This is a genomic window from Glaciecola sp. 1036 (genome assembly GCF_050306235.1).
GTDB lineage: Bacteria > Pseudomonadota > Gammaproteobacteria > Enterobacterales > Alteromonadaceae > Glaciecola.
Map to the genome: position 1 here is coordinate 173,015 of NZ_JBLWFH010000005.1, position 57,671 is coordinate 230,685.

Here is a 57,671-nt window from a genome sequence, read left to right on the forward strand (position 1 = left end):
CATGTTCCTATCTTCTACCAGTAATACCACATGCATGAATCAGCTCCGACAATCCTAGATACTTAATTATTACAAAGATACTACCAAAACTAAAATTTTGTCGATACAAGATGGAAGAGGTGTCTTCCGAGCCTAAAGCGTTATGCCTTGGACTAATGGTTATTCAGGCAGCTCTTTTCATACAGAATCGTTTTTAGTTTCTTCCATTCCGATGCGATAGATCTGTAGAACATTAAATAAATCCCATCTAATTCATTAGGAGATTGCTATGAAAACCATTCGATCGCTTTTAACTGTGCTAGTCTGCATCCGTGCAGTCTTTTGGACGACTTTAACCAATTCGGACTATAGCGTGGTGCGAAAGCACCCGCATACCCTCCGGGGACTGCAAAACGTTGGACTGTTGCTGATTGGCTTAATGTGTACTTTATTTGGCCTGCAATACATGGCGCTTTCGAGTTTTACTGGTGACTACACATTCAGCCTTGTCGCTGCGACTTTGAGTGTATTCGTTCTGATAGTTCTGGATCGCACGGTACTCGATTCTCATAGTCATGATGAGGGACGCAAAGAGCACCTGCTGGAGACCGACCCGAAATCGCTAGAAATAGACAAGATAAAAAAGAAAATTGCCTCGACAATGGTTGTTCGCATTGGTATCGGCGTCACGATCGCGTATATCGCCGCCACACTCTCTATGTCAGATCTTCTGGGATATGAGGTCGGTATCGAGAGAAAGGCGTTAGAGGCGGAGTTGAATGCGGCCTCCGTTGACAAGATGAACTACTTTCGTGATGAACAATACGCCATTGCCGCGACTATTGAGCAGCAAATCGAAAGTATCGAGGGTGAGTTGACCCTTGCTCGTGCCAAAGAGGGCGACCTGCGTAGCCAACTGGTCGCCGATGTGAGAAAGCTTCAGAAAGAGCGCGAGCAATTACAGGCGGACCAGGCATTCGCACAGCAATGTCAAGCAGCGGAGTTGGCCGGAAGAATTGAGCGGGACTGCCGGAATACCGGTAGGGCCGGCCGTGGTGAGATCTATGTTTTCTGGGGTAAAAAGAAGACGGCAATCGAGACGCTGATTGGGCAGAAGACGACACTGATTGCGGAGAAGCAGGGCGAGATAGCTGAATCACCAGAGCGCCTCACTCAATCGCAATCATTGCTGCGGCTGTCAGAGCTTCGCGCGAAGCGCCAAGGCATTCTGGAAAACACAGAGTCCGAAATCGAGCGTATGAAAAGCCAGTTTGCAGCGAGTGGTGAGTGGCAGCCCGTCGCAGACGGCGGCGTGATGGCGATTGGCGACCTGATTGAGCGTATTTTTGAGAAGTCCTCAGACACGGCTGTAATGAACCTGTTCTTGCTGAAGCTGTGGGTGATGGTACTGGAGCTCGCGCTTTTTGCGGCGAAGCTGTGCGGTACCACGAAAGAATACAGTCTGGCGTTATATCGGGAGACCCAGCGTCGTCGCTGTGCGGACGAGGGTGTGAAAACAGGTCAGGTTTTGCCTTTGGCTGTCTAGCGCGATTTAGGGGGTACTTATGTTGGCTAAAGACTTTTCAAGATTATGGCGCCCAGTTATCTGGGTGCCTATTTATGTGATATCAATCGCTGCAGGTATTGCCCATCATTACTGGACTCAATGGGCCATAGACTACAGTAACCGGGTTACGTCTGAGCTACGCCCTATTGTACCGAGTATCGACTTCGTCATGCCTTACACTTCACGCAACTGGTTGCCATTACCATGGGCTGAAGAGCACACTCTGGGCGAGGCTTCCGAGCGTATCGTAAGTTCAATAACCGATAAATTCCGGGAACTCCGTAACGATTCAATGGGCTCCATCAGTTGGGATCGTTTTCAGCTACTTGCTACTCAATGGAATGCGCGACGTATATTGTGTACAGATTTTGATGCTAATGGCATTCACTTCGATGACTGTACAAATGCATCTCAGATGCCTGTCGCTTGGATCGAGCGCTTTGAACGACATTTTGATCAAGACTACTATATTGCCGAAAATGGGTATGGATTGACGTTCGGGCGCCGAAAAAGTCGTCTCGTCGAATATTGTAATGTTACTCCGATCGAAAGTAAGGTTTATTCAGTAGATGTTCTCGCATCCCCAGAGCTATCCGCTTTCTATCGTAAAGCTCTTACTAGAACTATCGGGCCTCTTTATCAACAGCCGATTCAGGAAATCGAACCAGGCGATTGCGTTAAGAGACGTGTAGTAGCTTATGATGCGGATCCTCAATCACTGTTTAACGCGACGCCTGTGGATGTAAAAAAAGAGGCCTGGTTTTTTGAAAACTGGCGTCGATATCATGCTACTTGGCTTAATGATTCCGAGCAAGTTCAAGCGCTTATCGCTTATTTCTTTAATGCGGTGCAAGCTTCTACTTGTATGATTGGACATGATGGAGGGTGGCTAGCTATGGAGGCGCTCAACGAGTGCAACCAACAACTACCGGTTACACTAGCAATGGACCTTGCGTATCCGTCTTCATTATTTTTCGGCGCCAACTACCCTGGCTTCTCTGGCTACGAGTACTACGTTGATGAAGACAGTGTGCTAAATCGACTAGCCTTGGACCAAATACTTGAAGAGGCTCGCACGTTAGCACACTTGGTTACTGCTCAATATGAGTTAGCTAAAGTGTGGTCGGATCAACAACCGAGATTTGAGTTAGGTGGTTACATAGAGGACACTTCAGGACCTTTCGTATTAGGCGTATCGATTGCGAACTTACCGAGGAAAACGATCTATGATGAGCTTGTGGAGTTACCTAACACCGGAATCCTCTATCAAATAAATGACCGACTAGTCTACTCTGTTGCAGATGTGCACGAAGCACTAACAGCTCTCGGTGACTCTCTGGGCATCAAAGCATTAGTCGATTTGAGTATATATTCCGAAACTCCGACTGTGGTGGATGCCGTCTATCGTACTAGGTTTCGTTTCAATACCTATGCATCTCAAAACTTTAATACCAATATCTCTGAGCTCGAGCAAGCAATTCACGGATTTTTGCCATGGACAAACCTGTGGTGCCTTGAAGAAAAACAGTGTGCATGGATGAAAGACCAAGAGCTTGCTTATGCACGACAGATTGACCCCGAACGATTTAAAGCAGTGACATTTACAGGTGAACTTGTTGGTTCAATCATTACTCCATTTGCAACTTTAAAGATGTTCAAATGGTTTAATCGCGGAGCCCGCTTATCTGTCTTATCTCGCGTAGCACTGGGAGGGTTATCTGAGGGGGCTACCGAGTTTGGATATGGTTGGGCCAATCAGGCTCCCAGCGCCAATATGACATATAAGTTTGAATCTGCAACCGCTAATGCTAAAACTGGATTTTTATATGGAGCAGCTTTTGGATTTTTGCCACATTAAAAATAATTGTTAACACCTATCCTTGAGATCTGGGCTTTCCATTGAAATTGGCATATTTGCTCATTGACCCGTTCGGAACGTCTTATGGTAGTTCAGTTTTTTAAATTAAAGATTCAATTTACTAGGGAAGATGCGAACAAGTCTCTGATATGAGGTCATAGGGGTACTGTAATCCAGCAAGTACCGCCGACTTATGGGCCACCAATTGACCTTTGCCGATAGTGAGTTTGCTAACAAGCGCCGTCTGACCCGTAATGAGATATACTTATCCCTGATGGATAACCTGTTGCTGTGGTCTCAACTGCTGGACGTGATTGAGCCGTGCTATCCGAAGACGGGCGGTGGCCGCCGTTCCTACCCACTGGAAACCATGTTCCGCACTCATTGCATGCAGCAATGGTCACTTTAGTGATGAAGCGATGGAAGATGCGTTATATGAAATTGCTTCAATGCGCCAGTTTGCTCAGTTGTCACTGGACAACGCTATTCCAGACCGCACCACCATCATGAGCTTCCGGCACTTGCTAGAAAAACACAAACTCACTCGCAAGCTATTCAACACCGTTAACCAATGGCTGTCTGAATGTGGTGTGATAATGACCCAATGCACCTTGTTAGATGCCACGATAATTGAAGCCCCAGTTCCACCAAGAACAAAGACAAGCAGCGCGACCCGGAGATGCACCAGACCAAAAAAGGCAATGAATGGTACTTCGGCATGAAAGCCCATATTGGTGTGGATGCCAAGAGTGGTCTGACCCATACGCTGGTGACCACCGCGGCCAACAAGCTTGATCTGAACCAGTTAAACAACCTGTTGCACGGCAACGAAGAATTCGCCTCTAGTGATGCCAGTTATCAGGGGGCAGAAAAACGAGAAAAGCTGAAAAACAAAGACGTGGAATGGCTGATTGCCGAACGCCCCGGTAAAGTCCGGGCACTGAAAAAGCATCCCCGCAAAAACAAAACCGCCATCAACATCGAATATTTAAAAGCCAGTATCCGGGCAAAAGTGGAACACCCGTTTCGCATCATCAAATGCCAGTTTGGTTTTATCAAAGTTCGCTATAAGGGATTGATGAAAAATGACTCACAGTTAGCCATGCTATTCATCTTGGCGAACCTGTTTAAAGTAGACCAGATGTTACTACGGTAGCAAAGATCTGTCTGAAATCCGGGAATGCACCAGATTAGGGGCTAAATCCGGCATAAAACGATGGTATTTCGACCTAAACTGGAAATTTAGCTTTCAAAAATCAGACTGCCCGTGCAACGGATCAATTCAGTGCTGGATTGTGGTATTTATTCGCAGCTTCCTTAGTATAAGTTGTTTTGATATAACAAAACGACTAATTGTCGGCCTTGTTGTATGCTTTGATTGCTTAGTTTCCTAGGCACTTTACGGAATTTGTTGTGTATCCAATTCGATAAAAACCATGCTATGTTTATTGATACTAACCTCCAAATGATTAATCCTAATGTTTCAGCTAACCTAGGAAAATTCGGAGGCTGGCATGTAGTGCCTATGCTTATGTGCTCAAGGCTCCACGTTTGCGTAGAAATAATAGAGCCTTAACATAATTAAGGATGACGTTATGAGTACTATTAAATTGGAAGCAGTACAGTGGTCTTCATTAAAGGACATTGATGATGTTGAACCTTTAAATGAAAAGGACTATTCAGTTTTAACTGAACTTAGGGAGGTTTTGCTAAAGCATGGTTATATTAATCGCTTTGGCATTAAATTGTTGCACCGACATTTCGATATTTCTCAGGATGAAATAATCATGGAGAATACAGATGTTGAATCCCGTGTTTCAGTCCTTTCTGTAGAAAAAGATTCATCAAAAGAAAATACAATAGAAACAATGTGGAGATTTTCGGATGGCATACAAGCCTGAACGCGATGTGTTTTGAGATGTAGCTATAATAGCGGTCACAGAGCAGTACATAGTACGGAACGCTGTTAGCATAACAAGTCCAGTCACCAGAGTCGCAATAATGCTGTGCCTCTGGTGTTGGCATTAAAAAGTTAGCTTTAGCCAAATTATTGCTTTTAAAGTTCGCTGGTAGACATTATCGAAATTTTCCGCATCTGACCAATCGCTCAATTGGTTATCTTTTCTCACGGCACCTACCTAATAGAGAGTATCGATCTTCCTGAGAACATTTGAATAAGTGACGTTAATCAACATTAACGAGATCAATAAACTATTATTCTTAAAATACTTGGCGTGCGCTGAGTGTTACAACTCTGTTGCACAAGGTTGGTTATTATCTAAGGTTTCAATTCTTCACAAATGTTTGAAAACTAATATGCTATACAGCATACCATCTATTGTTAGGTGGCCAAAATCACTATGCCACTACATTTCCATCTCTGTGCCTGGACGGATGCCGGTATTCACTGCAATCTCACCGTAATCATAAAGCAGCTCTCTAATTTGCCTTGTTTTCTCGGTGTGAGCGTTACGTTCACTTTCGTAAATACCATCAATTACATCGTTATACTGTTCTTCTGAAAAAGCGGCTCGACGTGTTCCAGATTGACCTTTCGACGACAATACTAGCACTTGTATCGGAATCATCCACTTGTGTTCAATAGCTTCTTTAAACACTAAGTTAAGCGCAGCACTGTGAGTCTTTAACGTTGATGAAGCCGGTTTTCTGCCAAATTCCTTAATACGCAACTCATCAAATTTTTTAATGGCATCTTGGTCTATTGATGTAACGTATGTTCTGTCAAAGTAGGGGATGTGATATTTGCGGAGAGCTAGGGAGTTGTCATGACGAAATTTCTTTTCGGTATTTTTGTTCCCTTCCTTGCTCTCTATAATGTCAATCAACGTCTTATGGATTCGTTCCTTGGCTTTTTCATAAGAGGTGACATCAAGCTCTCGTTCAAGTTTTTCACAATTACTCTTTCCGCTACATACCGGAATTTTTTGCTTTGAACTAGCGTATTGGTTTTGATTCGGATTTCGGGGTCGAGATAGATTCGATGTGCCATAGCGATGGCTTCGTCTTTGTTTTTCTTTTTAGTTGATTTGCAGTACCACGTCTTGAACAGTACAAATCGCGCATACCAACGCTCGCTGTTATTTTGTTTGAAGATGTACAGCGTGTCATTGATGTCATGTCTAGCAATCTGTTTAGCCATGTTGCTAGTAGAAAAGGTTATGTGTCGATTTGCAAAGCGATTTTTCATTTCAATTTCTTATGATTTATATCATTTTTATGAGTAAGCGTCCTAATGAAAATCCGTGTGTCCCTGCCGGTAACCGTGAGTCGCGATCCCGGGTCGAGGCACCATTTATTCCCAGAAGCCCTGCTCATTTGAGCGGTTTTTTTTTAAGAAGAAAACCAGATACTAACAACAGTGCCTTGTTGAGAAGCTGAATTTTCTATTTTCAACTGCCAACCCTGATGCTCACATAAGCGTTTTTTTTTAAAGAAGAAAACCGGACACTAACAACAGTGCCTTGTTGAGAAGCTGAGTTTTCAATCTGCAATTGCCAACCCTGATGCTCGCATAAGCGTTTTACAATGGCTAACCCAAAGCCAAATCCTGTGCTTTGCTCGCTTTTTACACCGACTTGGGTGATGTCATTACTAATGCTGTTATCTATGCCTGTGCCGCTGTCTTTTATATGCAAGTGATCATTTTCAAAATAGATACAGACTTCACCTTTGTCCGTGTATTTAAAAGCATTGCTGAGCAGGTTATCCAATATGAGCTTTAGGATGTCTTTTTGGCCTTGGATTTTTTTACAGCAACTTTCATCTATATCAATTTCAACAGCTTTGTTTTCAAGCAGAAGGTGATTATCAATTATTGATTGTTCGATTATGGGCATTAAGTCTATGGGTTGTGAATTGTTAAACTCGGACTCATTTCGCGCTAATATCAATAAGGTTTTTACGGTTTGTTCCATTTGCTCAGCACCCTTATAGATGCGAGCTAACAATTCAGTATCAGCAGAACCTTTTTGGTTTTGAGCCAATTCAACGGTGTTTTTTATCACCGCCAAAGGTGTTCTTAATTCATGGCTAGCGTCACGGGTAAAGGCTTTTTCTCGTTCTAACACTTTCTGTATGCGTAATAAGGTGTCTTCTAACTTTTGAGCGAGAATACCTACTTCATTACGGGGATATTCATTGGCAAAGCGTTTCTTCATGTTTTCCGGCGATACGGTTTCGACGAAAGTAGCCAAACGATCCAAAGGCTTAGTTGTCTTTCTGGCAATCCACCAAGCAATTAAGCAGGCTAAGAGTGTAACTATCAAGCTACTGACTAAAAGGAACTCTAATACACCATCTCGAATATGCCGCACAATAAGTTCGTTACTTACTTCTGCAACTAAAAACGTATTGGGATATTCGGGAAATTGATACACATGGTAGTGTCGGCCATCTTGCCCGAAAAATTCTTTTCGCATCGGCTCTTTAATTGCGAGCTCCCGAAAGTCAGATGGAAAGTTATGGCGAGAAAAATGCAATTGCATATTTGTTTCACGCGGTGCTGGCCATTTGCCTGTTTTTTCATAATCAGATATCAAATATTCGGCTTCTTGTTTAACTTTGCGTTCGATAAAGGTGTCTTCAATGTTGTACATCAACATAAATGAAATGGCGCCAAAAATTGCGGAAAGTAGAATGGCAAAAATACAAAACAGTATAATCAGCCTTTTGCTAAGACTATGGAATTTACGAACACTAGACGTTTGGGAATCAGTTTTCATCAGCAATTGCCAGAGAAAATCCCACCCCAAACACTGTTTTTATAAGGGGATAGTCAAAAGGTTTATCCAACGCATTGCGCAAATTATAGATGTGAGAGCGCAAGGCATCTGATTCTGTTGGCTCGTCTCCCCAAAGCCTTTGGCTCAATTGGGAGCGACTTACTACCTGAGGGTGAGCTTCAACCAAAATGGAGAGTATTTTATACCCCATGGTATTTAACTCGATGGGCAGTTCGTTTCGCGTTACAGTTCTGCGCTTTCTATCGATTTTAAGTGGCCCAAGACGTATAGCATCATGAGTTTGCAATAGGTGTCGACGAGCGAGGGCTAGGCACCTAACTTCAAGTTCCTGAAGTGAAAATGGTTTAGTTAAATAGTCATCTGCGCCATGGGAAAACCCAGATACTTTATCTTCAATGCTGTCCCTCGCGGTCAACATTAAAATAGGGATCTGTCTTGTTGATTCTTCTCTTAGGTGCCGACAAACTTCAAGTCCGTCCATGGTGGGTAAATTTAAATCGAGAATAACAACGTCATAGTAGTTATCGAGCGCTAATTTAAGACCTTGCACACCCTTGTGTGCAAAGTCTAAAATATGACCTTTTTGTTCTAAAAACTGGGCAATATTCTTAGCAATGTCGATTTGGTCTTCAACAAGCAAAATATGTAATGAGTTTAATTCAGTCATTAGGTTAAAGTGTTTTCAACATTTCCTTAGCAGGCTCAAAATCCGGATGTTCACTAATAATTTGATTTAGCGTTTTGCTGGCTTCTGCTTTTTTGCCTAGCTTATGCTGAACGGTAGCAATTTGTATATCTAATTGTGGATTTTTCACCGCTTTTTGTCCCAGTTGCATAAGGGTTAGGGCATTTTCCAATTCGTTTTCTTGTTCGGCCAACATTAAGTAGTAGTAACCGTACATGGCAACTAATTCAATGTGATACAGCTCTGGCTTGCTTGCCAGCAATGCTTTCGCCTCTTGATCTCCATTTAGAATTTCGGCGACTAGGTCGAGGGTAATATCATCTTTATACTGAGGGACTTCATTAGGTGTTACCCCCATTGATTTTAACAATTCCACTGCCACTGCAACTGTGGAAGTCGGGTTTTGACCAGTGATCAAACGCTGATCTGTTACCACATGATTCAACATTATGGGACTCGATTCAAACTTACCGCCACGTTCGATCAGTTTATTTTCTAACAAAAAATCAAACTCTTTAGCCCATTTTTTGCCGAATAACTTTTCTTCTTGATTAGTAAAACCATTTACTGCCTTGCCATCGACCAAAAATTTTCCATTAGGCAGTTGTACATCGACTAACGCCGCTGGGCCATGACAAACGGCAGCCACAGTTCCCTGACTAGTGTATATTTGTGCAATTAAACGCTGTAAAGCTTGATCTTTAGGTAAGTCAAACATTGCACCTTTACCACCTACAATAAATACACCGTCATAAGCTTCAGCGTCTACTTGTGCAGTTGCCAGAGTATTTTCAAGCTGTTTCATTATTGCTGAATCAGCTAACACTTGGGCGTTAAATTCTGTTTCTGGATCAAACTTATCTGCTTCTACTTCGCCGCCTGCTGGGCTAGCCACTGTGACTTGAATATTATTCTGTTTGAAGATTAAGTAGGCTTTAGAAAATTCATCAAACTCATAGCCAGGCGCAACTTTACCTTGCTCTTTTCCATGGCTACTTAACACCATTAATATATGTTTGTGGTCTGAGGCGTCTGTTTGCAAAGAAGCAAATAACGAAGCAAAAAATGAAAATAACACTAAAATTGCTCTTAACTGTTTCATCAAAGTTCTCCAATTGAGATGGTCATATTGAATCAACAGTGTGTCTGATTAGTTGTGAAATAGATGTGAAACCAAAATATGGTGTTTAAAAGTGAATGAAATCTTCTTTCTCTTGAGAATCGAACAAGACTTCACACATGCTAAGTAGCTCATCTTCTTCCAAAGGTTTAGCTAGAAACCCTTGCATTCCCACGCTTGCACAATCTTCGATATCTTCAGGTGTCACGTTGGCGGTTACTGCAACTATGGGAATTTGAGCCCAATTTTCAGTTTCGCGGATATATTTAGTGGTAGTCAATCCATCCATAATCGGCATGTGCAAATCCATAAGAATCAAGTCAGGTAAAGTAAAGCAAGTTGCTAATTGATGGAGGCATTCTTCTCCGTTATCAATAATCTTGAAATTAGCGCCAATTTTACTGATTATTTCGCGCATAAGCTCTTGATTTACTAAATTATCTTCAACTACCCAAATTGTCTTTTCGGTTAAAATTTTATTTATATGTAGATTATCATCCTGTTTATTATTTGAAGATTTACTGGGCAATAGATCGAAAACTTTGCGATGAAGCTCTGAAGCAACAAAAGGATATTCAAGATTAAAATCTGCCCTAGACGCAATTTCGGCGGCATGACTGTTAGAGTTTATGCTATACAAACAGCCAATTAGCAAGGTGCTATATTTAATTTTAATAGTCTCTAGGGTCTTAGTTTTATGGGCTGAGGGTTTTGGATTACTAAGTAAAAGAACCTGAAATTGATTAAAATTAATGTTTGCATTTATGCAGTCTTGTAAAGAAGACTTACAGAATAATTGCCAACCCAGCATGCGGCATTGATTACTGACAATTTGAAGCTCTTGTAGATTTGATGAGCATAAAACAACAGAAATACTATCCTCATTTTCAATGTCAAAGTATTCTTGTTCCTCTTCATTAACTTTAGCTAGGGGTAATTTTAAGAAAAAGGTACTCCCTTTTTCAAATTCACTTTCTACTTCAATGCTGCCATTCATTAAGCTAGCAAGCTCTTTGCAGATACTTAGTCCTAAACCAGTGCCACCATAATCGAAGCTAATGTTCTCGTCTGCTTGAATGAATCGCTCAAAAATAAGTGCCTGTTGCTCCTCGGTGAGTCCTATACCAGTATCTTTTACCGCAAATACAAAATTTCCATGATGTTCCGTTTGATCAAGACAACGCACGGTAATCAAAATTTCTCCTTCATGAGTAAATTTAAAGGCGTTGCTAATTAAGTTTGAAAGCATTTGAGTAATGCGTAGTGGATCTCCTATTAGAGTTTTAGGAACATCAGGGGACACATCTATCCACAAATCTAAATGTTTTTCACTACCAACACTTTTCATGATTTGTGCGATGTTTTCCAATATTGTCATTAGATCAAATTGCTTAAAAGTTACATGAAATTGGCCTGATTCTATTTTTGCAAAATCTAAGATATCGTCGATGATGGATTTTAATAGTCCATAACTTAACAGAGAATGTTCGATATGATGATGAATTACGTCAACGTCTGTTTCGTTTCTACTGAGTTGTAAAAAACCATATATGCCATTCATGGGGGTTCTAATTTCGTGGGACATGTTGGCAATAAATTTGGTTTTTAGTTTTTCAGCTTTAAGCGCGTTTTCTTTTTCAACGTTTAATTGATCCACAAGTCGAAAAAGTGTGAAAGCAGAAGCTAGAATGATTATACAAACCACAGTCAAAGTTATAAGCATGGTACGGCGAGAATTGTCGCGGATTGCGTAAAGTCTTTCGGGTTTTTCTACAATCAGCTTGTAGTTGTCTTCATCTAATAATATTTGGTCAGTGATTTTGTTAGGTACAGAAACTGAGATGGTCTGCAGCGCATATTTGGACTGTGTATCTACAGCTGCTTCAGGAAGGTCAGTATTAGTGAGATAACTAAATTCAGGAAAATACTTATCTAATTTTTCTTCTTCTTGTCCAGTTAACCAACCCCATGCATTTTCATTGGGAGAAATCAGAAAGTATCCGTTTGAATTGACTAACCAATGGGCGGTCGTTGATTGCAATTGTTTTAGCTGAGTAAAGGTATTGGTCAAATCGAAATTTAAGACAACCACACCAGCGACTTGGTTATTCTTATAATAAGCTGCGCTAGCGCGAATTGTAGGTCGATAAGGGATTTCAATTTGTTTATTTTCGATATTCAAATCGAGCAGAGAAATATGCGCTTTTTCTGGCTCGTACATGGCTAGAGCAAAGTAATACCTGTGCTTCTTGTTTTGTAAATTCTGCGACGGGATCCAACGAACTATATTTTGTTGCTTCACTTGTTTAAAAATCTCAAATCCCTGAGCATCAATAAACCTAATTTGATACAAGGATGGCACAGTCTCAAATAGATTTGTCCATTGATATTTTAGGAAAGAGAGGGATTTTTCAGAAGACTGCGCATCGTCAATCAAAGGATTTAGTTTTTCTTGATTAATTAATATGATTGCATCATGAAAAACATAATTTAATTTGGTTTCAAATACGTCAGAAATCCTCTGTGTTTCTATTTCAACGTTCTCGTTAAATTCTACTGTGGTTTGGTTCCACAGGTTTATCGTTAATAAAAAAGCCGCGGCGAGACAGAACAAGCTAATGGTTATTATAAGTAAATGCTGAAGAATTTTCTTTGATAAGTGTCTCATATCTACTTAAATTATCATGAACCTTATGCAGTAAAATATTGAATAGCAAAAATAAAAATTAATGCTACAGCTCTATTACAAATAGTATATTCTTATCAAATTACAACGTTTATTTATCCGAATATTACAGAATTGCTTACTTTGGTATTAAATATCGAGTTAGGCCATTATTTTATTAAGCGTCCATTCTATTATTTAACGCCCATCTTAAAAAATTATTAACTTTGTTAACGAAAAATCCACCTTATGCCGATAACCTAAAATCATTTAAAACGATTTATTTTTCACATAAGGACTAATTTGTATGTTCGTGATGGCCAGAAAATTACAGGCACAGCAATCAGAAAACCAAAAATTAAAGCAAAAAATTCGTGATCTCGAAATGCAGCTTTCTGAAGAGTTAAGTGAAAAAAGTACTCTTCAAGAGCAGGTGAACAACATAGACAAGGACGCTCAATATTTCAGTGATAACTTAATAACATGCATGCTGACATCATTGAATCAACTTGACGGTATTCGAAATTCTATTGCCCAAGCCTACCAAGTAGCGATAGAAGATACTGCCAAAGTAACCGAACTAGATACTATGTTTGGTACGTCCAAAGCCTCACTAACTGAAATTTCCCAGTCTATGGGGAGCATGAATGAACGCATGACAGATATGGCCACAGGCATCACAGGTTTAAGTGATACAGCTGATTCTATCAATTCCTTTGTTACTACTATTACCAGTATCAGTGATCAAACAAATTTACTAGCATTGAACGCGGCAATAGAAGCGGCAAGAGCTGGGGATGCAGGTAGAGGCTTCAGCGTGGTTGCAGATGAAGTGCGCTCATTGGCGACGGAAACCAATAAGTCGGCGAGTGAAGTCTCAGAGTTAGTTACGAATATCATATCCTCTACTCGAAGTGCTACAGGCTCTGTGGATACCATACGCAATAATAGCGAGCTACTTTCCAGTGGCATAAATGGGTTGGATGAGAATTATCAAACCATAGCGAATCAATGCAAGAGCATGATGCACAATATAGAACGCTCTTCTCTAGATACCTTTATTCAAACTGTTAAGCTGGATCATCTAGTGTGGAAAGGTAAAGTCTATACAGCATTAAAAGACAATAGCGCATTGTCGGCAAGTCAGCTTGGTGATCATACAAGCTGTCGACTAGGCAAGTGGTATGAGACAGAGGGACGTAACTTGTTCGGCAATAAAGGCGCTTTTTCTGAAATTCGAAGACCTCATGAAGAATTACATACCCATGGCATTGATGCTTTAGAAGCCAAAGCAAAGGGCGACGCTCATGCTTGCTTGAATCATCTGAAGCAGATGGAAGCTGCTAGTATCAAAGTTCTGGAAAACCTGCAAAAGTTAATTGAACAGTAAATTGTCAAACTAACGTCATTTAATTTTCACTGAATTGTCACTAATGCATCCTACTATTAAGCGCCAAGTCACCTGTACTTGGCGTTTTTATGCAAACTATATATAGCAAATCAGTTTTTATTTCAGACCTTCATCTTGGTAGCTTAGATTGTAAAGCTGAGATGTTGTTAGACTTTCTTAATCGTATTCAATGTGAAAATCTCTATTTGGTTGGCGACATAGTAGATATGTGGGCCATGTCGCGTCAGTTTAGATGGCCTGAATTACACAATCAGATCATGCATAAAATTTTTCAAATCAGCCGCACTAAAACCAAGGTGTATTATCTGCCAGGTAATCATGACGAACCCTTGCAGAAATATTCGGGTTTTGAATTTGCGAATATTAAAATAGCCCGCGAACTGATTCATACCAGCGCCGACAATAAACAATATCTAGTATTTCATGGTGATCAGTGTGACGGCGATGTTCAGTTAGGCAAGTTTGAAGCTTGGATTGGCGATAAGGGGTATAGCTTATTATTGGCACTTAATCGTTGGTACCACCTGTATAAGCAAAAGACGGGACAAAATTACTGGTCGTTAGCAGGATATATAAAGTCTCGCATTAGAGGTGCAGGCGCGGCAATTACTCAATACAAAAAAGCCGCGGCAGAACATGCTAAAAGAAAAAAGCTACACGGCGTTATTTGTGGGCATATTCATCATCCTGAATCAGACCAGATTAATGGAATTCATTATTTAAATGACGGTGATTGGGTCGAAAACTGCACTGCTTTATTGGAAAATCATCAAGGTGAATTTTCGCTAATGCATTACACCGAGCATTTCCAATCTAATGTTCAGCAAATTGATAAGAAATTACCTAAACGAGCGGCATAAAAAAGGAAGCTTGAAGCTTCCTTTGAATAATTGTTAAAACATCCAAGTAGTTGGGTCTGGATGTGGTAGTTTTTTATCAATCAATTGGAATCCTTTAACGCATCTGATGATTAACCAAATCAGCCAGAAAAGTAGTACAAGATACCCAATTAGAATTATTGCTAAAAGCGAACCAACGAATAAAAACAAGAATCCAATCCAAAATGTTCTTATTTGAAACTGGTAATGACTTTCTAGCCACTCCTCGCTTTCCCCTTTATTGATATAGGCAATTACTACACCTATTATCCCAGTTACACCTACTATCAGCCCGGCTAAGTAGAGAATATAAACTAACTTGGCCATTGATGAAGTATCGTTACCGGATTGAAGTTCAATTTCGCTCATTTTAATCCCTTATATTTTGGAAGAGTTTTGTAATTTATAGCAGTAATGTAACCAACAAACCTTATACCATGCAATTAAACTATTATATAAATTTTGTGTAATCGCCTTCTTTACTCTGCAACACAGCCTTCAACTTAGGGTCCTCTAAAAAAAAGAAATCGTCGAAGGTGAAGCCAGGAGCAACTGTACATCCCAATAATGTATATAATCCTGTTGTTTCTGCCGCTTGATAATATCCTCGTGGGACCACTTTATAATAATTATTTTGTACTTCGCGGCCAATGTGTCCGATAAAGGTTTCTTCCACTTCTAATCCGTCAAAGGTCAATATACGCAGTGGGTCGCCTTCGTAGACATTCCAAATTTCATCGTGCAATACCTTGTGCCAGCGACTAATTTGACCTTGGGGCATCAAATAATAAATGTGGCTCATGGCTACACGTTGCTCGTTGGCGGTAGGAGAGGTTAAGGATAAATTTGAACGATACTCTTCATTATAGTAACCACCTTCAGGATGGGGTTTTAACGAGAGGCTTTCAATGAGATTTTCTATGCGACTTTGGGTCATAAAATACTTTATTCGCTCAATTGTCCTAGATTTAGTGCTAAAGTATTACTGATTTTTAATTTTATCGCAATTTTTCCTTGAGCCTCATTATCGATTTCTGTATACTCGCGCGCCTCGCAGCTATTATAACGTTCCTTGCCTTTATGACAGATTGCTGCGCTGTCCCGAGGCTTTAACCGTAGGGAGCAGAAATGCGTCATTACGAAATTGTATTCATGGTTCACCCAGATCAGAGTGAACAAGTACCTGGTATGATTGAAAAATACCGTGGTATCTTAGAGCAAGACGGCGGTTCTATTCATCGTCTTGAAGATTGGGGTCGTCGTCAGTTGGCTTATCCAATCGAAAAACTTCACAAAGCACACTATGTTCTTATCAATGCTGAAGCAACTGCTGAAGCTGTTGAAGAATTAGAAACTGCTTTCCGCTACAACGATGTTATCTTACGTAACCTAGTTATGCGCACTAAGTCTGCTATGACTGAAGCGTCTCCTATGGCGAAAGAAGAACGTCGTGAAGAGCGCAAAGAGCGTTCTGCACCTAGAGTAGAATCTGTAGAAGAAGAGGGAGAAGAATAATGGCTCGCTATTTTAGACGTCGTAAGTTCTGCCGTTTTTCAGCAGAAGGTGTGCAAGAGATCGATTATAAAGACATCTCTTTGTTAAGAAACTACATCACTGAAAGTGGTAAAATTGTACCTAGCCGTATCACTGGCACAAGTGCAAAATATCAGCGTCAGCTTTCAACTGCAATTAAGCGTGCTCGCTTCCTTGCGTTGTTACCGTACACAGATTCACACAAGTAAGTTTGGCAATTAAGAGGTAGCAAAGATGGAAATCATTCTACTAGATAAAATCGCCAACTTAGGCGGTCTAGGTGATCAGGTAACTGTAAGATCTGGCTATGCGCGTAACTTTTTGTTCCCGCAAGGCAAAGCAGTTCCTGCAACAAAAGACAATGTTGAAAAATTTGAACAGCGTCGTGCAGAGTTAGAAGCTAAAATTGCTGGTCAATTAGCAGAAGCTGAAGCTCGTGCAGAAAAACTTAACGCTTTAGAAGCAGTGACTATCGCTGCTCCAGCAGGCGATGAAGGTAAATTATTTGGTTCAGTTGGTACTCGTGACATCGCTGATGCAGTAACTGCTGCTGGTGTCGAAGTAACTAAAGCTGAAGTGAAATTACCTACTGGTACTTTGCGTGAAACTGGCGAATATGAAGTTGATATTCAAGTACACGCAGACGTTATGGCGACTATCAAACTAGTAATTATTGCTGAAGCTTAATTGCTGATAGTTGTTGTCACAATATTAAGAAAAGCAGGGAGTTCCCTGCTTTTTTTATGTCTTATGATTTATTTAGAGTTCCCAGTTAATGCCTATTTGAAAACGTGAATTGTTTTCTACTGCTTCAAAGCCTGCAAACCATGCTAAGCCAGAATCATTAATACTTCCACCCAGTTCTCCGGCTATACCATGGCCAGTACCTAAAAAATCTTCCGTCAATTCTGCACGTAAACCAAAATCATCATCAACAAAAGCGTAATGAACAAAATACTCGATTGGATAATTAGCTAGGGCAAACTCACTTTCGAGTCCCCATACAGTTTTGTATTTAGTTTCATAAAGGCGCGCGATAAATTCCGCGAATAGGGTAGTTAATTCTGAGGTCTTATAGCGCATTTCGGTTCTAACGAAGTTACCACCTGTCATCCGCTCAGCACTAATTTCGTAACTCCATTGTTGATCAATTCGAGCGGAATATTCAATTTCAATGTAATTCAAGGTTTCTGGCGTCTGCAGAGCTTTAGAAGCGTCCAGAGTAGAAAGTTCACCTAGCACAATTTCTAAATTATCATTACCTAGTTTGCGCACGTGCCTTACACCTTTAATCCAACCGTCTTTGGATAACCCAGAAGATGATACTCTTCCTTTGTAAGTTGGAATTACCCCTAACTCAGTTTTACCATAGTCCCCTTGATGACGAAGATATAATCTGCGCATGTATAGATAATCTGACTCCCCATCATCTAATGTGTTGTGGCTTGAACCATATTCATTACCAGTGACAATAAAGCTATTGAGACTCCAAGTGTCGTTAAACCTTATTTTAGGGTTATAGCGCACTCTATATTCAAATTCCGCTGATTGATTTGAGTTATCATCTAGTCTCAATTCGAACTCAGCCTGTTGTTCAAACTCAGAACTTTTGGCTCGTTCAATTGGTATCAGGCATAATGCAAAACCTGTAAATAAGGTGGAAAGTACTTTGTTATATGCTGTGTAAGTCGAATCCATATCCTTCCGAATCTTGCTAAAGCCATTTTAAAATGGACTTTCTATTTAGTTAAATCTAGACGTTGTGTACGTAGAAAATATCATCTAGGTTTGGAAAATTATATTTCCCATAAGTGATTTTTAAGTAGACTCTAATTTACTAAGATTAACTTTGGAAGTGAGTCTATAATTGCATCAAATGGATCAATATCTTTATATCCACGACATAAGATCACGGCACCTTCTAAACAAGCTAGCAAAGTAATAGCAGTTGAATTAGCTGAAGATTTAGAGTGCCCCAGCGTAATTAAATAGTCGCTAATGGGTATGCGCCAGTCATTAAATATTTTAGCAATAGCGTTTCGGATTTGGTGATAATTATCTTCTTGAGAGGCTTCAACAGCGGCAGCAACAATAGGACAACCCTTTTCAAAATTACTCTTAACCAATTTTTCGCGCCATTGGACTAAAAATAATTGTAGCCCGTTTTTCTTATCCTTTTCTAAACATTCTTTTAACCGTAATGCGGCTCTTTCGCCAGCCCATTCTAGGGTTTCTAATACGATCTGCTGTTTACCATTTGGAAAATTATGATAGGTCGAACCAAGAGGCGCATTGGCGAATTTAGATAACTCTCGAATACTGACTCCCTTTAACCCATTAGTCGCAAGGATATTAGCTGCCGCTTCGATGACTTTTTGCCGACCTTGAGATGCTCTTTTACTCATTTATAAATCCGCTTGTTATAACAACTGTTATAGGATAGCATGCTAAATTAATTAAGACACTCGTTATAATTTGGTTGGCTATGAAATCGATACAATTACACACGACGGACAAATTTGAGTTAAAAGGCTATAGGTTCTCAGGGATTGGGGGAGAAAGGACCTAGCCGCCGCTGTTGAGTACATGGAATCAGGGGAATTACCTTTGTTTATGATTGGACATTCCTATGGCGGACACGCATTTGGCTTATTACCGAATCATCAAAAAGTAGCAGGATTTTACGTATATGGGACAGGTGCAGGTTGGCATGGTTATATGCCATGGCCAGAACAAATTAAGGTGTTGTTTATGTGGAACACTATTCTACCTATGATAACAAGGTGGAAAGGCTATTGTGCGTGGAGCGCGTTGGGGATGGGAGAAGATTTACCTAAAGATGTTTTTTATCAATGGCGCCGCTGGTGTCGTTATCCTAGATACTTTTTTGACGATCCTAAGATGGATGGCATTGATAAATTATATGAATCTGTTCGCACACCGATGGTTACTGCAAATGCCATGGATGACCGTTGGGCTATGCCGGCATCGAGAGATGCATTTGTTCAGTATTATAAAAACGCTCCGCTTTCTAAGCTCGATATTCCAGCAACAATGATACCGGGTGGAATTGGGCACATGGGATACTTCCGTAAGAATGCTATTCCACTTTGGCAGGGGAGTCTTGACTGGTTTAGTGAATTAATTTCGGAACAAATGGTTGCATAAACAATAATATAAAAAGTATAGAGCGTGTATAAATCAAAACAGAGGTAAAAAATGAATGTGTCCGAATTAACCGGCTTAGAACAACTGGAAGCGATAGTGCGCGGAGACATACCGCAACCTAGTATTTTCGAAACAATGGGTATGCATGAACTTGTCATTGAAAGAGGCAAAGCACTTATTGAATGCAAAGCTACAGATAGGCATTGTAACCCAATGGGCGGAGTGCATGGAGGCTTTGCAGCGACAGTGCTTGATTCAGTAACAGGTTGTGCAGTACACAGTGCTTTAGAGGCCAATGTTTCTTATGGCACTATTGATCTAGCAGTAAAAATGATGAGACCAATCCCGATCAACCAAACGCTTTTTGCGGAGGCAAAAGTAACCCATATTTCTCGCTCATTAGGCATAGCCGAAGGTTATATTCGCGACAAAGATGGTAAATTATTTGCCAGCGGTAATGCAACATGCTTTATAAAGCGTCCAAAATGATGTGAATTCTAAACTAAGCTTACGTATTAATAGCTGAATTGTTTTCTAAAAATTAGATATATAAACACTAAATATTGCAATTTTTATTCTAATAAAAAGAAATATAATGCTTTCATTGAAAATATATCAGGAATCTTTATGTCATATATCAGAAAAGCCGACCAACGTGGAATGGTCGATATTGGCTGGTTAAAGAGCAAACACAGTTTTTCCTTTGGGCATTATTATGACCATGATCATATGGGCGTTTCGGTTTTGCGTGTTATTAATGATGATACCGTAGCTCCTGGAGCGGGTTTCGATACTCATGGACACAGGGATATGGAAATTATCTCTTATGTGTTAGAGGGTGAGTTGGAGCATCAAGATAATCAGGGCAATCGGCATATTGTGCGTCCAGGTGAAGTGCAAAGAATGAGTGCCGGTACTGGTGTTATGCATTCTGAATTTAACCCTTCTAAGACTAACAGAGTTAAATTTTTACAAATTTGGATAATACCCAACAAAGTAGGGGTAGCACCAAGTTATCAACAAAAGAAAATTGAACAGCACGCGAAATTAACCCCGCTGGTTACCCCTGATGGTCATAGTGGCAGTATTAGCATGCATCAAGATGCTTCCCTATATAGACTGAAATTGTCTACTAATGATTCATTGCATTTGCAATATGGCACCGACCGCCAAGGTTACTTGCATGTAATTGAAGGCGATATATCAGTTAACGGTGTCGCTTTATCTGCTGGCGATGCTATTGCGCCAGACTCAACTGAGTCTTTGGAATTTATATCCAATGATAGTGAGGTTGAAGCATTATGGTTTGATTTACCAAAGAAAAAGCACTGAGTGGAGTTAAATTAAGGCTTTTTATGATGGTGCAGATACCTAATAAAGTGTATGTATCTGCATTCAATCTAGTGATGGAGATGTTTGCTAAATATTCATAAAACATATTATTGTCAATCATTAGCAAAAATTCGTTTTTCTAAACCAGTACTTTTATGATGCAAAAACACACAATTTGCGTCATGTTTGAGGACTGAATATGAAAGAAGCCGTTATAGTATCCACAGCAAGAACTCCCATTGGAAGAGCCTTTAAAGGTGCTTTTAATAACACTAAATCACCAACACTTACTGCCCATGCAATCAAGCATGCCGTTGAGCGCGCCAAAGTGGAAGGTGGAGAAATCGACGATGTGATCATAGGTTCAGTATTAAATGCTGGCAGTGCCGGTGGTAATATCGCGCGTTTAGCCACCCTAGCAGCAGGTTTGCCAAATACAGTGTCTGGACAAACGATAGATCGCCAATGTTCATCCGGTCTAATGGCGGTTGCAACCGCAGCTAAACAAATTATTGTTGATGGTATGAATGTGGTTGTAGCTGGTGGTCAAGATAATATCTCTGAAATTCAGGGGCCTTATTTTGATTGGGCGAGCAAGTGTACCGATGAAAATGTAATCGCACATGAAAAGCACGCATACATGCCAATGTTGTTTACTGCTGAAAATGTCGCCAAAGTTTACAAGATTTCCCGTGATGCTCAGGACGAATACGCGCTAAGTTCACAACAACGAACAGCTAAGGCTCAGGCTGAAGGCAAATTCGATGATGAAATAGTGCCTTTTACTACTACTAAAGCCATTTTCAATAAAGAAACCAAAGAGACAAGTTACGAAGAAGTCACTTTAAGCAAAGATGAAGGAAACCGTCCAAGCACTACTTTAGATGACCTCCAAAGCTTAAAGCCAGTGCTTGATAATGGTTGTATTACCGCAGGTAATGCTTCTCAATTATCAGATGGCGCGTCAGCTTGTGTGGTAATGGAAAGAAGTTTAGCAGAACAACGGAATCTTGATATTTTAGGTATCTATCGCGGTATGGCCGTTGCAGGAAACCAACCTGAAGAAATGGGCATTGGCCCGATATACGCCATTCCTAAATTACTTAAACTTCATGGTTTGAGCATTAATGACGTAGGTTTATGGGAATTAAATGAAGCCTTTGCTTGTCAGGCACTCTACTGTCGCGACAACCTAGGTATTGATCCTGAAATATACAATGTTAACGGCGGTGCCATCAGTATTGGCCACCCATACGGAATGACTGGTGCTCGCACTGTAGGTCATGCATTAATTGAAGGTAAACGACGCGGTGTTAAATATGTCGTTGTGACCATGTGTGTCGGCGGTGGAATGGGCGCTGCAGGCTTATTTGAAATCGCCAATTAAAAAAATTTATTTTATTTGAAATTTTTTGCGCTTATATTCTGTCTTTATTAACAGTGTAAGCGCACTTGTTGTTCCCATTGAGTATACGCCAATTACGCATTACTATTTGTATGCTTTTGGCGTTTTTTTTATCTTAAGGAAAATGAATATTGGTAACCGTTCCTAATTCAGCAAGGTTAGCATATCGCTTATTCAATTTAGATGACGTTCATACTGCCTCTCAAGACTTAGATGACATTTGGCAAGTCGACCAAGATCCTGAAGTGATGAAGTATTTAACCAATGGTGTAACCACTTCCAAAGAAGTACTAAAAAACGTTTATATTCCCCGTTTAAAATCATATACAGATATCGACAAAGGATTCGGTATGTGGCGAATTTCCTTAGCAGATTGCGATACCTTTATTGGCGAACTCATAATGCGCCCTATGCATTTTGGGTCTGATAATCCTCATCAGCATGATATTGAACTTGGCTGGCGATTTATTCGAAAGTACTGGGGGCAAGGTTACGCGACAGAGGCTGCGGACCATTTGATGCGTTGGAAAGCCCAAGACCCGATAGTAAAGCGCTTCAGTGCCATTGCAGACACCAATAACAAAGCATCTACCGCTATAATGAAAAAACTAGGTATGCGATTTATTACCCACGAAATCCACCAAGATCCGCTAGGAGACGTAGAAGTAGATCGTTATAGTTTGGATGTGGCGGACTTAAATACTGATAAAACGAACCAGTGACTAGAACTTAGATAGCACTTGATATGGCTAGCATTTTTCACTAGTATCAAGGCTTCAAAATAGCTTCCTTTTTAAATCTCATTGTCTAATTCAAGCGAAAATAATCAAACAAATCAGTTCGAAAAAAAAATAGCGGCATTAGAAGCCGAAATAGTCGAGCTCAGAAGAAAAAATGATTTACAAGATCAGGTGATTAACCTGAACCAAGATAGTATTTTTGTTAAAGATGCCAATTTAAATTGGATCTTTGCAAATGATGCAGCGCTTTCATTTTACTCGAAAAAGATTCGAGACAAACTTATTGGAACAAATCCAGCTGAACACTTTCCTCCAGAGCAAGTGGCAAAGTTTGAAGAGTCAGACCATATTGCCTTAACAACAGGTATTTATGAAAAAAAAGAAACGGTTTTGCTCGATGACGGCAGAGAGATTCAGGCTCAAATAACCAAAAAGCGTTTTATTGGTGAAGATGGCGCCCCCTATTTGTTGTGTATAAGTCGAGATATTACTGACAGAGAAGATTTAATAGTAGAGCTCAAACGTTCAAACGCCGATCTAGATAATTTCGCATATGTAGCTTCTCATGATCTACGAGCACCACTAAACGCCATAAAAACTATGGTTGCTTGGGTCAGAGAAGACTGTGAAGATATTCTACCATTAGAAAGTAAAGACAATTTAGCGCTAGTGATGAACCGTGTTGAACGCATGGAAAAGCTACTAATGGACTTGCTTGAATACAGCCGTATGGGACGCGAAAAACAGTTGCCGGTTAGGTTTAACATTCGTAAAAAAGTGCTCGAATTGCTGAACTTAGTCGATCTCCCTATGGGGTTTGGTATCCGCTGCGACGATGTAGAGGTTACTTTACCTGAAACTCCGTTTAATGTGGTTATGGTGAATCTAATTGGTAATGCAATAAAGCACCATGATTCGGCCAATGCGAATATTTCAATTTCCGTTAAAACTACCAAACGCTACACAGTAATTACGGTTGCGGATAATGGTCCAGGCGTTCCCGACGAATACAAACAAAAAGTCTTTGAGCTATTTACCACATTGAAACCAAGAGACGAATTAGAAGGTTCCGGCATGGGATTAAGCGTGGTGAAAAAGCTGGTAGAACAATATCAAGGCAAAATCGAAGTTGCCGACAATTCTCCTCGCGGCACTAAGTTCATTATTTCATGGCCACAGTTTAAGTAAGTTGCACTTTCTTTGAGAACGTTTTTCAAAAGGGAAAAAGTCTTATGCAAAGGAATGCTAGATTCTGCTTCACTTTGCTACTTTAGTGCTATACATTGTAGCTATATTGGTTTAAAAAATAACTCGCCCAAATACCATGCTATTTCAGATACTTGCTGTACATAAGTATACAAGATTCCGATTCTATTGGGTGATATTGGGATGTTTTATTTTCTCCCAAAGTGCCACTGCTTCTCTAACGATAATCAATATATCTGAATTACCGAATGGGCAACTTCAAATTCCATTGTCGAAAACAACACAATTGGAGTTGGTTAACAATGAAAATGCCCTTGTTGTATTTACTCTTAAACAAGAAATCGCAGATGCTAGGGTTGTTTTAACGTCTTGCCATTCTGATTCATCGACTACTCAAACGATAATAAATTCACCGGATACTTATCGTCTTCCTGAAATTTTTGCTGTTTATCCCAAAAGTCAGAATTGCAAAATTAGCATCAGCGCTTCTGATACTTCAGATAGCTTTGCAAATATTGAATTGTCTTGGTTTGAGGTTAAGCAGCCATCGATAGACTTAATTACAGCCCTAGCGCATCTAGTAGAGGCAGAACAAAAATGGTCAAACTATTTTGAAGTAAACGAAGCCCAGCAATCAAATGTGCTAGCCAATGTAATACAGAGCCTAACAAGTGCCAAAAATTTACTTGGAGACGCACTGCCGTATTGGTCTCATCTCATCCAATATAAACAAAGTGAAGTTTATCATTATCTTGGGCAGTATGATGAACAAGCTAGAATTTTACAGACACTATTGGACCAGCCTAATTTAGCAATAGAGATGAAAGCGCAAGCCCATGTTGATCTTGCCATTTACACCATTTACGAAATTAAAGATTTTGATGAGGCAAGTAAACAGATCGAGCTCACTTTCCAGTTACTGGAAAACGCCGAGCAAAGTGTTTTATACGCGGATGCTTTAGAAACATCGGCGTCTATAGAAATCGAACGTGCAAATTTCTCATCGGGTATCGATAACTTTGTTGCCAGTTATCAAATTTTTATGGCCAAGGGCGCAAAAAAAGATGCGTTAAATACCGCATTATCCTTAGGGTATTTTTATTATCGAACGGGCGAATTGGTGCGAGCCTCTCAAGAATATAATGCGGCGAAATTATTGGCAGAATCAATTAGTGAATCATACTCAGTCACCAATGCAAATATAAAGCTAGCTACTGTATATCGAAATTTGGGAGACTATGATAAGGCGGCCAAATTTCTCGATATAGCCCTATCTCAAAGTGCTTCATTTGATCATTCTTACTTAGACGCTTGGGCAAAACTTGAAAAAGCTAAATTACTGAAAGCCACCTTACAATATCACTATGCAATCGATTGGTTTGACAAGGCAAAATCGGCGTTTAAAAAATTAAATGCAATGGCGGATGTTTATCAAATAAATATAGTGTTGGCGGATTTATATGTCGACATGCAACAAGTTGAAAACGCTGAAAAATTGTATTTTGAATATCTTAACTATGCACAAGAAGAACTGACACAGCTTCAAGTTGCACAAGTTAGTATGCAAATTGCTGAATTAAAGTTAAAGCAAGGATTTATACAGGAAGCCATAGACTATCAAAACATCGCACATACCTATTTTCAAGGAGTGTCAGATGCCTTTTCACTAGCTGACACCCAATTTGGTTTAGCTGCTTCATACGCTGCTCTAGCAGATATAGAAAAGGCGACATTTTATTTTGATGCGGCGTTGCGCTTTTATGAATCTATCGAGGCGACACCATCCGCCTTATCTGCAATCCTTGAGTACGCAAAATATATAAGTCTCATATCCAAAGAAAAGGCTTTAAGTGCAATCGATGTAGCCTTGGAACAATCACTTAATGGTGATTTTCAAGTAGCAAGGGAAGATTTAAGTATTGGGTTTACAGCTAGCCTGCAAGACTTGCTAAGCTTAAAAATTAAACTTGATGATGCATTAACCGCCGAACAAAGTTTAGTATTAGTTGAAAATATAAAAGCTAAGGCGTTAAAACGATTTTTTTATAATAAGGCGGACTTCACTAGCAATTCAGAGCAAGAAAAAAGTCTAGCGGCAATTAATTCTCAAATAAGTCAACAGCTAGTAGCTTTACAAAACGCATCTGCATCAGCACATCCCTCATTATTGCAAGAACTCAGGCGATTAAGTGAAGAGCGTTATAAAGTTGAGCAGTCAATTTATTTTGACCGCACAGATTCCAGCGATCAGGCTGATTTTGACCTAGCCGCCTTATCTAAGTTGCGACAAAACCTGCAAGATCATCAACTAGTGCTTTTTGTTGATAGCAGTGATATTGCCTCAAAGCTTTGGTTTATCAGCAAAAATAACGTGAAGCAATTTAACATTAAAGATTCAAAGGATTTGAACCAGCAAGTGGTTGGATTATTGGAGAACATTAAGAAGCATAAATCCTACCGAGACAACAAACAAATTATACAGAAAATTTCCAATAGTCTATTTCCAGACCCTTCAGTGTTAAAACAAAAACAAGAATTAATAGTGATTGCAGACGGCGCCTTGGCTAATTTGCCATTTTCAGTATTGGAAAATCCGACAGATAAATCTTCACTGCTTAATTCTTTGACCGTTAGTTTTCATCAATCGTTGGCTTTATTGATGGCTCAGATGACTACACCAGATTTACGCGATAATCAGACTAAATCCTTGATAGTGGCAAGCCCTGAAATGCAGGCGCTAGAAAACGGGTCTTCTTTACAAGCTGGTTATAAAGCTTCTAATTTACCATTTTCAAAAGCAGAAGCTGAGTATATCGGAAAAACCCTTGGAACAGATGCAGTCACTCTCATTGGTAAACAAGCAAACAAACAAAATATTAAGCAACAAATGCTTCCACAATTTAATATTTTGCATTTTGCAACTCATGCGGTAGCCAATAGCGACTTTCCCGAACTGGGAGGGCTGGTCTTGTCAAATAGTCATGATTCTGACAATCTTTTATTAGCACCAGAAATAAAAAAATTGCATTTAAATGCCCACCTAGTAGTGCTAAGTGGATGTGATTCTGCAATAGGCAAAACTATAGCCGGAGAAGGTATGCTAGGTTTATCACGTGCATTTATGCAAGCAGGTGCCCGAAATGTCATCGGGAGCTTGTGGAAAGTACAAGATGATGTAACGGCAAAATTAATGCAATTGTTTTATCAGTATCATATTGAACAAAACATGAGTGCTCAATTGGCCCTTGTTCATGCGCAAAGAGATGTCCGCAATTACAAACGAAAAGATGGTAGAAGACCATGGAGAGCCCCCTATTATTGGGCGGGATTTATTTTACATGGAACAGGGTCATAAATGACACAAATGGACGAAGCTGCGTTTGCTGAACAATTAGTTGAACGTATAAAAAACGGCGAAAAAGACGCAGAAAGAGACTTAGTTGAACGTTATCAACGGGGTTTATTTTTTGTATTGCGACGAAAATGTTCTCAAGATGCTGTGCTTGCGCAAGACTTAATGCAAGATACTTGGCAAATTGTCATCGAAAAAATCCGAGCTGATAAAATTAGAGAACCTCAAAAGCTTGCCGCATTTATCGTGCAAACTGGAAAAAATGCGGTAATTGCTCACTTCAGGAAAATTGAGAATAAGGGATCTTCGGCGGTTGACTCTCATTCGCTAGATACGAACCTGGCACAACTAGTGGACCAAAGAGATAACCCTGAGCAAAAACTGCTTAACTATAACCTGGGTTTGATGGTCAAAAAAGTTATTCTGGAGATGGAACAAACCCGTGATAAAGATATCTTATTCAGCTTATTTTTAAATCAACAAGATAAGAAAACCATTTGCCAAAATTTAGGTCTAGATAGTGAACATTTTGATCGAGTGCTTTATAGAGCAAAACTTAGATTTCGTAAGATTTGGGAACAGCACCACAATACTTCTTGAGTTGGGTGAGAGTTTTTTACCCATACCAACACTATAGATAAGATGAAGTAAATAACATGACTAACGAAAAGAAGGCTGAAAAGCATTTGCAAGTAGATGAAAGAATAGAAAGATACATTTTAAATAAAATGTCTGAACAAGAAGCGTCGGAATTTGAAGCTTATTTTCTTTCTAATCAATCTTGCTTAGAGCAACTTGAAATCGCGGAACAAATTCATCAAGGATTGTTAGCATTGCAACAAAGCGGCGATATGCAAGATATGCTGGCAAAACAAAAAGCTAAAAAGCGATTTTGGCAAAAACCAGTCCCCCTTTGGTCTCTTGCAGCAACAGTATGTTTAGTTTTACTCATTCCAATTATCCAAATTACTTCTCAAGGGTCAGGTGAAGCCGATCAAATTCGTGTGGTAAATATTGAATTAGCATCTGTAAGAGGAGAGGGTGAAAACACAATAGAGTTAAATCTAACCGGTACTCAGACTCTTCTATCTTTTTATGTGGACACCGAAACACCTCAGTTTGATCATCCCTCATACGGTTTCCAATTATCCAGTGAAGATAATCAAATCGTTTTTAGATCAACCAACTTAACGCTAAATAATGCAAGCACCCTATTTGTTAATCTCGGTAATATGAGGTTGGCGCCAGGCTCATATTTTTTTGAAGTCTTTGGTAGCTCAGGAAATGATCGTTTTTTGATGCAATCGGGGCATTTAGAAATAACAGATTAAGTAAAAGGAATAAAAGACTGTGAATAGTATTATTGTTAAAACGGGGTTGTTTTTGATTTGTTGGGCAAGTGCTTTTTATAGTCACGCCACTGAGTTGCAACGGCAAAATAGATTGTTGAAACAGTTAATTCAAGAGTATGATTTTACTTATCACTGCGTCAGTGAAACTAGCTGCAGCCGAACATCCACATCATCCAAATCATCGTTAGGGTCTCGACTATCGACAACTGATACAGGCATAAGTATTTCATCAGATACAGAAATCCAAGAGACGGTAAAAGCAAAACTCAATGTGAGTTTAAGGTTTACGGATCAAACTTATCTTTATGCAGCAAACGATTGGGAAATTATTGAGTCAGGTTGCACTGTGCATCTTGTTTTACCAAGCGTAGCAATTGCGGATGCTTCGGAGCATGATCATGAGGACTCAATTGCACACCGTTTAACTTTATCTTTTACATCGGCCCAAAGTACCAATCCCTATGATCAAGCCTGTAATTTGCCAGTTGATGTTACGAGTTTTGACTTTTGGACCCTGACCTATCTGGTTGAACATCACAGCTTAACCACTGCATCGTCAGAAATCAGTGTGCTAAGACATAATCGTACCCATGGGGGCGCAATTTCTTTGTAAATTTACAATAAAGAACAAGTAGTTGTGGGTACGGGTTTAGTATATTCTAGGATTACTTTCTGTTTGTCCGAAATCTGTACCTAATGTCTTGGATTTTATTTACCCTTATTGCGGTATTTTTTCAAACCTTTCGTAATGCCATTCAAAGCCAATTAAGTGCAACTGTGCCTACTGCTGGGGTTACACTGGCTCGCTTTTTATTTGCGCCACCTTTGGCCGCGGTTTATGTTTATTTAACTTCGGTTCGAGACAATATCGGAATTCCTGAGTTTCCTGCTAAATTTTGGATGTTCATTTGCCTAGCTGCAATTTTACAAATAGCCGCAACTTCCTTGATGGTGCAATTGTTTAAGCAAAAGAATTTTGCAGTGGGAGCAGGCTTAGCCAAAAGTGAAGCGTTAATGGCAGGTGTTCTAGGCATGCTATTTTTCGGTAGTTATTTGAGCTTGTTAGGCTGGTTGGGTATTGGCATAGGCGCAATTGCCGTATTTATTTTAAGTGGTTGGCGAAAAGGCGGCGATCTGACCTTAAAAACGGTGATTATTGGCTTGGCTTGTGGCACCTGTTTTGCCCTTACTTCTTTATATGTCAGAGAAGCCAGTCATACTTTAGATGTTCCTTATATTCAGGGCGCGGGTTGGGTTTTGTTTTGGGTGCTCAGTTTACAGACAATCATATTGTGTAGTTTTATTGCAATAAAACAACCTGACACTTTCAAAAAACTCGCTGCTCTGCCGGGTAAAACGTTGGCAGCTAGTGTCACTAGCTTCTTAGGTTCAGTCGGTTGGTTCACTGCAATGGCGTTGCAACATGTGGCCTATGTAAAAACCTTAGGCCAACTGGAAGTATTTACTACCATGTTAATTAGCTTAATTTGGTTAAAGCAGCCGGTGAAAAAACATGAAATTATTGGTCTTTTATTAATTGCTATTGCCGCAATTTTGGTAATGTGGTCATAAAAGCTTATTCACTCTAGTTAGTTAACCCGTAATAATTTTGATACCATCAAGACATCAATAAATAAGAAGATAAAGCCGTGAATATAGTTGTCATTCCTGTAACACCTTTTGCACAAAACTGCTCACTCATTTGGGACTCACAAACCATGCAAGGGGCGTTAGTCGATCCCGGAGGTGATGCTCAGAAGATCTACGCACAGGTTGAGAAGAACAATGTCACAATCACCAAGATTATCCTAACCCATGGGCATCTTGACCACGTTGGCGGTACACTAGAAGTCGCCGAACATTTTAAGGTGCCAATCATAGGTCCACATATTGGCGACAAATTTTGGCTAGATGGGCTTATGCAACAAAGCCAAATGTTTGGATTCCCTCCAGCAAAACCTTTTTCCCCTGATCAGTGGCTCACCGAAGACGATGAAATCGCAATTGGCAATCAAACATTGAGCATATTGCACTGTCCGGGACATACGCCAGGGCATGTTGCACTAGTTGAAAGAAATAGTAATAAGGTCATTGTGGGCGATATTATTTTTGCGGGTTCAATTGGTAGAACAGATTTCCCTCAAGGTAATCATCAACAACTCATTACCTCTATACGTGAAAAATTGTTTCAATTGCCGGGTGACATGCAGGTGTATCCAGGACATGGACCCACTACTACTATTTCAAAAGAAAAAGCTACTAATCCTTTTGTTGCAGATGCAAAGTTTGGCTAGTGCCATAAAAACTTCATTTTGGAAATTTTTAGCTCAAGTTACATGTTTAAGGGCAAATAGTATTCACGGAATATTTGTTTAAGCGATAACTCATCCAACCATTAAAAATTGTATGTCTTCTATACTAATAAATGAAATTTGGTTTGAATTATCCCTGTAGGGCAAAAAAACCCTTTTACTGGGGATCATTTAGAGGTAACGTATACTATCTTAATTGCGGGGTGAGAAGTAAGTTAGTACCTGCACAGCGGTAGAATAATAAGAGTAATACCAGATGGAGATGAGAAGACGCTTAAGGGTGCTTGTTGTTGACGATGATCTAGTTGATAGAAAAATCATTCGTCGTACACTAACTGCGAATTCTTTTGAAGTAGATATGGTCGAGGCCACCTCAGTTACACAGGGCCTTGGTCTGCTAAGAGAAAGTAGTTTTGATGTCATTTTGCTGGACTATCGCATGCCCGGCACTGACGGCATTCAAATGGTACGTGAACTTAGATCTAGACCTGATTTAGGTAGCGTAGCCATTATCATGATGAGCTCAGCGGAAAGCGAAGCGCTTGCTGTGGAATGTATTGAAGCCGGCGCTCAGGATTTTATTCTCAAATCAGATATCGGAAAGCTCAACTTACAACGTGCTATCACCCATGCTCAAAAGCGCTTTGAACTCGAACATAAACTCCACCAAAACTATTTAAACGTTAAGCACCTATCAGAAAAAGATCCTCTTACGGGGTTGTCTAATCGGTATCATTTTAACCAATTAATGAGTTTGTTAATTGATACTGAGGGTAAAACTCATAACGATGTAGCGCTAATTTTAATCGATCTAGATAATTTTAAATTTATCAATGACACCATGGGGCATGATGCTGGTGATCGATTGTTAATTGAGTTTTCTAAACGGATAAAAAACCAATTGCGTCGGCATGAAAGCTTTGCTCGCTTGGGAGGCGACGAGTTTGCCATCATACTTAATGGAGTTCGATCTCCGGAGCAAGTGGAAATGGTAGCGAAACGTATTCACAGTGCCTTACATTCCCCCATTACCATCGAAGAAAACGAAATTGAGTGTAATGCCAGCGTAGGCGCTGCTATGTATCCTCATCAAGCCAAGAGTAAAGACGAGTTGGTTAAGTTTGCTGATGTTGCCATGTACAGCGCTAAGCGGGCAGGCAAAGGCATGGTGAAACTTTATAATGAATCCATGCGAGCTACCTTTAGCCGACAATACGATATTCAAGTGGGGTTGAGAAAGCACCTGACGGATAAATCCTTTGATGTGTTTTTCCAACCTGTCATTGATCTTAAAACCGGTGGTGAAGTTGGTTATGAAGCGTTAATTCGTTGGCCGCAGGTGTCTGAAGCGGAAGAGAGCTTTGTACCTGACGAATTTATTCCTATTGCTGAACAAAATAACGATATTCATGCAATCGGTAACCTAGTCATAGACAGAGCTATTGAACAAATTGCCCATTGGCAACGCAGCACTAGCCAGAGTACTTTTATCGCGATTAATATATCGCCTATACAATTACAGTTTCCTAAAATTACCCAGTACATTATTCAGCGCGCTGAATATTATCAGGTACAGCCAGAGACTATAGTGCTAGAAATCACTGAAACCGCACTGTTTGAAAAACAACAAGCAATTAAAGAATCCATTGAAACCTTATCTGATTACGGCTTTATTATTTCATTAGATGATTTTGGCGTTGGTTACTCTTCTATTTCCCATCTAATTAACTATCCCATAGATATAGTGAAATTGGATAAATCGCTATTCACAATGGATGAAAGTGAAGAGAAAAGACTAGCAGTATTTGAAGCTTTGGCTAGCATGCTTAAACGTCTGAATATGAAAGTAGTCGCTGAAGGAATTGAAACCGAAGAGCATTTAAAAATCTGTAAATCTTTGGGAATCGACCACGGGCAGGGTTTCTTATTTGCAAAGCCTGTTGATGCAAGAGAAATTGAAACACGTTGGTTGATGCACGCTTAACATAAAATAACAGAAAAAAATAAGCCCTCATTTTGAGGGCTTTTTCGTTATTTTGAAAAACTTTCTTGTTGATGTTTTTGCTGTTCAGATAGCTCAGTCTCTAACTGGCGGGTGACAGCTTCAGGCGAGTTAGTCTTACGGGTTATCAAGCTATAGGCAACTGGCACTATGTAGAGAGTAAATACAGTGGCTGCACAAACTCCAGCCAGAATCACCGTGCCTATTACTTCTCTAGTTTCAGCCCCTGCGCCACTACTCAACATTAGCGGAATTGATCCTGCTATTGTGGTGAGCCCTGTCATTACTATAGGTCTGAAGCGAGTGCTGGTCGCTTCTTCCAACGCATCATCGAAGTCTCTACCTTCATCACGCAACTGATTGGCGAATTCTACAATTAGGATGCCATTCTTAGCGGCTAAACCTACTAAGATAATCAATGCAATTTGTGAATAAATGTTGAGTGAAAAGCCTGTTAAATAGAGCCCTAACAATCCGCCGCCCATAGCGAGAGGCACGGTCAGCATGATCACAAAAGGATGGATAAAGCTTTCAAATTGTGCGGCTAACACTAAAAACACTACAGCTAGACCTAACAAGAAGACAAAAATAATTGAGCTACCTGCATTAATAAAGTCGCGACTTTCGCCTTTATAATCAATGACTGCGGTTTCAGGTAAATCTTCAATGACTTGTTGTTGTAAATATTCTAATGCTGTTCCTAATGTTAAACTGTCGTTCAAATTGGCTTCTAAGGTTATTGCGCGGATCCTGTTGTACCTTGAAAGCGTTTCAGCGGCTGCATACTCATCAATATCCACTAAATTAGAAAGTGGTATCAATTGATTGGTGCGTTCAGATCTTACATAAATATTCTTAATATCACTAAATGATCGTTGAGCGTCTCTTTCACCCTCTACTATGACATCGTATTCTTCACCCTTGTCTAAAAAGGTAGTGATCCTGCGACCACCCATCATAGTTTCCAAAGTACGCCCAATTTCTTGAACTGTCACGCCTAGTGCGGCTGCCCGATCATAATTCACTGCGAAATCTATCTGAGGCCGGGTTTCTTTGTAGTCAGAATCTAATCCGATTAAACCTGGTTTATCTTTTTCAATTTCATCAAAGATAATATCTCGCCATTCAGCTAATTCATCGTAGGTTGAGCCTCCGATAACAAATTGCACAGGTTTTTGGGTACCACCCCCTAAACCTTGACGCATTACTGGGAATACTCTTACGCCGGGAAGATTGCCTAAGGAACCTCTAACTTCATCCATAATCTCAAATGCTGGACGACGCTTTGACCAATCTTCCAACAACACAATAACGATACCGCCGCTGAAGTTTTCTATGCTGCCAAATGCTCTTGGTGCTCTTACCAGAAGTCTTCTGACTTCGCCAGAGTCGACATACTTCATCATCCGACTTTCGATTTCATTCATGTATGTTTTTATGTATTCGTAAGAGGAGCCTTCGGGACCATTAACCATAACAAAAAAAGCGCCTCGATCTTCTCTTGGGGCAAACTCTTGTTTTACATTGGGGTAGAGCCAGGCGGTTCCCGCTATTAATAAAACAAATATAAGCACTATACCGATTGGCGTTTTTAGACAGTAGTTCAATGAGCGCATGTAGCCCTTACGCAAAGAATTCACAATGGAAGAGGTGATCCTGACAGGTAAGGTGGCTTTGCCATCATCATGTTTCAATATTTTTGACGCTAACATTGGCGAAAGGGTAAGTGCCACCAAGGAGGAAAATACTACGGCGGCAGCGATAGTGAGGGCAAATTCAGTAAACAGCCTGCCTATGTCGCCCTCTAAAAAAGTAATGGGAACAAACACTGCTACTAACACTAAGGTAGTTGCAATAACCGCGAAACCAACTTGTCTTGTGCCTCTGTAAGCCGCAACAAGTTTAGTCTCTTTAAGTTCTTGTAGGCGTCTGGTGATGTTTTCCAAAACTACAATGGCGTCATCTACGACTAATCCGATGGCCAAAACTAGCGCGAGCAAAGTAAGTAGATTAATCGAGAATCCGAGCATGTAAACAACGATAAAGGTCGCTGTAATGGATACAGGAACAGTTACCGCTGGGATTATCATGGCCCGCACACTACCCAAAAACAAATAGATGACAAGCACTACACAACCTATAGCGATGAATAAAGTCGCGTAGACTTCTTCAATTGCCGCCTCTATAAAAACTGAAGCATCGTAACTTTGCTCGATAGACATGCCATCGGGTAAATTTTGGTTGAGTTTTGCAGTTAGGGCTTTAACGTTGCGAGCAACTTCAATGGTATTGGCTGTAGATTGTTTGATAACGCCAATGCCCACCATGGGAATGCCATTACCTCTAAAAAATGTCCGGTCTTCCTCTAGCCCCAGTTCAACCCGAGCCACGTCGCCAAGGCGCACTAAGTAACCATCCTCACCTTGGGCCAACACCAACTCACCAAATTTTTCAGCACTGGTGAAATTTCTGTCTACTCTGGCTTTGAACATACGTTGTTCAGATTCCAAACTACCTGCTGGCAGTTCCACGTTTTCAGCACGTAAAGCTCGTTCTACGTCAGAAACGCTAAGACCTTTTGCGGCTAGCTGTTGACGGTTCAACCAAATGCGCATGGCGTATCGCTGGCTACCACCAACCCGTATTCTGGCAACACCATCAAGAGTGGAATATTGGTCAACTATGTAGCGTTCGGCGTAATCAGTTAGTTCGGGAACCGACATTTCAGAACTGGCAAGGTTTTGCCAAATAATAACATCATCGCTGCTATCCACTTTTTGCACTTCTGGTGGTTCAGATTCTTCTGGCAAATTGTCTTGAACCCCGGCAATTCTATCGCGAATATCATTAGCTGCGGAATCTACATCTCGACCAATTGAGAACTCGATAGTAACGTTGGATTCGCCGTCTTGAGAACTCGACTGAATAAACTCAATTCCTTCGACTCCCGCGATACGTTCTTCAATAACTTCGGTAATACGTGTTTCTACAATATTCGCAGGAGCCCCAGGATAGGCAACTTCAACTGTCACTATAGGTGGATCAATATCGGGATACTCACGCAATGACAAACGATCAAATGATACAAGTCCAAACGCAATTAATAAAAGTGAGATAACACTAGCAAATACAGGCCTCTTTACGGAAATATCGGATAACAACATGGTTTAACCTTTTCTTCCTGAACTTTGTAATATAGAGGTTATAGAAACGTCTGCTGTTTGCTCTCCTAATACTGTGACTTCAGCGCCTGGCAAGGCTTTAGTGATTCCATGAGTGACGACTTTATCACCTGCAGATAACCCTTGTACGATTTCAGCTTCTCCAGCCCTTCTGGTACCTAACTCAATTTGTCTTCGCTCTACGGTACTAGCGCCATTTTTGTTACTTAAGACCAGTACAAAATTCTTATTACCAGAAGGGATTAAAGCTTCTTCAGGTATAATTAATGCCTGCCGTGGATTTGCCTGAATGGTGACAGTCATTAATAAACCGGGTTTTAGTTTGCGCTCAGGATTTGGAATAATGGCTCGAACAATAATGGAGCGCGTGACAGGATCGATTCGACTGTCTACATTTAGCACTTTGCCGTCAAAGATTTCGTCTTTAAAGGCATCACTTTTGGCTTTGATTTCAACACCAGACCCAAGTACTGGTAAGAACACAGAGGGCACGGAAAAATCCAATTTCATTACACTATCATCATCTAAAGTCGTGATAGTGTCGCCTGGTCGCACTAAGGAACCAACGCTGACATTGCGTAAACCAAGTACGCCAGCAAAGGGGGCTTTTATTGTCCTGAGTGCTAAACGAGAACGGATCGCTTTGATTCTTGCTTCAGCGGTTTCTACTTCTCGCTGTTGTTCATCTAACAAAGATTCTGTGGAAGCATTTTGCGCAGCCAAAGAAGATAAGCGTGACACTTGCTTTTTAGCTTCGTTTAATCGGGACATTTCTTCTGCCAATAGAGCTTGCTGCTCGCTATCGTCCATTTCAACTAGCACATCGCCTCGATTTACCCTTTGACCATCTTGAAAATGCACAGCAGTAATCATCTCGGTAACATTTGCTGTTAAATCAACACTTTCATTGGCGCGCAATGTGCCCAGTGCTTCAACGGTATCGGCCATTTCATTTTGTTCAACAGTTGCCACAATGACGGAAGTTTGTGCTTGTGCAAAAAATGCAAGCGCACTTAAAAATATAAAAGCGGGGAAAAAAAGTTTCACTCTACTGCCCTGAGATTATGGATATCCTAATGTACGTATTAGGTGACCGGATGGATTGACTTTTTATTCATCAGTTAACACAGTTATTATGACTGTATTTCCGCAACCGACATATCGGATGTCATCCAAGCAAGAAGATTTAGCTAACGCAATTCCTCTACCATGAAGATCAAAGGCTCTTTCAGGGTCAAATTCTAGATATTTTTGCCATTCAAAACCTTTGCCTTGGTCGCAAATAGTGATGGTACAGGTGCCTGAGTGTCTTGCGAGTAAAACTGACACTTTTCGGTCGCAATAAGGGGGCGTTTTAAGGCGATGCTCGACCTCTTCTAACCAGCATTCATCCTCTAATAATTGGCTTTTTTCATCATAAGTGATGCCTAAGTTTCCATGTTCAATAGCATTTAGGAGCAACTCAGAATATCCATTTACAGAGCGTAAAGGATCTTTACCTGCATCGGCTAACACTATAGCCAAGCTTTTTGCTTCTTCAATTGTTCTAATTTCAAATTCTGCACGTTTCATGCTCTGCAAACCTTTAGCATGTCGGCCAATTTGAGATTGTAATTCCCGTTTAAACTTTAGTTCACTAATTGCTTTTCTTACTACTTGACGAACTACAGAATCTGCCGATGGCTTTGTTAGGTAATAACTGGCACCGGCTTTAAGGCCTTCTGAAACTTGTTGTTGGTAATTATCAGAGGTTAACATAATCACCGGAATTTCTTTGTGAGCAGGGTCAGATTTCAGTTTTTCCAGTAAACCTAATCCATCTAATTTGGGCATGTGTTTATCGAGAAGAATCAATTCAAATTGATATTCGTCAGACGTTATTAGTTCCCAAGCTCTTGCTCCATCTTCTGCCAACACTACATCATAACCAGCTTGAGCAAGTATTTCCTGATTAAGCATGCGCATAACTTTGTTATCGTCAACGATAAGAATCTTTTCTGCCAATCGAGCATCTCCTAAGGCAAAGAAATAGTACGAAATATCAACAACAAAAGTGTAGTAGTAGTCTGTAAAAACGCAAGGAACCAAGTTAAGAGAATGAACGAGATATCAAGGTATCATTGATATCTCGTAAATAGACAAGCTATTCAGTTAGTTGCGCTACAATAATAGCTTTTGGCGGTAAAGTGATGACTAGTTCGCCATTTTCCGCAGGGGATACTTCGAAAGAGGTAGGTCTTACAGCATTTGGATCTTTAAAGGTGTTATGGGCATCCATTGTTTCAGCGGTAAGAATTTCACCAGTAATACGCTTATATGCACTTCCTAGGTTGATCACTTCATCATTATTAGGATCTACGTTAACAAGGGTAATCCACAATTTTCCATCCTTACCGCGAGCAGCACTTGCATTGATTTTAGGCACCTGATGTTCGCCTTGACCATAGGTTTCATTGCCATCCAATTCTATGGGAACATAGGTCGCATCTTGAAAAGGAATATGCATGCGAAAAACATGATAGGTCGGGGTTAGTAACATTTTTTCTTTATCAGTTAGTATCATGGCTTGGAGAACGTTTACCATTTGCGCAATAATAGTCATTTGAACGCGTTTTGCATATTTGTGATAAATGTTCAAATTTAGTGCTGCAACTACGGCATCACGTAGACTATTTTGCTGATACAAGAAGCCAGGATCTCCTTCCGTAACATCATACCAAGTTCCCCACTCATCCAAATAGAAGCCAATTTCCTCATCAGGATCGTATTTGTCCATGATTTCGATGTTAGTTTTTAAAATATCTTCAATTTTTAGCGTGCGAGACATAGTGCTTGCCCATTCAGATTCTGGGAAATTTAATGCGCTGCCTTTTTTGCTCCAATCACTGGTTGGAAGGGTGTAATAATGGTGGCTAATTGCGCCTTTGTTGTAGGACCAATAGCTCTCCATGCTCATTAAAGCTTCGGTATAGTCAGTTCTGAAATCGGTACCGCCGCTGGCAATTAACGTGGGTTTGTTATTGGCTGGGGTTTTGATGAATGTAGCATAGTGTTTGTACAGGTCGACATAATAGTCTGCGTCCATACTACCACCACAGCCCCAGGTTTCATTTCCTATTGCGAAAAAATGCAGTCGCCATGGTTTATCTCGGCCATTTTCTCTGCGTAAATTAGCAAGTGAAGACTCACTATCAGATGTCATATATTCAACCCATTGGGCCATTTCTTTTGGCGAGCCAGTGCCTAAATTGCCATTTACGTAAGCGTCTGCGCCGAGCATTTCTGCTAAATTCATGAACTCATGGGTGCCAAAACTATTGTCATCAATTACCCCACCCCAAGTGGTATTAACCGTGCGTTTTCGCTCAGCATTTGGACCTATGCCATCTTCCCAATGATATTCATCAGCAAAACATCCTCCCGGCCATCGTAACAAGGGTACTTGAAGATCTTTCAACGCCTGTAATACATCATCTCTATAGCCATTGGTATTGGGGATATCACTTTCTGGACCTACCCAAACACCTTCATAAATCCCTCGGCCTAGATGCTCCATAAACTGACCGTAAATATTCTTATTAATCACTGCACCAGTATTATCAGTATCTAGGCTAACAGATACCTCGGCCATAGATGAGGTGCTAGTGATCGTTAAAGCGATCCCAATAGCCCTTAAAAGAGACTTAAATTTCATTAGATATTTCTCCATTAATTTTTTGAAGCTTTAATGTGTTTTATTTAATAATTCTATATCATTTTATTAATAATATTATAATGCCAGTAAGTTTAATATGAGTTGAAGAGGGTAAATTTCGTTAATGGATTACGAAAATGATTTTTACCAATCTAAACTATAATGATAAATGCTGAGTAAAAATTATTCAGGGTAGACAACCTTTATAAGGAAACATGTATGACTGGGTTCACTCGCCGTCAGGCATTAAAATTTTTTTCAAGCGCAGTGGTACTGGCAAGTGCCGCAAAAATTCCGGCATTTGCTCAGTCCGACCGCAAGCTAGGTGTGGCTCTTTTAGGATTGGGAAATTATAGTGAAAACCTTCTCGCGCCAGCACTTCAAGCGACACTACATTGCGAATTACGCGGAATAATTACAGGAACGCCAAGCAAAATCCCAAAATGGCAACGCAAGTACGGCATCAAAGACGCTAATGTGTATACCTACGATAACATGGATGAGATAGCCGATAATCCAGATATAGACGTCATTTATATAGTGACTCCAACAGGCACGCACATGAAATATGCAGTAAAAGCTGCTAACGCAGGTAAGCATGTTTGGTGCGAGAAACCTATGGCGATGACTGTGCAAGAATGCCAGAAGATTATTGATGCTTGTAATAAAAATAAGGTCAAGCTTTCTATTGGCTATAGAATGCAACACGAACCCAACACTAGAAGATTCGGTGAATACGCAACTACCAAACCTTTCGGTGATTTTACTTCGGTATTTACCCGTGCTGGTTATGCGGGAAATGGCTTTCCACAAGATTATTGGCGGATGAAAAAAGATATGGGCGGTGGTGCCATGTACGATATGGGTGTTTACCCATTAAATGGTGCCCGTTATCTTACTAAAATGGAGCCGATAGCTATAACAGCGCGCCACGAAAAATCGCATCCAGAAATTTTTACAGAAGTCGATGAAACTACCTTTTTCACATTAGAATTTCCTAATGGTTTAATTGCTGATTGTGGCACTAGTGTAGTGAAATCTTTTAACAAAGCTCGCATTGAATGTGAAAATGGTTGGTATGAACTAAACCCTATGTCGCCTTATTCGGGTGTTACTGGCTACACAAGTAAAGATGAAACTTTTAATCCGATCAATGGCATGCAACAAACCCTGCAAATGGATAACGATGCGCTGGCTATTTTGAAAGATACAAAAGTTATGGTGCCAGGCGAAGAAGGACTTGCAGACATCAAGGTAGTGGAAGCTGCGTTTGAATCTGCTGCAAACAACAGCAAGAGAATTGTGCTATAAAAAAGCAGCGTTCAGTGACGCTGCTTTTGTTTTTATCTGCTTTTATGATGCTAGGTTTCTTAGTACATAATGCAATATTCCACCATGTTGGTAATATTGCCATTCGCTCTCAGTATCAATACGTACTTTGGCTGCAAATGTGGTGATTTCACCCTTATTATTTTCAGCGGTTACCGTTACTTCGCTCGGCTTTTCGTCTAAGCTGGAGATACTAAACGTTTCTTTACCATCAAGTCCTAAACTGTCAGCGCTATCACCATTGGTAAACTCTAAGGGTAAAACGCCAAACCCTACCAAGTTAGAACGATGGATTCGTTCATAACTTTGTGCAATTACAGCTTCTATGCCTAAAAGCTTGGTGCCCTTAGCCGCCCAATCGCGACTTGAACCTGTGCCGTATTCTTTGCCAGCAAGAACCACTAATGGCGTTTTCTGCTTTTGATATTCCATGGCAGCTTCATAGATGCTGGTCACCTTATCTTCTGGCCAGTAAGTCGTATATCCACCTTCTGTGTCAGGTGCAATTTGATTTCGTAAACGCGTATTAGCAAAGGTGCCTCGCATCATAACTTCGTGGTTACCACGACGAGAGCCGAGGCTATTAAAATCTTTCTGCGCTACACCATTGCCTTTCAGATATTCGCCAGCTGGACTACTGGACTGAATCGCACCCGCAGGTGAGATATGGTCAGTCGTAATAGAATCGCCAACTTTAACAATGCATCTTGCTCCTTCTATTAAAGGGGGGGCTGGTGGTTCTTTGGTTAGGCCTTCAAAATAGGGTGGGTTTCGCACGTAGGTGGAATCTGGCCAAGCGTAAGTTTCGCCTTCTGGAGTGTCTAGCTTGCGCCATTCTTCTGTTCCGTTAAATACATCTGCATACTTTTCGTTATACAACTCAGCCGAAATTGATGCCGCTACTTTTTGATTTATTTCGTCTTGGCTTGGCCAAATATCTTTTAAATAAACGGCATCTCCGTTTGTATCATGCCCAATCGGATCATTGGCAATGTCCACTGTCATGCTGCCTGCCAATGCATAGGCCACAACTAAAGGCGGAGACGCTAAGTAGTTCGCTCGAACATCTTGGTGAATTCTACCCTCAAAATTACGGTTTCCTGACAACACCGAACAAGCTGTTAAACCACCTTCTTTGATAGCATCACTGATGACATCTGGTAATGGACCTGAATTACCAATACAGGTTGTACAACCGAAACCGACGATATCAAAGCCTAATTCACTTAAGGCATCCATGACACCTGCATTTTTTAAATAAGCAGGTACCACTTGTGAACCTGGTGCTAGTGAGGTTTTGACCCAAGGTTTAGGTTTTAGCCCTTTTTCCAACGCTTTTTGCGCAACAAGCCCTGCAGCAATCATGACATCTGGATTTGAAGTGTTGGTGCAAGAGGTAATGGCGGCGATAACTACATCGCCATGGTTTAAGCAGGTTTTCTCGCCATTGATTTCTATGGGGACACTTTTTTCTGTAGGTTCACGGCCGACGGCAGTGGCTCCACCCTCGTCTGCAAATCGAGATATGTCGGTGTCTTCTAGTTCTACACCAAGCAACTGCATATGCTTCACAAAGGCGGCTTTTGCATCGGTCAACGCAATTCTGTCTTGAGGGCGTTTAGGTCCTGCAATGCTCGGCACTACGTTAGCCAAGTTCAAGGCCAGTTTGTCACTATAATTGGCTGGCTCTTCGCCGTCATTACGCCACATACCTTGTGCTTTAGCATAGGCTTCTACAATCTTAACTTGTTCTTCCGTACGTCCGCTTAATTTTAAATAAGTGAGAGTTTCTTCATCTACTGGGAAAATACCACAAGTTGCACCATATTCTGGTGCCATATTGGCAATAGTTGCTCTATCGGCTAGTGGCAAATTAGCGAGTCCATCGCCATAAAATTCAACAAATTTACCAACCACACCTTTTTCTCTTAGCATTTCAACAACGGTTAACACCAAGTCTGTTGCGGTAGCGCCTTCTGACAATTCACCACTTAACTCAAACCCAACCACCTCAGGCAATAGCATGCTTATGGGTTGACCTAACATTGCGGCTTCTGCCTCAATGCCGCCTACGCCCCAACCTAGAACGCCAAGTCCATTAATCATAGTGGTATGACTGTCAGTACCAACTAGGGTATCAGGATAAATAACATCGGAGTCATCAGCTTGCATGACGACCTGTCCTAAGTATTCCAAGTTTACTTGGTGCACTATTCCTGTGCCTGGCGGCACAACGCGGAAATTTTTAAAGGCTTTTTGGCCCCAGCGCAGGAATTGATATCTTTCTTTGTTGCGTTCAAATTCTATTTCAGTGTTCTTTTCAAGGGCCGATTTATTGCCGAAATGATCGACCATCACCGAATGGTCAATAACCAAATCTACAGGTACTTGAGGGTTTATGGTATTGGCGTCTGCGCCCAAATTGACCACAGCGTCGCGCATTGCGGCTAAATCAACTATTGCTGGGACGCCGGTAAAATCTTGTAAAACTACCCGTGCAGGAGTAAATGCTATTTGAGCAACTGGTGTTGCGTTTGCGTCCCAATTGATGACTTCTTGGATATCTTCTACGGTGACATGAAGATCATCTTGATTGCGAAGTAAGTTCTCTAACAAAATTTTGATTGAATATGGCAGTTTAGCGATCTTGTCTTGCGCATTAATGCGCCCTATGTCAAAGATTTGATAAGTTTTACCACCTACTTCAAGTTGTGTTTTGGTGTTCAATTCATCTAAGCTCATATTGCCCCTTTCGTTTTAGCTTTTTGCATAAATCCATCTGATTAAACGTTTTGTACTGCAAAAATCGAATTTTGGCCTAATTTGAATTGTCAAACTCATTGTTTGGCAGCTGCAAAATTTAAAAATTGGGTATAGGAAAACAAAAATTTAAGTAGTTCTGGAATGTTAAAATTCAACACGGGCTCCTGTACTAAATGTCTTGCAACAGTTTTTATGGAAGAAAATATGAAATTTGGTTTGCGAATCCCCCATCGTTTAGTTTCTGCCTTTGTAATAAGTTTGAGTCCACTTTTATTATTTCTGAGTCCTTCCGCTTATGCGGATAGTTTTTGTCCCGCTTGTTCATATGGACCTGACAATTCTTTCGTATGTACGCCAGCAGACCCTGGCTATTATGTACCTGTAGCTGGCGCAACAGAGCAAACAATTGCACCAGTGGGATATTATGTTTCGGGAGAAGGCTGGCCAGCCCCTATAGCTGCTGGAATTAATCAATATGTTCCAGATGAAGGTGCGACTTTTTATTTGGTTCTTTTTCAAAGTTGAGCTTTTAGTTTACTACAGGCATAGTAATTTAAGCGCTGATAAATCTAACAATAAAGGCAACTTAAATGAACTGGCTCGATTATTCCATTTTAGCTATCTACTTTTTGGGATTGCTATTGATGGGTTTTTTACTCAGGCATCAGGTATCCAAAGAAGATTATTACCTTGGCGGTCGGAAAATCGGTTGGAAACCTTTGACCTTAAGTGTAATGGCGACTCAACTTTCTGCTGTTAGTTTTATTTCCGCGCCTGCCTTTGTCGGTTTGCGAGAAGGCGGTGGCTTGGTGTGGTTGACCTACGAATTAGCCGTACCTTTGGCCATGTTGTTTCTGCTTTGGCGGTTAATGCCAACCTTGCATGCTTCTGGCGTGGTAAGTGTTTATGACTACCTAGAACGGCGGTTTTCTATGTCTACTCGATTGGTGATTAGTGCTGTTTTTCAAATCAGCCGTTCATTTGCCACAGGCATTATGATTTACGCCATATCCATTATTTTGCAAGGCACTATAGGTTTAGATTTCTGGCAAAGCATTGCGCTTATTGGTTTTGTTACCATTTTATATTCATTACAGGGCGGTATGTCTGCGGTTGTCTACGGCGATGCTCTGCAGATGATATTAATTATTATTGGCGCAGTGCTTTGTTTGTTATATGGCCTTGAGTACGCTGGCGGAATTTCTTCCGTTATCTCACAAGTTGATATTGACCGATTAACTGCGTTAAATACTGAATCCACTGGTTTTGATGGCGGCAGTTTTGGACTTCTCCCCATGATCTTTGGTGGTATTGTGTTGTACGCGTCCTATTATGGCTGCGACCAATCTGAAGCACAGCGTTGCCTATCAGCTCATGATCAAAAAGACTTGAAAAAAATGTTGATGTCAGCGGCTTTTTTACGCTTCCCAATAACCCTATTATATTGCGCTACAGGTTTAGTGATAGGCGTTTTTGCCTTCGCAACACCAGAATTTATGCTGCAAATTCCCAAAGACAGTCCTGATTGGATGATGCCAGTGTTTATCATCAACTATCTACCTAACGGTATCATTGGCATCTTATTAGTCGCTATTATGGCTGCTGCTATGTCTTCTCTTAGTTCCGCGGTCAATAGTTTATCTGCTGTGACCTTGGAAGATATTTGTAGAATCACAAAGAAATCATTAACTGATCGTCAATATCTTATTGGTGCGCGTTGCACAGGTTTATTTTGGGGTTTAATTACCCTAATTTTCTCAGCATTTGCAGGCGATATAGCGCCAACTGTAATTGAGGCAATTAATAAAATAGGTTCTTTATTTTATGGGCCAATTCTAGCCTGTTTCATCTTGGGGATATACGCTAAATCCGTTAGGTCCTTGCATGTGAACCTAGGTATCTTTAGCGGTGTATTGACTAACATGATGTTGTGGTTATTTTTTGAGAATGTGTTTTGGTTTTGGTGGAATCTTTTCGGTCTAACCGTTACCTTATTGATCAGTTTGGCGCTATCTGTTCTGAGTAACCATGTATTAGGCAATAATAATGATCAAATACAGGTCTATACTGTATCTGTGAAAACCCAATTAAGTAAAATTAATGTATTTGCAATGCTGATTTGGTTTGCCATTATTGCAAGTGTGTGCGTATTGATAACATACAACGCCACAAACTAGAGCCTGTTAATCTTTTTATAAGGAGTTAGGAATTGGATAGAAACGCTATTCCTCTTTTTTGCGGTCTGTTGCTTGTTTCTGCAATTATCAATGTTGTATTTGATAGTATTTATTGGTTATCGGCAATCTTTGCTTTTTTCCTATTTCTTGCAATTTATGATCGCTTGCAATCAAAGCATTCTATTCTTCGTAATTATCCTTTTTTTGGACGTGCTCGATGGATAATTGAAGGTCTTCGACCGTTTATCCAACAGTATATTATCGAACCGGACACTGGAGGCGCGCCAATTTCTAGAATGTTTAGAAATATTGTTTATCAACGGGCAAAATCCAGTCGAGAAACTATACCCTTTGGAACGCAATTAGACACCTATAGAAACGGCTATGAGTGGATTGGCCATTCATTATCTGCGCGTGACGTTACACAACTGGATTGTTCTCCAAGAGTAACAGTTGGCGGAAAAGATTGCACACAACCCTACAGTGCGAGCATTTTGAATATATCAGCCATGAGTTTTGGTTCACTAAGCCAAAATGCCATTTTGGCGCTCAACAAAGGGGCGAAAGAAGGTGGTTTTTATCACAATACAGGCGAAGGTGGATTAAGTCCTTATCACCTGGAAAACGGCGGCGATATAGTATGGCAAATAGGCACAGGGTATTTTGGTTGCAGGACTAAAGATGGAAAATTTTCTGCAGAGTTATTTGCAAAAAATGCAAATAAAGAAGCCGTAAAAATGATCGAAATAAAACTATCTCAAGGCGCCAAACCTGGACATGGTGGTATTTTACCTGCAGATAAAAATACGCCAGAAATAGCAGAAATAAGAGGTGTGGAACCACATACTCAAGTGGATAGCCCTGCTCGTCATTCAGCCTTTAAAAGTCCTGTTGGTCTCATGGAGTTTGTTAAAGAATTAAGAGAATTATCTAATGGAAAACCCATAGGTATTAAATTATCTTTGGGTCGCCGCTCAGAGTTTGTGGCGATTTGTAAAGCCATGCTAGAAACTAACATAAAACCTGATTTTATTACCGTTGATGGTGGTGAAGGTGGCACCGGAGCGGCGCCATTGGAATATTCAAATTCCATAGGCACGCCGTTAAAAGAAGCCTTGGTTTTTGTTGATGATATCTTACGCGGATATGACTTGAGAAAAGATATTAAAGTGATCGCTTCAGGTAAAATTATTACCGGATTTCACATCATCAAACACCTAGCGTTAGGTGCGGATATTTGCAACAGTGCAAGAGGCATGATGTTGGCTCTCGGGTGTGTACAATCGCTTTCATGCAATACCAATAAATGTCCTACTGGCGTTGCGACACAGGATCCTAAACTCGCGAATGGTTTGGTAGTAGAAGAAAAATACAAACGAGTGCATTCGTTTCATACAAAAACCATGCACGTGGTTGCTGATATGATGTCTTCTACCGGCTTTTTGCATACAAAAGAACTTAATCGCTCTCACATTCATCGAAGGGTTAATCAAGAAGTGGTTAAACGATTTGACCAAATTTATCCCATAGTGCCTCACGGAAGTTTCCTAAAAAATGAAGTGCCAGATATGTATGAGTTGGAACTCAAAGAAGCCGACGCATGTTCTTTTATGCCGAAGGTTGAATTAGGCGAATCCTCTGAGAGGGAACTAATCCCTATTCATAATCTTTAACCTCAGAGGTTTTTTTCACCTCTTGGGCAGATTTTTGGAAGTTTTTACACAGTAAAGGTAATATTTTACCTAACTATTCTTTAAACTCATCTGTGTAATATAAATTTATTTTAAAATTCAATAGGTTATAAGTAGGAGATTCTGGAACAAATAATGCTGTAAGAAATTCATTGGCGGAGCGACAAGTAAAAGGAGTGTCCGATGAAATCAAGTTCTAGTGTTTATTTTATCTTTATTACGATTCTTTTAATCGGGTCTTATTATGTCGTGAGTAAATCCAGTCAGGGATATGCAAATGCGCCTCTTATTGCTTCGGCGGTCGACATGACAAACAAGAACAGCTCGGTCGATGGTGATCTTTTACAAGTAAAAGTTAAAACAGCCTTACTAGTGGCGCCAGAAGTGTCAGGAATTGGCATTATTGTTGAGGAGAACGATGGCACTATTACGCTCACTGGAAATGTTCCTACACAACAGCAAAAAGCTTATGCAATGTCAGTGGTGAGTCGCATTGATGGTGTGCAACAAATCGTTAATGAATTATATGTGAAACGGATAGGCTCGAGTGATAACAATCAAGTTTTTTCCGTTGCACCCGCATCTGAGTAAATCCGCTACAAATGACTGAGTAGCTGAGTAGTTGGGTCTGCGCTTGCAGACCCTTTTTTTATTCTTTTGAGATAGATGAACTTTCTTTGTCACGCAGCATAGTGATTACTTTCATATTTAAGCCAACCGCTATACTGGCCAAAAAAGCAATTAAATACGCCGTTGTTGCTTTATCTGCTTGAGTTGTAAAAGATGCTACAACCACTGACACTAAAAGTAGAGTAGCGAGCACCATAAATGCAAAATAGTTTGCCAGATTAAGTTGGCCTTTAATGATAAGTGACATAATAGTATTTCGTTGAGCAAGGTTAACTAAATTATCGACTGTAGCTGAGCAGTCTTTATTATAAATAGATAAAAAAAGGGCACAACATAAAATGTGTGCCCTTGTGTATAGATAAATAACCTTAGTTATGAAGCAGAAGCAAGAATTGCTTTAAATGTTTCACTTGGAGACATTGCTTTACTTACCTTATCTTCTTCAGGCATATAGTAGCCACCAATGTCTGCAGGCTTATTCTGCGTCTCATCGATTTCAGCCATAATCTTGTCTGCATTTTCTTCAAGTGCTTTAGCAACCTCAGTAAATTGTGCTGCTAATTCAGAGTCTTCTGTTTGCGTTGCTAAGCCTTTCGCCCAATACATTGCTAAATAGAAATGTGAACCACGATTATCTAACTCGCCAGCGCGTCGCTGTGGTGACTTATCGTTGTTCAATAACTCTTCAGTGGCTTTATCTAAGGTCGTTGCCAAGATTTTCGCTCTTGGATTTTCTTGTTTTATTGCAACATCTTCTAATGAAACCGCTAAGGCTAAAAATTCACCAAGCGAGTCCCAACGTAAGTGACCTTCTTCAACAAATTGCTGAACGTGTTTAGGCGCAGAACCACCAGCACCAGTTTCGAATAAACCACCACCAGCCATTAGAGGTACGATAGAAAGCATTTTAGCACTGGTGCCTAATTCTAGAATTGGGAATAGGTCAGTTAAATAGTCACGTAATACGTTACCTGTTACAGAAATCGTATCCATGCCTCGAATTGCTCTTTCCATAGTCCAGCGAATCGCACGTACTGGTGACATGATCTGAATGTTCAAGCCATCAGTGTCATGTTCAGCTAAGTATTTTTCTACTTTTTTGATTAACTGAGCGTCGTGAGCTCTTTCATCGTCTAACCAGAAAACTGCAGGCATCCCGCTTTGACGGGCGCGAGTGACAGCTAATTTAACCCAATCGCGAATTGGCGCATCTTTCGCTTGGCACATACGCCAGATATCGCCTTCTTCAACATCATGCTCAATTAGCACAGTACCATCTTGGTCGATAATACGTACCGTACCGTCAGCTTCTAGTTCAAAAGTTTTATCATGTGAGCCGTATTCTTCTGCTTTTTGCGCCATCAGACCTACGTTAGGCACAGTACCCATAGTAGTTGGATCGAAAGCACCGTGAGTTTTACAGAAATTAATCATTTCTTGATAGATGGTTGCGTAAGTACTTTCAGGAATTACTGCTTTAGTATCTTTAGGCTTTCCATCTGGGCCCCACATTTGTCCAGAGTTTCTAATCATTGCTGGCATAGAAGCATCAACGATAACGTCACTAGGAACGTGTAAGTTAGAAATACCTTTATCTGAGTTAACCATAGCCAATGGAGGTCTGTCATGGTAACAAGCGTTTATATCTTTTTGAATTTCAGCCCGCTTAGACTCAGGCAATTGGCTGATTTTATCGTATACACTACCTAAACCATTGTTTGCATTAACACCTAGTTCTTCAAATAAGTCGCCGTATTTTTCAAATAAATCTTTATAGAAAACCTTTACACAGTGACCAAATACAATTGGATGAGAAACTTTCATCATGGTTGCTTTAACATGAAGTGAAAATAAAACCCCAGTTTCTTTGGCGTCTTCAATCTGTTCTTCGAAGAATTTACAAAGGGCTTTCTTGCTCATGAACATGCCATCAATGACTTCGCCTTCTAGCAAGTCAACTTTAGAGCGCAAGTCTTTTTTATTACCTTGTTTATCTTCGAATTCAATACGTACATAACCTTCTTTATCAACTGTGACAGACTTTTCTCTAGAGTAGAAGTCGCCGCCTTTCATGTGGGCTACGTGAGTTTGAGATGCTTGGGTCCATGCTCCCATAGAATGTGGGTGCTTTTTAGCAAAATTTTTCACAGCAGTGGGAGCTCGACGGTCAGAGTTACCTTCACGTAACACTGGGTTTACTGCACTTCCTAAAATCTTTCCGTAACGATCTTTAATCGCTTTTTCTTCATCATTTTTTGGGCTTTCAGGGTACTCAGGTACAGCATAACCTTTTGATTGTAACTCTTTGATAGCAGCTCGTAATTGAGGAATTGAAGCACTGATATTAGGAAGTTTAATTATATTAGCATTGGGATCTTGCGTCAGAGCACCTAATTCTGCGAGCGCGTCTTCAATGCGCTGAGATTCTTCTAAATATTCCGGGAAATTTGCCAAAATACGACCAGCTAAAGAAATATCACTCAATTCAACGTCGATGTCTGCGGTTCCCGCAAATGCTTTAATGATTGGCAAAAGGGAGTATGTCGCCAATAAGGGGGCTTCATCGGTTTTGGTGTATATAATTTTAGACATTATGAACCTCTTGGTTAGGGCTAGTGTAGCCATTAATATATTGCTGGTGTTTTTTGACGCCCATTAGTATATGGTCGAAATCACCTTTTACAAGTCATACCATTGTCCTAGACTTTACGTTATCAGGTCTGTCCAGTCCGAATTTTCGTTAATTTGGCAAAACCAGACTTATTGATATGACGGTAAACTCAAATAATGTGGCTAAAGTATAGTTCAAAATTTAATGCGGACAGATGGTTTGTTTTAATAGTATAAATGCTGAAAAATGGATGTATAAGGAATTGAATATGAAAAAATGGTGCTTACCCTTACTTTTGTCTTTGACTATTGTGGGTTGTAGCGATAATGAAGTAGGGGATGTGTCTTTAGGTATCTTTACCACTAAAGATATCAAAATTGACGCGCTACAGGATCCTATAGTTACTGGCGTAACTTGTCATATTTCAAGCATAGAAGCCAATTTAGATTTGTCGGATCCGTCAGATAGCTCTATTGCGTGTCGTCAGACCGGTGATATCACAGCGGCAATGATTGAGAAAATCGATAAGTCAGATTCAGGCGATGTAGTGTTTAAAAAGTCGAAGAGCATTTTCTTTAAAAATATGAAAGTGCGACGTATCTATGATGCTCAATCTCAAACTCTTATGTACATTTCGTACTCTACCAAAGAAACGTCCGGCAGCTTTAAGCATAGTCTGTCAACTGTTCCTTTGTGGAATACACCTGCGTATTTGCCGCCTAGCCAAGTAAAAAGCAACTAAAAACCGGCTTTATTAAGGTGCTGAAACTTCTGCCGCTATATGTTGAGCTATTTTTTGATGGCGGTGAATGCTATTCGATAAATGTGCATGTATTGCTGATTTAGCACCTTCGCTATCTTTCGCGCGAATAGCGTCAACAATTGCTTGATGCTCTTGTTGCACAATTTTTATAAAGGCTTGTTTATCGAGTTCTTGGTCATTGTTCAGAATAATTTCCCTGGCCGGAATAACGCCGTCGCCTATAAAATCGATAAATCGACGAAAGTAAGGATTACCTGAAGCATCGGCAATAGCTTTATGAAAAGCAAAGTCTTCAGCGATTGCATCAGCTCCGGAGGCAAACTTTTGTTCCATCGCATTACAGCAATATTCAATTTGTGCCAATTGTTGCTCACTGCGATTTAATGCCGCTTTGCCACTCATTTCCACTTCTACTGCCATCCGCAGTTCTAAAATATGAATAGCGTTTTTAAGATCAGCAAAATCCTTATGGTCAATATTAAAACCAGACGCTTTTGGGGTTATTTCGGATACAAATACGCCTGAGCCTTGGCGGCTTTCTAATAATCCTTCAGCTCTTAATTGGGCTAAGGCTTCACGCACAACGGTGCGGCTCACACCTACCTGAGTTTCGATGTACTTTGAAGAAGGTAGCTTATCCCCAATTTTGTACTTACCACCTATGATTTCTTGACGTAAGGTGTCGGCTAATTCGTGGGTAAGACTTTTGCTTTTTTGTATTTGTCCTAATTTCATGACGCCATTGTAACTCTGGTTTACTAAATTTGATACTTGAGCATTCTAGTTGTAATGTTATCATACAACTTTACATGAGCACGGAATTTTTAAAAATGTTTTCACTTGAAGGTAAAGTCGCACTGGTAACGGGTGCAAGTAGAGGTTTGGGGCAAGCCATTGCGGTAGGACTAGCTGAAGCTGGTGCTTATGTTATTTGTGCTAGTTCAGCGCCTGGTGGCTGCGATAAAACGTTAGAGCTGATCAAATCAAAAGGCGGTGATGCCACTACATTAAGTGCCAACTTAGCTGATGAACATGCAGTATCAAAACTTGCTGAAGACGCTATCGCGGTAAAAGGTAAAGTCGATATCCTAGTGAATAACGGTGGCACTATTTCACGTTTTCCAGCTGCCGAATATCCAATGGATGAGTTCAAACATGTGATTGATGTGAATCTCAATTCAGTGTTTCAGCTTAGCCAATTAATAGGTCGAAATATGATTGAAAATGGCGGCGGCAAAATTATTAATATTGCCTCGATGCTGTCATATTCAGGTGGTTTGACTGTTCCTGCCTACACCGCAAGTAAACATGCTGTGGCAGGTATTACCCGTGCTTTAGCTAATGAATGGGCAAGTAAAAATGTACAAGTGAACGCTATAGCGCCAGGTTACTTTAGAACCGACAACACCCAAGCACTACAAGACGACGAAACCCGCAATGCGCAAATTCAAGCACGCATTCCAGCGGGAGAGTGGGGTGAGCCCCATCAACTGGCTGGTGCCGCTGTATTTTTGGCGTCTCAAGCCAGCGATTATGTGAATGGACATGTATTGGCAGTAGATGGCGGTTGGCTAGCGCGCTAATCACTGGCTAATCAATTATCGAGAAACGAACAGAATAGGAAAAAACAATGAGTATGCATTACGAAACAAGATATGCAGTGGGTCCGAATGAAGCTAAAGGCTTTGATACTGAGCAACTGCGCGAACATTTTCTAGCGGAAAATATGTTCGAAAATGACAAAATCAACTTGGTATACACTCACTACGAGCGTTATATCGTTGGCGCAGCAGTACCGGTTGAAAAAACCTTAGTTTTAGAAACTATAGATCCATTAAAAGCTGAGCACTTTCTGGATAGACGAGAACTTGGAGTGGTCAACGTGGGTAAGCCCGGCATTGTAACTGTAGACGGTACAGATTACGAAGTAGGATTCAAAGAAGCCATTTACGTGGGTGCTGGTAACAAAGAAGTAACCTTCAAAAGCATCGATAAGAGCGCACCAGCTCGGTTTTACATAAATTCAGCTCCAGCCCATGCTTCATATCCAACTAAAAAAGTAGGTGCCGAAGAAGGTGTGGTTTTAGATATGGGTTCACAAGAAACCTGTAACGACCGCATCATTCGCCAACTTATCGTGAAAGAAGTAGTACAAACCTGTCAGTTGCAAATGGGCGTAACCACACTTTCAACCGGCAGTGTTTGGAATACCATGCCTGCTCACCAGCATGATAGAAGAATGGAAGCTTATCTGTATTTCGAAGTTCCAGAGGATCAAGCAGTTGCGCACTTTATGGGGCAACCAGATCAAACTAGAGTCATGTGGATGACCAATGAAACCATGGCGATATCTCCTGCATGGTCAATTCACTGCGGTGCTGGCACTTCAAACTACGCTTTTGTCTGGGGCATGGCTGGTGAAAACCTAGATTATAACGATATGGACAAATACAGCGGTGCGGAGCTTCGTTAAATAAATCAGAAGACTATCAAGCTAAAAGGATAAATTATGCGTTCCAAGACACATATTGCGACACTATTAGCCGGCTTAACTTTTGCTCTGACCGCCTGCAGCGATTCTAAACCGCAGACAGAAGCGGAGCCACAGGTAGTTGCCACATCAGATGTTGCTTCTGCACAAGCAATAGAAGTTAAGACTTATGCGCGCTTTGTACCTGAACGAAGTGACGACTTTGCGTTTGAGAATGACCTAGTAGCATTTCGAATGTACGGACCTGCTTTGCGTGAAGGTAAAGAAGATTCAGGTGTTGATTGTTGGTTAAAGCGCGTTAATTACAGCATTATCGATAAATGGTATAAGCAACATTTGGAGCAGGACAAGTCATATCACACAGACTGGGGCGAAGGGCTGGACAACTATCATGTTGGCTCTTCTGCTGGTTGCGGCAGTTCTGCCCTTTGGTTAAATGATCAACGTCAGCCGTTGGAGACTTTTGTTGATTATGAAATTCTCTCTCAAACCACTGAAAAAACGGAGTTTGCCTTGACCTTTGAAAAAGAAATTCAGGGTGTGGTTTATGCAGAACGCAAAGTTGTCAGTATTGAACTTGGAAAACGCTTATTTAAGGCTACTTCTACTTTTACTAAAAATGGCGAAATAGCGGCTGATTTGCCAGTTGTTGTCGCTGTGAGTACGCACGACGAAAAAGGTGAGGCTGAAGTCAATGCCGAGCTTGGCTACATCGCAGTTTGGGAAAACCTAGATGGTTCAGGTTTAGGCACTGGTGTTAAAGTTGATCCTACGCGAATTAAGCAAGGATTGGTGGTTAATAGCGACGGCGTTGCTGACAAAGGGCACGGGTTATTTGTATTACATACCGATGAAAACGGACAAATTATCTATCATGCTGGTTATGGCTGGGAAAAAGCCGGGGATATAACCACTGCTGAAAATTGGCAGGCCTACTTAGCTGCTTTCCAACTCTAAGCTAATTAAGTGCAACTACTGGGGCATATCGCCAGTAGTTGCCGCTTTAGTTGTCTGAAACTTATATGCCACTCTAGCGCCAACAAAATAGGCAGCGTAAGCTATGCCTAGCCAAACCCAACCGTTATACATGTCAATTTGTTTCGGCCAATAGATAAACCAAATAAAAGCATCAACAAGATTCATGATGGCATCAATGAAAAATTTAACGAGTAATTGAATACTTACATTACTGAATAGTTCGGATAAATTAAGTGAAAATAGCTTTTTAAAAAAACTGATTACTTGGCCAATTTCGATGCACACAAAGGTCAGGAAGACCATAAGACCGTAAAAGCCACCACCATAATTAAGCCACTTATCTAACGCATAATTCCCAATATTCTTAACATCTGGAATTTTTGATTGTTTTTTCTGAGATTTAGACAAATCTTTCATGGATTTTTCGAATTCATGCATGCCAGAAAAATCTTTGAGTCTATTAGATGCCAAGGCCCGCCTTACCATTAGAAAGCTAAAAATAAAGACGGGTATACCAGCATAAGCTGCGGCTTTTAAAATGTCGAAGTACATTGCGTTAGCGTTTTTCGAATCGATTAGTAATTAACCTATTGCAAAAACGCTGAATTATCAATACATACGAATTTTTTGAGCCACTAATATTTATATTCGAACCAATCAAAATCAGCATTTGAAGTAGAAACCTTGCCATTACCCGTAGCAAACAAACCTACATAGAGCCCGGTAAATCCACCTATTGTTTCGGAGCTTAGGTAGCGCGCACTGACTTTTTGTATTTCGGTATAATTCTTATTGTTTTGACTAAAAGAAAAGGTAAAGAATGACTTCTGCCCTTCAACTTTTAATTTTACAGGGCCTTGAGCGAGAGGATAATGTTTGGATTCGTGAATCACGTTTTCAAACTGTAACCTTGCAAAGATCACCCTTTGGCCTTCTTCTTCGGTAATAACAAAATCAAAATGGGTTCCATTATTGAGTAAAGTAACGCCTGCTTCTTCATTTGATTTAGCGGGAGAAAATTCCACTTCAGTGGTTGCAGTGAAATACTCATGTTGTACTCTGCGACCTACAAAGGTTGAAGTAGCGAAGTTATCCCCCAAGGTAGTCGTATCGCCTTTTAATCGAAGGTAGCCTTTGCGTTCGCTTACACTGTAGTTAGCTAGTTTGGGATTTTGAACGTAGTTCCATTCCAAACCTAAATCTTTATCGAAATTGATTTTGCTCGGTTGTGCTGCCCAAGGTTTTAGTGGCAGTGTTGGGGTTCGCATTTCCATTTCCACGGTTCCATTACCATTAACCTGAGGCCATCCATTTTCAGGCCATGAAACGGGTGCCAACAAGGTCTCCCGACCTAGTGTGTGGTGCACACCTCCTTGAGCAACGTTACGATACCCGTGGAATAACATCCACCAAGAATTATCAGCTGCCTGCACCATATCTCCGTGGCCTAAACCTTGTAATGGTTTTTGCTGACCCGCACGATTAACATGAGTCAGGATAGGATTAGCAGGATTACTATAATAAGGACCTTCAATTTTGTGACTACGAGCAATAGTTTCTGAGTGCGCTTCTTCGGTGCCACCTTCAGCTGCCATCAAATAGTACCAACCATCCTTTTTATAAATATGAGGTGCTTCAGAATAACGTCCTCCGGTTGTCGCCCAAACCTGTCCATATTCTTTAATAATCTCACCAGTCTTAGGATTAATTTCAAACAGTTCAAAAGATGATCCTATTGTGTATACTTTTCCATCCTCATCAAAGAATAAATCTGGATCTATTCCAGGTACATTTACCCAAATTGGATCTGACCAAGGACCTGCAGGATTCTCGGCGGTTACAAAAAAGTTTCCTTTGCCACCAACATTAGTGGTGATCATATAAAACAGACCTTCGTGATAGCGCAAAGTAGCGGCAAAGATATTTAAAACGTCAGGTAATTGGTCAGTTCTATGAATCGCATGTCCGATTTGTCGCCAATTAACCAGATCTTTACTATGAAACACCGGAACACCCGGAAAATATTCAAAGGTA

The 57,671-nt window shown here is 40.5% G+C and carries 51 protein-coding genes and 1 pseudogene (2 of these 52 running past the window's edge); 31 read left to right on the forward strand and 21 right to left on the reverse strand.

The window, feature by feature from the left end; all coding sequences use genetic code 11:
- On the reverse strand, window positions 1-36 hold the start of the coding sequence (locus ACNKW3_RS09380; RefSeq protein ID WP_427399032.1) for a WD40 repeat domain-containing protein. Its footprint begins 4,380 nt before the window's first position; only the first 36 of its 4,416 coding nucleotides appear in the window; it begins with the start codon at window positions 34-36; its stop codon lies off the left edge, out of view.
- A gap of 232 nt (window positions 37-268) precedes the next feature.
- On the opposite strand from ACNKW3_RS09380, the gene ACNKW3_RS09385 reads away from it, so the two are divergent.
- The 4 genes and pseudogenes from ACNKW3_RS09385 (at window position 269) to ACNKW3_RS09400 (ending at window position 5,305) form a co-directional block, all read left to right on the forward strand.
- Entirely contained in the window at window positions 269-1,525 is a 1,257-nt protein-coding gene (locus ACNKW3_RS09385) for a hypothetical protein (RefSeq protein WP_427399033.1), read from the forward strand.
- Window positions 1,526-1,544: 19 nt separating this feature from the next.
- On the forward strand, window positions 1,545-3,404 hold the full coding sequence (locus tag ACNKW3_RS09390; RefSeq protein ID WP_427399034.1) for a hypothetical protein: 1,860 nt from the start codon (window positions 1,545-1,547) through the stop codon (window positions 3,402-3,404).
- Between the two features lie 193 nt (window positions 3,405-3,597).
- A pseudogene (locus ACNKW3_RS09395) lies at window positions 3,598-4,560 on the forward strand (IS5 family transposase).
- Window positions 4,561-4,999: 439 nt separating this feature from the next.
- Window positions 5,000-5,305: a hypothetical protein gene (locus ACNKW3_RS09400; protein WP_427399035.1), complete on the forward strand. Its 306-nt coding sequence runs from the start codon at window positions 5,000-5,002 to the stop codon at window positions 5,303-5,305.
- Window positions 5,306-5,770: 465 nt separating this feature from the next.
- Here the strand turns inward: ACNKW3_RS09400 and ACNKW3_RS09405 are convergent, their stop codons facing one another.
- From ACNKW3_RS09405 to ACNKW3_RS09430, 6 genes are all read right to left on the reverse strand, one after another.
- On the reverse strand, window positions 5,771-6,094 hold the full coding sequence (locus ACNKW3_RS09405; RefSeq protein WP_427399036.1) for a hypothetical protein: 324 nt from the start codon (window positions 6,092-6,094) through the stop codon (window positions 5,771-5,773).
- 152 nt (window positions 6,095-6,246) lie between these two features.
- A complete protein-coding gene (locus tag ACNKW3_RS09410; RefSeq protein ID WP_427399037.1) occupies window positions 6,247-6,612 on the reverse strand; it encodes a hypothetical protein in 366 nt (121 codons plus the stop codon).
- Between the two features lie 202 nt (window positions 6,613-6,814).
- Entirely contained in the window at window positions 6,815-8,146 is a 1,332-nt protein-coding gene (locus tag ACNKW3_RS09415) for a sensor histidine kinase (protein WP_427399038.1), read from the reverse strand.
- Window positions 8,136-8,834, reverse strand: coding sequence for a response regulator transcription factor (locus ACNKW3_RS09420; RefSeq protein WP_427399039.1), 699 nt, complete (start codon window positions 8,832-8,834; stop codon window positions 8,136-8,138). Before ACNKW3_RS09420 ends, ACNKW3_RS09415 begins: the two co-directional genes overlap by 11 nt.
- 4 nt (window positions 8,835-8,838) lie before the next feature.
- On the reverse strand, window positions 8,839-9,954 hold the full coding sequence (locus tag ACNKW3_RS09425) for a type 1 glutamine amidotransferase domain-containing protein (RefSeq protein WP_427399040.1): 1,116 nt from the start codon (window positions 9,952-9,954) through the stop codon (window positions 8,839-8,841).
- An 85-nt stretch (window positions 9,955-10,039) separates the two neighbouring features.
- On the reverse strand, window positions 10,040-12,640 hold the full coding sequence (locus tag ACNKW3_RS09430) for an ATP-binding protein (protein WP_427399041.1): 2,601 nt from the start codon (window positions 12,638-12,640) through the stop codon (window positions 10,040-10,042).
- A 313-nt stretch (window positions 12,641-12,953) separates the two neighbouring features.
- On the opposite strand from ACNKW3_RS09430, the gene ACNKW3_RS09435 reads away from it, so the two are divergent.
- Complete coding sequence (locus ACNKW3_RS09435; protein WP_427399158.1) at window positions 12,954-14,027, forward strand: methyl-accepting chemotaxis protein; 1,074 nt, start codon at window positions 12,954-12,956, stop codon at window positions 14,025-14,027.
- Window positions 14,028-14,116: 89 nt separating this feature from the next.
- The gene (locus ACNKW3_RS09440; RefSeq protein ID WP_427399042.1) at window positions 14,117-14,908 is read left to right on the forward strand and encodes a UDP-2,3-diacylglucosamine diphosphatase; all 792 of its coding nucleotides are present in this window, start codon (window positions 14,117-14,119) and stop codon (window positions 14,906-14,908) included.
- Window positions 14,909-14,941: 33 nt separating this feature from the next.
- On the opposite strand, the gene ACNKW3_RS09445 is transcribed toward ACNKW3_RS09440, so the two are convergent.
- On the reverse strand, window positions 14,942-15,295 hold the full coding sequence (locus tag ACNKW3_RS09445) for a DUF4870 family protein (RefSeq protein ID WP_427399043.1): 354 nt from the start codon (window positions 15,293-15,295) through the stop codon (window positions 14,942-14,944).
- 82 nt (window positions 15,296-15,377) lie between these two features.
- On the reverse strand, window positions 15,378-15,863 hold the full coding sequence (locus ACNKW3_RS09450) for a cupin domain-containing protein (RefSeq protein ID WP_427399044.1): 486 nt from the start codon (window positions 15,861-15,863) through the stop codon (window positions 15,378-15,380).
- A gap of 191 nt (window positions 15,864-16,054) precedes the next feature.
- Here ACNKW3_RS09450 and rpsF point away from each other — a divergent pair, with 191 nt between their 5' ends.
- Genes rpsF through rplI form a run of 3 tightly spaced genes read left to right on the forward strand, consistent with a single transcriptional unit; the run spans window position 16,055 to window position 17,146 of the window.
- A complete protein-coding gene (gene rpsF / locus ACNKW3_RS09455) occupies window positions 16,055-16,441 on the forward strand; it encodes a 30S ribosomal protein S6 (protein ID WP_427399045.1) in 387 nt (128 codons plus the stop codon).
- A complete protein-coding gene (rpsR, locus tag ACNKW3_RS09460) occupies window positions 16,441-16,668 on the forward strand; it encodes a 30S ribosomal protein S18 (RefSeq protein ID WP_427399046.1) in 228 nt (75 codons plus the stop codon). Before rpsF ends, rpsR begins: the two co-directional genes overlap by 1 nt.
- A 25-nt stretch (window positions 16,669-16,693) precedes the next feature.
- Entirely contained in the window at window positions 16,694-17,146 is a 453-nt protein-coding gene (gene rplI, locus ACNKW3_RS09465) for a 50S ribosomal protein L9 (RefSeq protein ID WP_427399047.1), read from the forward strand.
- Between the two features lie 72 nt (window positions 17,147-17,218).
- Here the strand turns inward: rplI and ACNKW3_RS09470 are convergent, their stop codons facing one another.
- Window positions 17,219-18,157 carry a hypothetical protein gene (locus ACNKW3_RS09470; protein WP_427399048.1) on the reverse strand — a complete coding sequence of 313 codons (939 nt, stop codon included), beginning with the start codon at window positions 18,155-18,157 and terminating at the stop codon, window positions 17,219-17,221.
- 131 nt (window positions 18,158-18,288) lie between these two features.
- The gene (locus tag ACNKW3_RS09475; protein WP_427399049.1) at window positions 18,289-18,864 is read right to left on the reverse strand and encodes a TetR/AcrR family transcriptional regulator; all 576 of its coding nucleotides are present in this window, start codon (window positions 18,862-18,864) and stop codon (window positions 18,289-18,291) included.
- Between the two features lie 208 nt (window positions 18,865-19,072).
- Here ACNKW3_RS09475 and ACNKW3_RS09480 point away from each other — a divergent pair, with 208 nt between their 5' ends.
- The 13 genes from ACNKW3_RS09480 to ACNKW3_RS09540 all read left to right on the forward strand — a co-directional run bounded on the left by ACNKW3_RS09480 (window position 19,073) and on the right by ACNKW3_RS09540 (window position 33,310).
- Window positions 19,073-19,627, forward strand: coding sequence for an alpha/beta hydrolase family protein (locus ACNKW3_RS09480; protein WP_427399050.1), 555 nt, complete (start codon window positions 19,073-19,075; stop codon window positions 19,625-19,627).
- Between the two features lie 51 nt (window positions 19,628-19,678).
- Window positions 19,679-20,116 carry a PaaI family thioesterase gene (locus tag ACNKW3_RS09485; RefSeq protein ID WP_427399051.1) on the forward strand — a complete coding sequence of 146 codons (438 nt, stop codon included), beginning with the start codon at window positions 19,679-19,681 and terminating at the stop codon, window positions 20,114-20,116.
- 138 nt (window positions 20,117-20,254) lie between these two features.
- Window positions 20,255-20,959 (forward strand): pirin family protein, encoded by a 705-nt coding sequence (locus tag ACNKW3_RS09490; RefSeq protein ID WP_427399052.1) that lies wholly within the window; start codon window positions 20,255-20,257, stop codon window positions 20,957-20,959.
- 199 nt (window positions 20,960-21,158) lie between these two features.
- Window positions 21,159-22,346, forward strand: coding sequence for an acetyl-CoA C-acyltransferase (locus tag ACNKW3_RS09495; RefSeq protein WP_427399053.1), 1,188 nt, complete (start codon window positions 21,159-21,161; stop codon window positions 22,344-22,346).
- A 149-nt stretch (window positions 22,347-22,495) separates the two neighbouring features.
- Window positions 22,496-23,086 (forward strand): GNAT family N-acetyltransferase, encoded by a 591-nt coding sequence (locus ACNKW3_RS09500; RefSeq protein WP_427399054.1) that lies wholly within the window; start codon window positions 22,496-22,498, stop codon window positions 23,084-23,086.
- 81 nt (window positions 23,087-23,167) lie between these two features.
- Entirely contained in the window at window positions 23,168-24,292 is a 1,125-nt protein-coding gene (locus ACNKW3_RS09505; protein WP_427399055.1) for a sensor histidine kinase, read from the forward strand.
- 286 nt (window positions 24,293-24,578) lie between these two features.
- Window positions 24,579-27,665, forward strand: coding sequence for a CHAT domain-containing protein (locus tag ACNKW3_RS09510; RefSeq protein WP_427399056.1), 3,087 nt, complete (start codon window positions 24,579-24,581; stop codon window positions 27,663-27,665).
- On the forward strand, window positions 27,666-28,262 hold the full coding sequence (locus ACNKW3_RS09515; RefSeq protein WP_427399057.1) for an RNA polymerase sigma factor: 597 nt from the start codon (window positions 27,666-27,668) through the stop codon (window positions 28,260-28,262).
- 56 nt (window positions 28,263-28,318) lie between these two features.
- The gene (locus tag ACNKW3_RS09520) at window positions 28,319-28,993 is read left to right on the forward strand and encodes a hypothetical protein (RefSeq protein ID WP_427399058.1); all 675 of its coding nucleotides are present in this window, start codon (window positions 28,319-28,321) and stop codon (window positions 28,991-28,993) included.
- A 19-nt stretch (window positions 28,994-29,012) separates the two neighbouring features.
- On the forward strand, window positions 29,013-29,627 hold the full coding sequence (locus ACNKW3_RS09525; RefSeq protein WP_427399059.1) for a hypothetical protein: 615 nt from the start codon (window positions 29,013-29,015) through the stop codon (window positions 29,625-29,627).
- A gap of 83 nt (window positions 29,628-29,710) precedes the next feature.
- The gene (locus ACNKW3_RS09530; protein ID WP_427399060.1) at window positions 29,711-30,586 is read left to right on the forward strand and encodes an EamA family transporter; all 876 of its coding nucleotides are present in this window, start codon (window positions 29,711-29,713) and stop codon (window positions 30,584-30,586) included.
- 77 nt (window positions 30,587-30,663) lie between these two features.
- Window positions 30,664-31,308, forward strand: a complete 645-nt coding sequence (locus tag ACNKW3_RS09535; protein WP_427399061.1) for an MBL fold metallo-hydrolase — start codon at window positions 30,664-30,666, stop codon at window positions 31,306-31,308.
- A 274-nt stretch (window positions 31,309-31,582) separates the two neighbouring features.
- Window positions 31,583-33,310 carry a putative bifunctional diguanylate cyclase/phosphodiesterase gene (locus ACNKW3_RS09540; RefSeq protein WP_427399062.1) on the forward strand — a complete coding sequence of 576 codons (1,728 nt, stop codon included), beginning with the start codon at window positions 31,583-31,585 and terminating at the stop codon, window positions 33,308-33,310.
- A 47-nt stretch (window positions 33,311-33,357) separates the two neighbouring features.
- Here ACNKW3_RS09540 and ACNKW3_RS09545 read toward each other — a convergent pair whose 3' ends face one another.
- The 4 genes from ACNKW3_RS09545 to ACNKW3_RS09560 form a co-directional block, all read right to left on the reverse strand.
- Window positions 33,358-36,492, reverse strand: coding sequence for an efflux RND transporter permease subunit (locus ACNKW3_RS09545; RefSeq protein ID WP_427399063.1), 3,135 nt, complete (start codon window positions 36,490-36,492; stop codon window positions 33,358-33,360).
- Window positions 36,493-36,495: 3 nt separating this feature from the next.
- The gene (locus ACNKW3_RS09550) at window positions 36,496-37,557 is read right to left on the reverse strand and encodes an efflux RND transporter periplasmic adaptor subunit (protein WP_427399064.1); all 1,062 of its coding nucleotides are present in this window, start codon (window positions 37,555-37,557) and stop codon (window positions 36,496-36,498) included.
- A 63-nt stretch (window positions 37,558-37,620) separates the two neighbouring features.
- Window positions 37,621-38,514, reverse strand: a complete 894-nt coding sequence (locus ACNKW3_RS09555) for a response regulator (RefSeq protein ID WP_427399065.1) — start codon at window positions 38,512-38,514, stop codon at window positions 37,621-37,623.
- 139 nt (window positions 38,515-38,653) lie between these two features.
- On the reverse strand, window positions 38,654-40,204 hold the full coding sequence (locus ACNKW3_RS09560) for an alpha-N-arabinofuranosidase (RefSeq protein ID WP_427399066.1): 1,551 nt from the start codon (window positions 40,202-40,204) through the stop codon (window positions 38,654-38,656).
- A gap of 219 nt (window positions 40,205-40,423) precedes the next feature.
- Between ACNKW3_RS09560 and ACNKW3_RS09565 the strand changes: the two genes are divergently transcribed.
- Window positions 40,424-41,515, forward strand: coding sequence for a Gfo/Idh/MocA family protein (locus ACNKW3_RS09565; protein ID WP_427399067.1), 1,092 nt, complete (start codon window positions 40,424-40,426; stop codon window positions 41,513-41,515).
- A gap of 42 nt (window positions 41,516-41,557) precedes the next feature.
- On the opposite strand, the gene acnA is transcribed toward ACNKW3_RS09565, so the two are convergent.
- A complete protein-coding gene (acnA, locus tag ACNKW3_RS09570; protein ID WP_427399068.1) occupies window positions 41,558-44,275 on the reverse strand; it encodes an aconitate hydratase AcnA in 2,718 nt (905 codons plus the stop codon).
- 225 nt (window positions 44,276-44,500) lie between these two features.
- Between acnA and ACNKW3_RS09575 the strand changes: the two genes are divergently transcribed.
- From ACNKW3_RS09575 to ACNKW3_RS09590, 4 genes are all read left to right on the forward strand, one after another.
- Window positions 44,501-44,821 carry a hypothetical protein gene (locus ACNKW3_RS09575; protein ID WP_427399069.1) on the forward strand — a complete coding sequence of 107 codons (321 nt, stop codon included), beginning with the start codon at window positions 44,501-44,503 and terminating at the stop codon, window positions 44,819-44,821.
- A gap of 65 nt (window positions 44,822-44,886) precedes the next feature.
- Window positions 44,887-46,473 (forward strand): sodium:solute symporter family transporter, encoded by a 1,587-nt coding sequence (locus ACNKW3_RS09580; protein WP_427399070.1) that lies wholly within the window; start codon window positions 44,887-44,889, stop codon window positions 46,471-46,473.
- Between the two features lie 32 nt (window positions 46,474-46,505).
- A complete protein-coding gene (locus ACNKW3_RS09585; protein WP_427399071.1) occupies window positions 46,506-48,146 on the forward strand; it encodes an FMN-binding glutamate synthase family protein in 1,641 nt (546 codons plus the stop codon).
- A 201-nt stretch (window positions 48,147-48,347) separates the two neighbouring features.
- Window positions 48,348-48,755, forward strand: a complete 408-nt coding sequence (locus tag ACNKW3_RS09590) for a BON domain-containing protein (RefSeq protein WP_427399072.1) — start codon at window positions 48,348-48,350, stop codon at window positions 48,753-48,755.
- Between the two features lie 58 nt (window positions 48,756-48,813).
- Here the strand turns inward: ACNKW3_RS09590 and ACNKW3_RS09595 are convergent, their stop codons facing one another.
- Entirely contained in the window at window positions 48,814-49,041 is a 228-nt protein-coding gene (locus ACNKW3_RS09595; protein WP_427399073.1) for a hypothetical protein, read from the reverse strand.
- Window positions 49,042-49,166: 125 nt separating this feature from the next.
- The gene (locus ACNKW3_RS09600; RefSeq protein WP_427399074.1) at window positions 49,167-51,386 is read right to left on the reverse strand and encodes an NADP-dependent isocitrate dehydrogenase; all 2,220 of its coding nucleotides are present in this window, start codon (window positions 51,384-51,386) and stop codon (window positions 49,167-49,169) included.
- Window positions 51,387-51,673: 287 nt separating this feature from the next.
- Between ACNKW3_RS09600 and ACNKW3_RS09605 the strand changes: the two genes are divergently transcribed.
- Window positions 51,674-52,147 carry a CreA family protein gene (locus ACNKW3_RS09605; protein WP_427399075.1) on the forward strand — a complete coding sequence of 158 codons (474 nt, stop codon included), beginning with the start codon at window positions 51,674-51,676 and terminating at the stop codon, window positions 52,145-52,147.
- 12 nt (window positions 52,148-52,159) lie between these two features.
- Here the strand turns inward: ACNKW3_RS09605 and ACNKW3_RS09610 are convergent, their stop codons facing one another.
- Complete coding sequence (locus ACNKW3_RS09610; RefSeq protein WP_427399076.1) at window positions 52,160-52,903, reverse strand: FadR/GntR family transcriptional regulator; 744 nt, start codon at window positions 52,901-52,903, stop codon at window positions 52,160-52,162.
- A 95-nt stretch (window positions 52,904-52,998) separates the two neighbouring features.
- Here ACNKW3_RS09610 and kduD point away from each other — a divergent pair, with 95 nt between their 5' ends.
- The 3 genes from kduD to ACNKW3_RS09625 are packed head-to-tail and all read left to right on the forward strand — an operon-like array spanning window position 52,999 to window position 55,616.
- Window positions 52,999-53,751, forward strand: coding sequence for a 2-dehydro-3-deoxy-D-gluconate 5-dehydrogenase KduD (gene kduD / locus ACNKW3_RS09615; protein WP_427399077.1), 753 nt, complete (start codon window positions 52,999-53,001; stop codon window positions 53,749-53,751).
- 47 nt (window positions 53,752-53,798) lie between these two features.
- Window positions 53,799-54,641 (forward strand): 5-dehydro-4-deoxy-D-glucuronate isomerase, encoded by an 843-nt coding sequence (kduI, locus tag ACNKW3_RS09620; protein WP_427399078.1) that lies wholly within the window; start codon window positions 53,799-53,801, stop codon window positions 54,639-54,641.
- A 36-nt stretch (window positions 54,642-54,677) separates the two neighbouring features.
- A complete protein-coding gene (locus ACNKW3_RS09625; protein WP_427399079.1) occupies window positions 54,678-55,616 on the forward strand; it encodes a DUF4861 family protein in 939 nt (312 codons plus the stop codon).
- Window positions 55,617-55,631: 15 nt separating this feature from the next.
- On the opposite strand, the gene ACNKW3_RS09630 is transcribed toward ACNKW3_RS09625, so the two are convergent.
- Entirely contained in the window at window positions 55,632-56,189 is a 558-nt protein-coding gene (locus tag ACNKW3_RS09630) for a hypothetical protein (protein WP_427399080.1), read from the reverse strand.
- Window positions 56,190-56,272: 83 nt separating this feature from the next.
- Window positions 56,273-57,671, reverse strand: the 3' portion of a protein-coding gene (locus ACNKW3_RS09635; protein WP_427399081.1) for a glycoside hydrolase family 43 protein. It continues 194 nt past the right edge of the window; 1,399 of the gene's 1,593 nt are visible here — the last part of the coding sequence; its start codon lies off the right edge, out of view — the gene reads right to left on this strand; its stop codon occupies window positions 56,273-56,275.

Bases quoted from the DNA above. Each gene is read 5' to 3' on its own strand.
- ACNKW3_RS09385 (WP_427399033.1), top strand. From the start codon at position 269: ATGAAAACCATTCGATCGCTTTTAACTGTGCTAGTCTGCATCCGTGCA.
- ACNKW3_RS09390 (WP_427399034.1), top strand. From the start codon at position 1,545: ATGTTGGCTAAAGACTTTTCAAGATTATGGCGCCCAGTTATCTGGGTG.
- ACNKW3_RS09400 (WP_427399035.1), top strand. From the start codon at position 5,000: ATGAGTACTATTAAATTGGAAGCAGTACAGTGGTCTTCATTAAAGGAC.
- ACNKW3_RS09410 (WP_427399037.1), bottom strand. From the start codon at position 6,612: ATGAAAAATCGCTTTGCAAATCGACACATAACCTTTTCTACTAGCAAC.
- ACNKW3_RS09415 (WP_427399038.1), bottom strand. From the start codon at position 8,146: ATGAAAACTGATTCCCAAACGTCTAGTGTTCGTAAATTCCATAGTCTT.
- ACNKW3_RS09420 (WP_427399039.1), bottom strand. From the start codon at position 8,834: ATGACTGAATTAAACTCATTACATATTTTGCTTGTTGAAGACCAAATC.
- ACNKW3_RS09425 (WP_427399040.1), bottom strand. From the start codon at position 9,954: ATGAAACAGTTAAGAGCAATTTTAGTGTTATTTTCATTTTTTGCTTCG.
- ACNKW3_RS09430 (WP_427399041.1), bottom strand. From the start codon at position 12,640: ATGAGACACTTATCAAAGAAAATTCTTCAGCATTTACTTATAATAACC.
- ACNKW3_RS09435 (WP_427399158.1), top strand. From the start codon at position 12,954: ATGGCCAGAAAATTACAGGCACAGCAATCAGAAAACCAAAAATTAAAG.
- ACNKW3_RS09440 (WP_427399042.1), top strand. From the start codon at position 14,117: ATGCAAACTATATATAGCAAATCAGTTTTTATTTCAGACCTTCATCTT.
- ACNKW3_RS09445 (WP_427399043.1), bottom strand. From the start codon at position 15,295: ATGAGCGAAATTGAACTTCAATCCGGTAACGATACTTCATCAATGGCC.
- ACNKW3_RS09450 (WP_427399044.1), bottom strand. From the start codon at position 15,863: ATGACCCAAAGTCGCATAGAAAATCTCATTGAAAGCCTCTCGTTAAAA.
- rpsF (WP_427399045.1), top strand. From the start codon at position 16,055: ATGCGTCATTACGAAATTGTATTCATGGTTCACCCAGATCAGAGTGAA.
- rpsR (WP_427399046.1), top strand. From the start codon at position 16,441: ATGGCTCGCTATTTTAGACGTCGTAAGTTCTGCCGTTTTTCAGCAGAA.
- rplI (WP_427399047.1), top strand. From the start codon at position 16,694: ATGGAAATCATTCTACTAGATAAAATCGCCAACTTAGGCGGTCTAGGT.
- ACNKW3_RS09470 (WP_427399048.1), bottom strand. From the start codon at position 18,157: ATGGATTCGACTTACACAGCATATAACAAAGTACTTTCCACCTTATTT.
- ACNKW3_RS09475 (WP_427399049.1), bottom strand. From the start codon at position 18,864: ATGAGTAAAAGAGCATCTCAAGGTCGGCAAAAAGTCATCGAAGCGGCA.
- ACNKW3_RS09480 (WP_427399050.1), top strand. From the start codon at position 19,073: ATGATTGGACATTCCTATGGCGGACACGCATTTGGCTTATTACCGAAT.
- ACNKW3_RS09485 (WP_427399051.1), top strand. From the start codon at position 19,679: ATGAATGTGTCCGAATTAACCGGCTTAGAACAACTGGAAGCGATAGTG.
- ACNKW3_RS09490 (WP_427399052.1), top strand. From the start codon at position 20,255: ATGTCATATATCAGAAAAGCCGACCAACGTGGAATGGTCGATATTGGC.
- ACNKW3_RS09495 (WP_427399053.1), top strand. From the start codon at position 21,159: ATGAAAGAAGCCGTTATAGTATCCACAGCAAGAACTCCCATTGGAAGA.
- ACNKW3_RS09515 (WP_427399057.1), top strand. From the start codon at position 27,666: ATGACACAAATGGACGAAGCTGCGTTTGCTGAACAATTAGTTGAACGT.
- ACNKW3_RS09520 (WP_427399058.1), top strand. From the start codon at position 28,319: ATGACTAACGAAAAGAAGGCTGAAAAGCATTTGCAAGTAGATGAAAGA.
- ACNKW3_RS09530 (WP_427399060.1), top strand. From the start codon at position 29,711: ATGTCTTGGATTTTATTTACCCTTATTGCGGTATTTTTTCAAACCTTT.
- ACNKW3_RS09540 (WP_427399062.1), top strand. From the start codon at position 31,583: ATGGAGATGAGAAGACGCTTAAGGGTGCTTGTTGTTGACGATGATCTA.
- ACNKW3_RS09545 (WP_427399063.1), bottom strand. From the start codon at position 36,492: ATGTTGTTATCCGATATTTCCGTAAAGAGGCCTGTATTTGCTAGTGTT.
- ACNKW3_RS09560 (WP_427399066.1), bottom strand. From the start codon at position 40,204: ATGAAATTTAAGTCTCTTTTAAGGGCTATTGGGATCGCTTTAACGATC.
- ACNKW3_RS09565 (WP_427399067.1), top strand. From the start codon at position 40,424: ATGACTGGGTTCACTCGCCGTCAGGCATTAAAATTTTTTTCAAGCGCA.
- acnA (WP_427399068.1), bottom strand. From the start codon at position 44,275: ATGAGCTTAGATGAATTGAACACCAAAACACAACTTGAAGTAGGTGGT.
- ACNKW3_RS09575 (WP_427399069.1), top strand. From the start codon at position 44,501: ATGAAATTTGGTTTGCGAATCCCCCATCGTTTAGTTTCTGCCTTTGTA.
- ACNKW3_RS09580 (WP_427399070.1), top strand. From the start codon at position 44,887: ATGAACTGGCTCGATTATTCCATTTTAGCTATCTACTTTTTGGGATTG.
- ACNKW3_RS09590 (WP_427399072.1), top strand. From the start codon at position 48,348: ATGAAATCAAGTTCTAGTGTTTATTTTATCTTTATTACGATTCTTTTA.
- ACNKW3_RS09595 (WP_427399073.1), bottom strand. From the start codon at position 49,041: ATGTCACTTATCATTAAAGGCCAACTTAATCTGGCAAACTATTTTGCA.
- ACNKW3_RS09600 (WP_427399074.1), bottom strand. From the start codon at position 51,386: ATGTCTAAAATTATATACACCAAAACCGATGAAGCCCCCTTATTGGCG.
- ACNKW3_RS09605 (WP_427399075.1), top strand. From the start codon at position 51,674: ATGAAAAAATGGTGCTTACCCTTACTTTTGTCTTTGACTATTGTGGGT.
- ACNKW3_RS09610 (WP_427399076.1), bottom strand. From the start codon at position 52,903: ATGAAATTAGGACAAATACAAAAAAGCAAAAGTCTTACCCACGAATTA.
- kduD (WP_427399077.1), top strand. From the start codon at position 52,999: ATGTTTTCACTTGAAGGTAAAGTCGCACTGGTAACGGGTGCAAGTAGA.
- kduI (WP_427399078.1), top strand. From the start codon at position 53,799: ATGAGTATGCATTACGAAACAAGATATGCAGTGGGTCCGAATGAAGCT.
- ACNKW3_RS09625 (WP_427399079.1), top strand. From the start codon at position 54,678: ATGCGTTCCAAGACACATATTGCGACACTATTAGCCGGCTTAACTTTT.
- ACNKW3_RS09630 (WP_427399080.1), bottom strand. From the start codon at position 56,189: ATGTACTTCGACATTTTAAAAGCCGCAGCTTATGCTGGTATACCCGTC.